Genomic DNA, 45859 nt, shown 5'->3' with positions numbered 1-45859 from the left:
GGTGTGGTTTCCACGGATTCCGTCGAGAACAGCAATCGAGCACGTGCGCTTTTCGAGGAGGCGCTGGGTCGCAATGCCTTCGGAGTCGCCACCGCGTGCGGACTCGGACGATGCACCCCCGACGTCGCCCGGCACGCCGCCGAAGCCACAGTCGCGGTGGCAAGGGCCGTCGAGCAGTCACCCGAATAGGCGTCGTGATCAGGTAACGCGGGTGCACTTGACAGTTCGCGCCCGCGTTGCTGGCCGCCTGGCCGGGCAAATCACTTCCGCCGCAGCGGAATCCGTGTGTTGACCGCTGCGCATCGGTCGCCAACCGCAGAAGTCAACTTTGCGAACGCCTCGCGCGGTCCTGGTTTGGGCTTTACTCTAAATTTGCCGGAAGAGCGGGGTGATGCCAAACGACACCGAACAGCCTCGCCTGTCACGCCCAGGCGATTCCCTCCGATCGCGGCGCACGATCTCCACGAAAAGTGCTGCTCCGAAATGCATCCGCGGACTCGCGGCGCCGCATCCGACACCTGCCCAGGCGTGCATCGTAAGGGCGGTTCGGCGCGTAGGTCCGACTCGACGGTATCGGCTACCCTTCAGACACTGGTTACCACTGATTGCCTGAGATCACCAAATCGACTCTGATGGTTGATGATTCGATAGTTGCCGTTACACTCTGACGAGGGGCGTCGCTATGGATGGCTAACTGATGGCGACGCTCGGTCCGGGTTGATCCACCACCGTGGGACCGGATTTGGTTCGGTTGCCGATGTGGGCGCACAGTCCGCGTCGGTGTCCGCTGTTCCAAGGAGTCTGCAATGGCGAACGATCCGCATGTCCTCGTTGTCGGTGGTGGCCCAGCGGGGTCGACAACCGCGGCTCTACTGGCTAGGTCAGGGATACGTGTGACGCTTCTGGAACGAGATACGTTCCCGCGGTATCACATCGGTGAATCAATGCTCGCATCGTGCCTGTCGACACTGCGTCTGTCCGGCGCGTTCGACAAGGTCGCGGCGCATGGCTTCCAGATCAAGCGGGGCGCATACTTCCAGTGGCAGAACGATAACTGGGTGCTGGACTGGTCCAAGCTCGTCGATGCCGAAGCCTGGTCCTACCAGGTCGAGCGAGACGCGTTCGACGACATTCTGCTGCGCAACGCGGCCGAACAAGGCGCGCAGGTGATCGAGAACGCCAATGTCGAGAACGTGATTTTCGATGGTGACCGCCCGGTAGCCGTCGAATGGACCGGCCCCGGCGACACCGGGACTCGGACCACCGAATTCGATTTCCTCGTCGACGCCACGGGACGATACGGCCTGCTGGCCAAGCGGCGCTTCAACATGCGCCAGCAGCACCCCGCGTTCCGCAACGTCGCGGTCTGGTCGTATTGGGAGGGTGCGCGCCTGCACCCGGACAGCCCGGAAGGCGCGATCAATGTCGTCTCCACCCCCGAGGGCGGCTGGTTCTGGCATATCCCCCTGTCCAACGGCCGATTCAGCGTCGGCTATGTGGTTTCCACACGCAAGGCGGGCGAGCGACTACGCCAGCAGGGTCGAGATGCTTACTACCTCAACACGATTCGCGACAGCAAGGCCATGAGCGCATTGCTCGAAGGCGCGGAGCAGGTCGCCGAGGTCAAGGCCGAGCAGGACTATTCCTATGTGTCGAATCGGTTCTGCGGGCCAGGTTATGCCCTCGTCGGTGACTCCGCGGCCTTCCTCGATCCGCTGCTGTCCTCGGGCGTGCATCTGGCGACCTACGGCGGGCTCGTGGCCGCGGCCGCGATCGCGACCACCCTGCGCGGCGAAATGAGCGAGACCGACGCAATGGCCTTCTACGAGCACACTGCCCGACGGGCTTACTCACGATTCCTCGTGTTGGTCTCGCGTATGTACGAACAGTACATCGGTTCCGACGAATACTTCTCGCACGCAGACAAACTCACCGAGGCGCACGAAGGCGACACCCCAGAGGTGTCGTTCACCCGGATCATGACCGGGCTCACCGATGTGGACGAATCCTCGGGAGAGCAAGAACTCACCCCGACCGACACCATCGCCTCCGAGCTCACCGAGACCGAAAAACTGCACGCGGAGTCGGCCAACCTCGAGTACATGGGTCATCTGGACATGTCGCTCGTCTGGGACCACTGGCGTGACCCGCTGGCGGACACGGTGCTGAACGATGTGCGAATCACCACCGAGCCGGTACTCGGCCTGACCACGCGGCCTCGTGACGCCACCGAGGTCGAGGCCATAGCACGGCCGGTGCTTCCCCCGAAGGCAGCCGACGTGCCCGCGCTCTAGTTCCGGCCTACGTGAAAACCACGGCGCGAAGCCGATCACTATGACGATCACGCGCTCCGACCCCGAACCACCGGGCGATTCCCCCGTCGGTGGTTCGGGCTCCCGGACAGCCACACAACAGATCGCGCGATTCGGCCATCCGATCACCCGGAGGCTGCTGGCCAGCGACGACTTCACCCAGCCGAGACTCGAGGCCATACTCGGCACGGATCTGCAGGTGCGGGTGCTGCGCCAGGACGAACTCACGGCCGAGCAGCTGCCCGCCACCGTCGCCGACGCTTTGCGGTTGGCCGGCCCCGACCGTGTCATCGTCCGGCGGTCATGTCTGATCAGTGCCGATATGGTGACCGCATCGGTGAACTATGTCGTCGCGGTGAGCGGGGCCGCGGCCGCGGCAGGCACCGACGATCTGCATGTGCCGATCGGACGCGGCTTGATTTCCCGGGGAGTATCCCAGCGGCGACATGTGTTGCGGGCGGGCGTCACGAGATGGCCCGATGGTCGCCTCTGCGCGGCAAAGGCGTACGTCATCATGCTCGGAGATCATCAGCCGCTGTGCTATATCCGCGAGATATTCAATCCCAGCGTTGTACCACCGGAGCATGCCCCCATCTCGGCTGATGATCTGAGTTGGGCCGACGAGCCGGATTACACCCGAGCACGACCGGCCCACCCCTCGACAACACCCCGGGGTGGCTGCGATACCGAGTCACCGCGCACCAGCGGACAGTGTTCGCGAGCGCTGCCCGCGCTGGTCCATCCACGCGAATGCGACTCGCTCACTATCGATTTGGCTGCCGCAGCGCGTGGGCGGGCATTCATAGTGCATCTCGGCGCCCGCACTTCCGCGGCCCTCGATGTCACGACACTGCCTGCCCACCGTGCGCTCGCGATCAGTGCCGCCGCAGTATTGAAACACGGACTGGACACGCCGATCGTGACCATCGGCCAAGTGCGTTACGACGACGAATTATGCAGTGCGCCAGCTGATTCCAGTACATTGCCTGGAGATCGGCTACCGGAGGGATACCGCCGGGCCGCGGCACTGCTCGAAAGTTGGCGCGTCTCGATTCCGCCCATCGCGCTCTGCATTAGCATGCTGCGCGGCGCCGCGGACCACTACCCGGCGTCGGTGGCACGGGATCTGCTGGTCGAGGTCGCCGCAATGCTCCCCATCGCGGCAAGCGCACCGGCCGCATCCCGCGAACTGTACAGTTCCATTGCCCGCCTGCATATCTCGCGCACGGCCCGATCCTGCGATTCGAATGCGACTCGACCTCGGCTGACGCGGCCGGAGTGGGACCGCTCGACCCAACTGCTCTGGATCGGCGACCGGAACCACGAATTCACTTCCCAGCACCTGTCTTTCGCCGCCCGCGTCCGCAACCCACTGGCGGTAACCCTCGGTCCCACCGCGACGCCGGACGATGTCGAGTTCCTGTGCCGATATCTGAATCCGGAGCGTCGGCCCGGTCGGCTCACGCTCGTCCCCACACTGTCGGGCACCCGTAGCGCCGACGCACTTCCCGCGTTGTTCGAGGCGGCCGCCCGGTGCGGCACCCCGGTGGGCTGGGTGTGTGATCCGATGCAGGCCGACGATCCCGCCACGGCGATTCACACCTTCGTCAGCGCTTGCCGGGCCACAGGGACCGTGCCTGCTGGCCTGCACCTGGACTGCGAACCCCGAAATCGCCTCGATACCAGACTGGATACCGGACGGGCATTGCGCTGTGTCGTCACCACGCTGAGCGCGATGTGGGCAAGCTGATCGGCGCACGCCGTCGAATCGCGAGGGAGAAGTGAGTGCAAAGTAGTCAAATCGTCGTGGTCCTAATGGATCTCGTCCTCATCATGGCAGCGGCTCGGATCTTGGGCCGACTGGCCGAACGCGTCGGCCAGCCCGCGGTGATCGGGGAGATCACCGCCGGAATACTCGCGGGCCCGACCGTGTTGGGGACGCATCTGTCGGAGATGCTGTTTCCGCACGAGATCCGCTCGTATCTGACCCTGCTCGCCAATGTGGGCGTCGCCGTGTTCATGTTCGTCGCCGGACTGGAACTCGACCGCAGCGTATTCGCGGGCAGCCGACGGTCGATCCCGGCGGTATCGGTCGCCGCGTATGCCGTGCCGTTCGTCCTGGGCTGTGGCATCGCCGCGACCGCGCTCGCCCGGCACCGGACCGGTGACCTACCGAGTTTCACGCTGTTCATCGGCTGTGCGCTGGCAGTGACCGCGTTTCCGGTGCTGGCCCGGATCCTGCATGATCGTGGACTGACACGCACCGGAGTCGGTCAGCTCAGCCTCGCCTGTGCGGCGCTGGTCGACATCTTCGCCTGGACGGCGCTGGCCGTCGTGCTGGCCGTCGCGCACCCCGGAACGGGCAGCCAATGGCGACTGGCGCTCCTGGTGCCTGTGGTAGCTGTGACGTGGTGGATCGTGCGTCCGGCATTGACGCGGATCGCCGCCGCGGGCACCGAGCAGACGATGATCGTGGTCGGTGTCGGCGGCGCGCTGCTGCTCGGCGCGATCACCGAATGGATCGGACTGCATTTGATCTTCGGTGCGTTCGCCTTCGGTGTGGTGTTCCCCCGCACGCGACGCGAGTCGGTCGAATCCGGCGCCCGGATCCTGAGCTTGGTGTTGCTGCCCGGATTCTTCGTCGTGGCGGGGCTCGCGGTCGATCTCGGGGCGATCGACCGGGCCGCGATCGGCGAGTTGGTGGTGATCATGGTGGTGGCCGTCGCGGGAAAGCTCGGAAGTGTCTACGTGGCTGGACGACTGACAGGTCTGCCGTCTCGATCGGCGGCCGCGTTGGCGGCCTTGCTGAACACCCGCGGATTGACCGAACTCGTCATACTCAACGTCGGTCTCAGCGCGGGACTTATTGGCCCACAACTATATTCGGTACTGGTAGTGATGGCTTTGGTGACAACGGCGATGACCGCACCGATGCTGAAGCTGATCGGTTTCTACGAGGCGCCACGGGCTGATCCGGCTACTCCGGCCAACCGCTTGAACCATCCGGTCGGCAACTAGGTTCCCCGAGCATCGCCGTCTGACCGTTGCTATGTTGCTAGAGGCGAGCGGCCAGGTTCCGGAAGGGTCCTCGTCCGTGTTTTGAAAGTGGTACGAGTTGAGGGCGGAAGGTGTTGGCCGCATTGGCGTGTCGGTGACGAGGCGAGCGGATCTGACTGACGCCCAGTGGGCGCGGCTACAACCGCTGCCGCCTCGCGGCAAGAGGGCGGACCGCCCGCCGAAATGGCCACCTGGGATTGCGAACCTCATCCCGGGGACTATAGTTCTGGACCGACCTGACGACGAGAGGGTGCGCATGAATCAGTATGTCGCTGAGGTGATTTCATCGACCAGACCCACTGTGATGGTCTGTGTCCACGGCGAAATGTGCGGATCAACGCTGTCTGTCGGCCTATCGACAAGTGCATGAACGCAGAAGAGGAAATCATCGCCGATACCGGGACCGAACAGGAGCCTGTTTCTTCCAACCGGCGCATGTAATTCGAAGCTGTATCCGTACTCGCGATCCGCGTCCTAATTCAATCCATTTGGAGCCACGTTTTGACCTCGCAGTCGTCCCCGGCCCATCCAACCGCCCACGTCCACCAACTGCCCCAACGGTTTCCGATGTACGACCCCAATTTCGCCGCCGACCCGCATGGCGCCTATGCTGCGATGCGGAGCCGTTACCCTGCGCTGGTCCCGGTCGAGCTGGCGCCGAATGTACCCGCCACGCTGGTGATAAGCCACGCAACTGCGGTGCGAATTCTCAACGATCCCGAACACTTTCCGTCTGACCCCCGAGAATGGCAAAGTGGCCCTGTTCCTCCGGATTCGCCCGTTCGGGCGATGATGGCGTGGTTCCCCGCTGCGCGGTACAACACTGGTCCCCTGCACCACCGCTATCGAGATGCTTCTGTCGTGAGCATCGACGGAGTCGACCTCAATAATGTGAACTTGCTGGTCGAGCGGATCGCTATCCCGCTGATCAACAAGTTCTGTGGCGAAGGTTCGGCCGATCTGATGGCCGACTACGCATTCGGACTGGTATTGGGGGTCCTCAACGAGATATGCGGTTGCCCGGAGGAGATCGGCACACAGGTCGCGAACGGCATGGCAGCGCGTTTCGATCAGCGCAGTACGCTCACAGCTCAGCAGGGCATGACGATGATCAAGGAAGCCCTGATGGAGCTGATCCAGCTCAAGCGCGCGGAGCCCGGCGACGACGCCACCTCGCGAATGGTGACCCACCCCGGCGCGCTCGACGATGTCGAGGTATTCGCCAACCTGATGTCGTTCTACGGTGCCGGGTTCGAACTCGAACGTAACCTGATCACCAACACGCTGGACCTGATGCTGCGCGAACCCCGGTACGGAGCGTTCGGCGGCGACTACGGCCGGAATCTGTCGACCCGGACCGCCCTCGACGAGGTCTTGTTCAACGACCCGCCGATGGCGAACTTCTGCTTCAGATACCCGAACCGGCCGGTCATGGTCGACGGAGTCCTTTTGGAGGCACATCAGCCGGTCGTTATCAGCCTCGCTGCTTGCAACAACGACCCGGCGATCCGCGTCGCCGCCAACCCCGGCGGCAGCCACATCAACAACCAGTCACATTTGGCGTTTGGCGGCGGACCACACGCCTGCCCAGCAAAACCCCTGGCATACGAGATCGCGCAGGATGGCATCGATCAACTATTCGCTGCGCTGCCCGACATCAGGCCAGCGAAGTCCGCGGAACAACTGAAATGGCGGCCGGGACCATTCCACCGGGCGCTGGTGGGACTTCCGGTCGTTTTTGACAAAGCACCGCCGATGGCTGTCAGGTAGTCACTCCTCAAAAAGCGCCGAGTCGACCCGCGGTCCGACTCCATGGCGGTGATCGCGCGTCGCGACCACCGCCACTTTGACGTGGAATTCGTTGTGCCACAAGGAAAAACGAAACCGAGAGGTCGCTCGATGGGCGACCAAGACCTCCGGCCTTATGTCATGATGATCATCGAATATCGTTCGCAGGAACTCGCGTGAAAGGGGGCACGGGATCGGCTTCACGGTCGATTCCCGGACTGCCGAATGTTGAACTCCATCGTCGGAAAAACGTTACGCCTGCACTTGCCCAACGGCTGGGTATTCCAACCCTGGTTCACCGGCCCCGACTTTATCGAATACACGCTGATTGAGGGTCCCCATGCGGGACGCCACGCCATCCAGAGAGAACTTACGTACTACAAACCGGCACCCCGCGTGGAGGAACTCAGGTGGTACGAGGAAACCGGAACCACCGTGAACCTCGCCTTTGACCTCGACGGTCTGACAGTGGTCCGGTGGGCATCGGTGCCTCGATGGCTGGCCGATACCGACATGGCTGTAAGTGCAGGTGACAACCAAGACCCCGAGTTCCTCGAGAAGATACGGCAGCTCGCCGCGGATGGACCAGATTGGCCGCGGCACATCTACAAAGACCGCGGCTACTTCGAGGTCATCGATGTAAAAATACCGCACGAGACGGTGCGGCTGCCGCAGTAGCCCACCACAGATGCCGACCACCATGATGTCGGCGATGCGACCCCATCCCCGTGGTCGTGGAATCGACGGTGCCACCGGGTCACCTTCCCGGTGGCATCGTCACCTCGAACGAAGAACCGAATGGCTTGCCAGGCAGTTCGGTTCGTCTGTAGCCTTGCGGGTTTCGTGATCAGCAGTGGCCCGTTGCTGACCCCGCGATCTCGCAGCCGTCAGACGTCAGCGCCCTTTCCCACTCTGTCTTGTCGTCGTCGCCCGCGCACCGCGAAGTCGGGGCGGCCGATCCTGCCCATTGTACGAACAGACGCGCGGATGGCCGAGATCGTCGGTGATACGGCGATCACGGCCTTCGACTCAGCAGCGATTCTTAAGGAGGCGGAAACTCCGGGAACGGAGCGGACTTCGGGAAGACGACCGGCAGCGCGGTCAACGCGCGGTGGAACGGCCCGGTGCGCCAACCGAGTTCGGCAGCCGGACCGGCCAACTCGATCTCCGGCAGCGCATCGAGCAGTTGGTCGATCGCGTCCTGGGCGATCAGGTAGGCGGCGTCCTGTGCCGGGCACATGTGTGGTCCGGCGCTGAAGGCCAGGTGTGAACGATTGCCATCGCGCTCGACGCCGTCGACGGCATTGACGGTGGGATCGCTGTTGCACGCCGCCATGCTGATGACGACCGGCTGGTGGGCGGGCAACCACACGCTGTTGAGCAGAATCGGTTGCCGGGGATAGGAAATGCAGTAGTTCGCCAACGGCGGGTCGGTGAACAGCACTTCGTCCAGCGCATCCCGGGTCGACAGACTGCCGCTCTGCATGCCCGCGGCGAATCGATCGTCGGTGAGCATCAGCCGCAACGCGTTGCCGATGAGGTGGACCAGCGGCTCGACCCCGATCGCGTAATGCGTCACCAATTGCTGGATCACCTCCTCATCGGTCAGACCGCTCGGGTGACGCAGCAATCGAGTCGTGATGTCGTCACCGGGCTCCTCCCGCTTGCGTTCGGTGTGCAGCCGCAGCGCCTCGTGCAGCATGCGGTCGCCCGCACCGACCTCGGCCCCGGCATCGAACATGGCGTCCAACGCCGCAGCGACCCGCGCACCGATATCGGAGTCGACTCCCAGCATGGTGTTCACCGCGGTGAACACCAGCGGAAAAACGTAGCGTTGCAACACATCAGCGTGTCCATCGGCACAAAACGTATTGATCAGCGGGATCGCGATCTGCTCGATTACCGCGTGCATGCCGAGCAGATCGACGTCATTGATCGCCGCGCTGGTGGACTCGCGATAGCGCTTATGTTCCTGCCCGTCGGTGCGCAGGGCATTCTCCCGCCGCTTCATCATGCCGAGTACCGGGCACTCGGCCGGGATGTTTCGCTCCCACGTCCGGGGATCCGCCGGGAAGTGGTCCGGATCGGTCAGAATGCGGACCGCGGTGTAGTAGCCGATCACCAAAGTGGCCGGTACGCCGGGGGCGAGATCCACCGGCACCAGCGAACCGAACTTCTTGCGCATCTGCCCGTAGGCCCGGTGCGGGTCGGCGGCGAATTCCGGGGTGTACATCACGATGCGCGGCCCGGCCCCGAAGCCCGGTGAGCCGCCGACCGAGGACCGTGATTCCGGTGGGTGATGCGTATGCGTTGCCACAGATGAACTCCGAACTTTTGAAAACTAAAGAACCTTGACAATCGAGCGGACCCAGCACTGACCTCAGTTACGTCATAGCGGCGAGCTTCGGCAGGTTGATGACAACGGGTTACGAACAAACTGCTCACACGACTTCAGTCGCGCCGATCTGCCCCACATGGGCAGCACGTGTGGTGCGGGTCACGAGCATCCTGCCGGTGCTCATGATCCAAATCCGTTGCCCCAGACCAGTTCTTGAGTGTCCGCCGTCATGATAGCCACCGCTCATGAGACGCGCAGCCCCAACCGCCGTTCGAGCAAGCATTCGCCCGGGTTCAGTAGATCAGGGCTGCCCCGGCGGGCGTCATTCGGCCCGCCTGTTGCGACCAACAGCAATCTTGCGGACCACGGTCAGGACGGTGACCACCATGACCGTCACCAATTCCAGCATGTTCCAGGCGATCGGTTCCTCCGGTGCGGATTCGGCCGCCACGGCCGGTGACCGGTGCGGGGTGGTGCGGATCGGTGTTTCCGGAGCGATCGCGAGTGCCGGTGCGGCTGGGGGGAATTCCGGTGGGGCGATCAGCGCCGCCGGTGCGGGTATCGCTGGAGCGGGGGGCGGCGGGCCGAGTTGGAGGGGAATGCCAGGCGGTTCTGGGGCCGGGAGTAGCAGCAGACAGGTCAGCAGTGCGCTGCCGGTCGTCGCACTACCGACGACGACGCTGCCGAGGCCAGATCCGCTCGAACCGACCGAACCGGTGCCGATCAAACCGGAGCCGGTTACGCCGCTGCCGGTCACACCGCTGCCGGTTACGCCGCTGCCAGTCGCAAGTCCGAGCAGTATTGTCGCGCTACCGATTACGGCGCTGCCGGTGCAGGCGGATTGGACGCTGCCCGGGTCGAGGCCAAGTGATTCGCCAACTCCGGCCGTCGCATCCGCGTGCCCGCCGAAGGGTGGGTCATCGGCGCCGTTGTCGATGCCGCCGGTGCCGGTCGCCGCGCCGCCCCGCTTCGCATTGCCCGACATCGCCGTCCCCGGGGCCGCGCTTCCGGTGGCGACACCCCTGGGTTCGAGATTCAGGATGCCGCCGTAGGCGCTGCTTCCGGAATCCGCAGCCGCACTTCCGGTCCCAGTCGCGTCGACAGCAGCACTTCCGGTGGCGATATCACCGATGACCGGCCATTCGAGTCCGGTCGAGTCCGCGGCCGCGGGCCCGCCCGCGAACAACGGCACCGCCGTCGCCACGGCCAATCCAAGTGCGGCCCTTCGTCTTTGCACAACATACGCCATGTTGCCGATATCCCATCCGTCGCAGCTCCGCAGGTCTCGGACGGCCCGTCAGGTGATGTGCGCGTAGCGGGACATGGCGTATTCGAAGGCGTCCTTGGGGACACTGTTTCCGCCGGAGAACGGCCGGTCGAGGTTGTAGATCGCCAGCACCATCGTGCCGACGACGATACCGAGCAGCGCGGTCATCAGCACGCTGCGCCTGGTGACCTCCACACCCGAGAGCACCGCGGTGCACATCAACAGGATCGTGCCGAACCACAGCGCCGCATAAAGGAATACCGGCATCCGGTAACTCGCGTCCATGGCCCGGTCCTGGCGCGCCTCGGCAGCCGCGTCGAGGCTGGCCATGGCACTCGTGCGCAGGTCCGCGACATCCGGATCGGTCGTATTCACCGACGCGACGGCATCGCGCAGGCTGTCGAACGTGTCCTGGGTGGGCTGACTCAACCGCCGGTCCGCCTGCATGACCGGCCACTCCCGCGTGAGTACCTGATCGGTGTAATCCCGCACCAGGTCTTGGATCTGGCGATGCTCGGGATCCGGCATGGAGTGCGCGGTCGAATAGGTATCCACCAGCGCCTTCGCCTCGGCAATGGTGTGATTGTGCGCGTTGTCGTACTCCTGCCAGCAGATCACCACCACGAAGGCGACCACCGCCAGGAAGAGCGTGTTGATCAACTCGAGCACGAGGGAACCGGCCGCTTCCTCGTCGGTCGACACCCAAGACTTCGGTCGCAGCCGATCTCCGATCACGAAGATGGCCACAGCGATAATCGCCGCAAGAACGGGCACGATGAATATCAACAGCATGTAGCGACACACCTCCCGGAACCCACCAACCGGATCTGCGCCGCATGACGCGGGTCGCCGAGGTCGAGCTCGGCGAGCGTCAGCAACGTCGATCAACTGTCATTCGGAGCGGAGGCCCGGATGGATGGTGTCCCAACACATTCCGCGTGTCGCGGGACGGAATGTCCATGGAAAGTGGTGCCACTCAGGGCATATCGAACTCGATACGCCGGATGGTGCCCATACCGATGAGCGCGACCACGGCGAGCAGCCCGTGTGCGGATACGAACCACAGCGCGGTATCGAACGAGCCGGTCGAGGAAACCAGATAGCCGATGACGATCGGGGTGACAATGCCCGCGATATTGCCGAACGCATTCATGGTGGAGCTCACGAAGCTGACCGCCTGCGTCGGTGCGATATCCGTGGTGATCGCCCAGCCCAGGGAACCGATGCCCTTGCCGAAGAAGGCCACGATCAAGATCGCCACGATCACGGTGGTGCTGTCGCTGAAGTTGGACAGTGCGATGAGGGTGGCGAGCAACATGCCCACGGCCGCCGGGATTTTGCGCGCCGCCGTCAGTGATCGGCCGCGACGCAATAGGGCATCGGACAGAACGCCGCCCACCAGGCCACCGATGAAGGCCGCGAGCGCGGGCAGTGCGGCGACGAATCCGACGTGCACCAGCGACAGGCCGCGGCCCTTGTTCAGATAGATCGGGAACCAGGTGATGAAGAAGTAGGTCAGTGCGTTGACCGCGTACTGGAAGACGTAGACGCCCCACAGCGGCCGGGTGGAGAAGACGCGCACGAGCATGCGCCGATCGAGTCGCGTGCGTCGAGCCGCGTTCTCGCCCTTGGTCGTATCGAGATCGACCAGCGCACCACCGGAGGCGATCGTATCGAGTTCGGCCGGGGTGACGCGGCGGTGCGCACGCGGCGGATAAAGCCAGCGCCACCAGAACACGGCCAAGCTGAAGCCGAGCACACCGAGCAGCACGAATACCCAGCGCCAGCCGAATTGATCGGTGATCCAGGCCATTACCGGGGCGAACATTACGGTCGCGAAATACTGTGCCGAATTGAAAACCGCTGTCGCCCGGCCACGTTCGGCGGTCGGAAACCACATGGTCGATACCCGTGCATTACCGGGGAAGGCCGGTGATTCGAATACGCCGAGCAGCAATCGCAGTCCGAATACGATCGACAATGCGACCAGCACCGGCGTGGTGATCAGGCCGACCAGGCTGGTCGCCGCGGTGACCAGCGTCCACAATGCCAGGCTCGCCGCATAGACCCGTCGTGCGCCGAATCTGTCGAGCAGCATCCCGCCGGGCAATTGCGCGACGACGTAGGCCCAGCTGAATGCCGAGAAGATGTAGCCGAGCTGGACGGTGGAAAACCCGAGATCCGCCCGCACCGCACTGCCCGTGATCGACAGGCTGCTGCGGTCGGCGTAATTCACGGCGGTGATGATGAACAAGAGCCCGAGCACCAGATAGCGCGTGGGAATGCGACGTCCGCGCCGCTGTTCGGTGGGTGCCACCACGGCGCGGGCGGCAGGCATACTCTCACGTTTCAACATCACTGTCCTCCTGTGACCGGCCGGTGTGCGCCGGATCACCCTGCAATGGGTGTGAAAGGAGGCTAAAGGCCGGAAGCGATACCCGTCGAACACCAATTCGGTATTGAGCGATACCCGAACGAGCGGGTCCCGGTCGGCGAGCGCACAGTCGGATTCGATGCCATTCGAGTATCGGTTGATTTCAAAACAGTGTTGGACCGGCATCAGGTGCCGGACCTAATCTCCAGAGAAATCAGCAATTTCCGTCGCCAGGAGGATATTCGTGTCGCAGCTATCCGCCGAGGAATTGGGACCCGCGCTGGGGCGCGGATTGCTCTCGTTCCCGGTCACCCATTTCGACGCCGATCTGAACTTCGACGAGCGGGCCTACCGGGAGCACATCGGCTGGCTGTCCCGATACGAGGTCGCTGGCCTGTTCGCAGCCGGTGGCACGGGCGAGGGCTTCGCCCTGACCAGCACGGAGATCGATCGCGTGGTGCGCGCGGCGGTGGCCGAAACCGCCGGACGGGTTCCGGTGATCGCGCCCGCGACGGCGGGCACCAGGGTGGCGGTGGAGCAGGCGCGCGCGGCCGAGGCGGCGGGTGCGGACGGAATTCTGCTGCTGCCGCCGTATCTCGTGGAGGCCGCACCCGACGGGCTGGTCGAACATGTGGCCCAGGTGTGTGCGGCGACCTCGCTCGGGGTGATTTTCTACAGCCGCGCCAATGCCGCCTGCGATGACGTGACGGTGGCAAAGATGGCCGAGCGCAGCCCGAACCTCATCGGATTCAAGGACGGCGTCGGCAATATCGAGTCGATGACGCGGATCTACGCCCGGATGGGCGCTCGGCTGACCTACATCGGCGGCCTGCCGACCGCGGAAACATTCGCACTCCCCTACACCGAAATGGGCGTGACCACGTACTCCTCTGCGATCTTCAATTTCGCACCCGAATTCGCGCTCGATTTCTATCGCGCGGTCCGCGCTCGCGATCGCGCGACCGTCTACGCGCACCTGCGCGACTTCGTCATCCCTTACCTCGACATCCGCGACCGCCGCCCCGGTTACGCGGTTTCGATCATCAAGGCCGGGCTCACCGCGGTCGGCAGACCATCCAGCCGGGTCCGCCCGCCGCTCACCGACCTCACCGAGGCCGAACTCGCCGAGCTGACCACCCTCGTGAAGACGATCGCCTGACCCCGAAGGACCCCACCATGGATTCACCCATCCTCGACCGGATCACCAGCGTCGAGATCTCCTCGGTCACCGTGCCCCTGCCCACCGGGATCAGCGATGCGAAGGTGCTGACCGGTCGACAGAAGCCGATGACCGAAGTCGCGGTGCTCTTCGCCGAGATCACCACCGAGGCCGGGCTCGAAGGCATCGGCATCAGCTACTCGAAGCGCGCGGGCGGGCCCGGCCAGTTCGCACATGCCCGTGAGATTGCGCCCGTACTGCTCGGTGAGGATCCCAGCGATATCGCCAAGATCTGGGACAAACTCATGTGGGCGGGCGCCTCGGTTGGTCGCAGCGGGCTGTCGGTGCAGGCGATCGCCGCTTTCGATGTCGCTCTGTGGGATCTCAAGGCCAAACGCGCCGGGTTGCCGCTGGCGAAACTGCTGGGTGCCCACCGTGATTCGGTGCGCTGTTACAACACCTCCGGTGGATTCCTGCACGCACCCATCGAAGAAGTCCTCGACCGCGCCACGGCATCGTTGGAACACGGCATCGGCGGCATAAAAATAAAGGTCGGACACCCCGACCACGCAGTGGATCTCGCGAGGCTCACCGCGGTGCGCGAGAAGCTCGGGGATCGGGTGCCGTTGATGGTCGACGCCAACCAGCAGTGGGACCGTCCCACCGCTCGCCGCATGTGCCGAGCTTTCGAGCCGTTCGGGTTGGTGTGGATCGAAGAACCCCTCGACGCCTACGACTTCGATGGCCACGCCCAACTCAGTGCCACCTTCGACACCGCCATCGCCACCGGTGAAATGCTCACCAGCGTCGCCGAACACACCCAACTCATCGCTGCCCACGGCGCGGACATCGTGCAGCCGGACGCACCGCGGGTCGGCGGCATAACCCAATTCCTGAAGGTGATGGCCCTCGCCGACAGCCAAAATCTGCAAATGGCACCACATTTCGCGATGGAAATCCACATCCACCTCGCCGCCGCCTACCCGCGAGAGCCCTGGGTCGAACACTTCGAATGGTTCGACCCTCTCTTCGACGAACGCCTCGACATCGCCGACGGCCGAATGCACCTGTCATCGCGCCCGGGCCTCGGCGTAACCATCAGCGACCAAGCCCGCGCCTGGACCATCGCCGAGCACACCATCCACTCCTGACGCCATTGAGCCGGTCAGATGATCACCATGCGTTGGGCGGCATCGGTCGAGAGACCCTGACCCGTCGGCGCATGGTGATCGCCTGTTCGATTCGCAGGAAGGCCCGCCGCGTCAGTTCCAGTTGTCGATCTTGACGTCGTGCGGATCGGGCGCGCCTCTTCCGGTCTCCACCAGCGACTTCAGGCTCAGCAGGAAGACCGCCCACTTGGTGCTGCAGTGGTACATGAATTCGACCGGTTCCTTCCAGCCTTCGTGTTCGAAGAGGACGACGGTGTAGTCGCCGACCTGGTCGAGGTTCCAGTCCACCTGAGTGCCGACCCATTCTTCGGGTCCCTCGACGACTTCCCAGCGCACGCGCTTGCCCGGGTCGAGCTCGAGGACCTTCATATCGAATCCACCGGCATCGAAACGGAATTGGAGCACGCCGCCGACGTCATTGCCTTTGCCCTGGGTGTTGTTCGCCCACCAACCCGCGAGCCCCTCGACGGTGGTCAGGGCCGCATAGACCTCGGCCGTCGGCGCTTCGATTGCGACTCGGTGCAGGATATCCACCATTCTCGAATCCTCTTTCCAGTGTCGGATTTTCACTTCTGCTGCTGATCTTTTGTGCGTTGAATCGCCTCGGCGATCCGCTTGATGCGCCGGAGCCTGGCGTCCCACGCCGCCCCGACCGAGGACAACTGCGCGACCGCGCGGGCAAGTTGCGCCTCATCCACCCGATACCTCCGTTCCCGCCCCGCGGGCGTGACGTGCACCAGGCCGGCGCGGTCGAGCACGCCCAGATGTTTCGCGATGGCCTGCCGTGTCACGGGCAGCTGCTCGCTGAGACTGGTGGCCGTGCCATCGCCGGCCGCCAGGAGCAGGTCGAGCATCCGCCGACGGGTCGGATCCCCGACCGCGGACCACAGGTCGTCGTCGACGGTAGCGGTCACGGGGTCGACACCAGCCGCGCGATGTACTCGCCGAGTTGCGGAACGAACCTGTCCCAACCCGCGCTGTGGTCTTGGTAGACCTCCTCCAACTTCGCAGCCTCCCAACCCATCTCACGGAACCCGGTCTCGGTGAGGCGAATCCTGGTGCCCGAGCCCGCCGGGGTGAGCTCGAAAGTGACCAGCAGCGAGTCGGCCAGGTCCGCCGAGCCCTCCGGATAGCACCAGCGGAACGAGAACAGCCGCGGCCGCTCGACGGTCACCACGGTGATCGGAGCGACATGTTCCCGGTCGCCGAAGACCAGTTCACCGACCGCGCCGGGAGTGGCCTCGAAATCGGCCGCGTCGGACCACCATTCCGAGATGTGTTCCGGGCTGCTGACCACCTCGAAGACAACTTCGGGCGAGGCGTCGACGTGGATCTCGCGCTCGATGCTGCCGTACTCCATACTCTTCCTCCATCTGCAACGTTTGGTTGCACATCACAGTAGCCGACCATCGATTATCGCGCAACCATTGGTTGCATATAGGCTCCGACCGCGTCCCGACAGCACAAAACCCCCTGCGAGACCAGCACGCACGGTCGGCCGGGGTTTCGGCGGCGACTCAGACCTTCAGCCCGTCTTCGGTGACATAGGCGTAATCGAAGGCGAAGAGCCCACCGAGGACGACGAGCCACCGCAACGTGCCGACCAGCGGCACCGAATCGACCGGGAGGGTGTAGGCGAGCACGACCCGCGCTACGGCGTCGAGGGCGAAGCCCAGACCCCACAGAGGCGCGGGCGATCGCCGCATCGAGCGCGCCCCGCATGGCGATGACCATGACCGTTGGGTCGAAATCCGAAATACCCCGGCCCGCTGCGCTTCTCGGATGCGCTCCTCTTGGATTCGGCCGAAGTCGGCGAGATGCTCAGCCAGGCCGAATGTCTGCGGGTCGCTCGGGTGCGCACTCGCGATGATGCTCGACAGCGCCCGCAGATGGTCGGCGTACTCGTCCAGCAGCGCCAGGTTGGCGGCGGAATGCAGGCGCAGCCGGGCCGTGAGAACCGCGGCGGTGACATCGGGCCGACCGACCCCAAGCCGGTCACCTCACGGTGGTCGACCACCCGCCCATCAGCCCAACCACCTAATGGGAGGCGATCGGCGAGCCTACGACCGGGAGTGATCGGTCGGGGTGAGGCTGATCAACCGAGCCGCCGGTCGGTGAGCACTTCTGCCACCTGGAGTGCTGTCCGATTCCTAGGGTTAGATCGTGCCCCGGCCGGTCGGTGAGGCTGCTTGTAGCGCTGATGGGGTGTCGTGCCGGGTTGAGCACTGATCCATTAGGTCGCCGCCGGGTCGCCTTGGGCTCGAACACATTTCCGCTGATCGGCACGAGAAGGGGTGATCCGTTGATCTTCGTCGGCGATGACTGGGCCGAAGATCACCACGACGTCCACATCATGAACGTAGACGGCAAACGGCTGGCCTCACGGCGCCTGCCCGAGGGACTAGCAGGCATCAGCATCTTCCACGACCTGGTGGCCGCCCATGCGGCCGATCCACGCGAGGTCGTGATCGGCATCGAAACCGACCGGGGTTTGTGGGTCGACGCGCTGGCCACCAGCGGCTATCAGGTGTATGCGATCAACCCGCTCGCGGTCGCCCGCTACCGCGACCGCCATCACGTTTCCGGGGCGAAATCCGATGCCGGAGACGCGAAACTGCTCGCCGATCTGGTACGCACCGACCGACATAACCACCGCCCGATCGCCGGTGACAGCCCCGAAGCCGAGGCGATCAAGGTCCTCGCCCGCGGACACCAGAACCTGATCTGGGCACGTAACCGGCACACCAACGCCCTGCGGTCGGCGCTGCGCGAGTACTTCCCGGCCGCGCTGGAGGCTTTCGATGATCTGGCCTGCCGTGACGCACTCGCCGTGCTCGGGCGCGCACCCAGCCCGGCCGAAGGCGCCCGGCTGAGTATGTCCGCGATCCAGGCCACGCTCAAACGTGCTGGGCGCCAACGCAATATCGAACAACGTGCCCAACAGATCCAGGCCGCGCTACGCACCGAACACCTACACACGACCGACGCGATCACCACCGCGTTCGCCGCCACCACCCGCGCCGCGGTCGGCATCATCACCGAGATCAACACCGCGATCAGCGAACTCGAAACCGCGCTCGCGTCACATTTTGAGACACACCCGGACGCCGGAATCTACCTCTCCCTGCCAGGACTCGGTGTCATCCTCGGCGCCCGGGTGCTCGGTGAGTTCGGGGACGACCCGAACCGCTACACCACCGCCAAGTCTCGCAAAAACTACGCCGGAACCTCACCACTGACCATCGCATCCGGCAGAAAACGCGCCGTACTCGCCCGCCACGTCCGCAACCGGCGACTCTACGACGCCATCGACGCCTGGGCCTTCTGCACCCTGCAGAACAGCCCCGGCGCCCGCACCTACTACGACCAACGACGCACCGCCGGAGACCTGCACCACCAAGCCCTGCGCGCCCTCGGAAACCGCCTCGTCGGCATCCTCCACGGATGCCTTCGCCACCACACCCCCTACAACGAACAAACCGCCTGGGCACACCGACAAACCAACCGAAACACCGAAGCCGCTTGACAACCTACGGTCCTGGGATGTCTAGCCCCACAGCACACCGAGCCCACGAGAATGCATGGCGGCGGGGCCCTTCTCGGTGTTTGCCTCCACCAGCGCTTAGTGACCAGCTGACCAGCTGCGCTGCGACTGAGGTCTTCTCCTGCCGGGCACCTCGGCCCGGCGCGGCATGAGCCGCTGGCTAGTTCCCCTGCGGCGGAAGTGAAGTGGGGGCGTGCTGATCGGCCACCTCGGTGAGGGCCTGCGCCCACCCGTCCAGGCGATCGGCCGCGTCGCGCAGATCGGCGACGATGGTGTCGAAGTTGTGCCGGAGCACCGCACTTTCGGGCACCGCGAGAATCCGCCCCGCCGCGGCGACTACCTGTTCGTACTCGGCGACCCCGCTATCGAGGCGGCCGAGCGCGAATTGCATGTTCTCGGTGAGGCCAACGGCGGCAACGGATTTCGAGCGTCCCATGGCGCCGAGTGCCTGTTCCATCGCGGTGATGTCGGCGGCCAGCGCGTGCAGCGCGGCCGCACCCGAACCCGCGGTTTCGATCATGTCGGCGAGCTCGTCCTCGGGGAGCCGGTTCGAGCGGGCGATCTGCGTGCCGAGGCCGTGTAGCGCCTTCTCCGCCCGAACCAGGCGGGAAATCGGCCCGCGCGCGGATGACCACGTGGGTGGCTGTTTGCGCGGCACGAAAGCTGCCTGCGGCAGCGGTGAGCTGCGCAATTGGAGGTAGCGGCGGGCACTGAGCGCGGTACCGGTGACCAGCGCCACCGCTCCTCCGCCCACCACGACCACTGCCCATACCGGTGCCGAAAGCACCATCAGCCCAACGGTTCCCGCAGTGGTGAGACCACCGACCGTGCCCAGTTGGAAGCTGCGGCGGCGGGCCCTGCGGCGCTTGCGCAACTCCCGCTCGCGCGGATCCGCCCAGCGCCGCACCGCGACCAGCGCATGTTCGCCCACCTCGCGCAGACTGTCGGGCAGGCTCCCCGGCTGCGGTGCGAGTGCTGCCTGTGCGCGCACGAGCGCGGCACCACGACGACGACCACCCCGACCTTGTTCGCGAGGTCCCTGTGGGCTCATCGGTCTCCTCCAGGGCACGCGTTCGGCGCGATCAGCGGTGGCCGGACAGGCAGGGCCCGAGCATGACCGACGGCCGACCCGCCAGGTACCCGTGCCATGTCTTCCACCGAACCAGTCCTCGCCGAACTGTATTTATTTCGAACGCCGTATGTATTTCGAACGACGGGCTACTGCTGCGCGGTCTGGCCCTTGTTCATCTGTGGCTGCGGCTGTGCCGGATTCGCCTGCGCGGCACCCGGATTGATCGCCGGAGTCGCTCCGCCTGCGGGCAGCGCATCGCCGCGCATCGAGGCGCGGATCTGCTCCAGCTTGCTGTGTCCGGCCATCTGAATGCTGGCCTGCTGTACCTCGAGCATCCGGCCCTGCACCGAATTGCCCGCGAGTTCGGCGGCGCCCAGCGCATTCGCATAGCGGCGCTCGATCTTCTCGCGCACGGCATCCAGGCTCGGCGTCGTGCCGGGCGCGGACAGCGTCGAATCCATCCGCTGCAGCGATGCCGAGACCTGCTCCTGCATCTTGGCCTGCTCCAGCTGGCTGAGCAGTTTGGTGCGCTCGGCGACCTTCTGCTGCAACAGCATCGCGTTCTGCTCGACCGCCTTCTTGGCTTGCGCGGCCGCCTGCAGCGACTGGTCGTGCAGCACCTTGAGGTCCTCGACGGCCTGCTCGGCGGTGACCAACTGCGCGGCGAATGCCTCGGCGGCGTTGGTGTACTGGATCGCCTTCTCGGTATCACCGGCCGCGGCGGCCTGATCGGCCAGCATGACGGCCTGGCGCGCATTGGCATTGAGCTTCTCGACATCGTCGAGCTGACGGTTCAGCTTCATCTCCAGCTGACGCTGGTTGCCGATGACCGACGCGGCCTGCTGCGAGAGGGCCTGATGCTGACGCTGAGCTTCCTCGATAGCCTGCTGAATCTGGACCTTCGGATCCGCATGCTCCTCGATCTTCGAATCGAAGAGGGCCATCATGTACTTCCAGGCCTTGACGAACGGATTAGCCATCGATTGATCCCGCCTCCATAAGATGCGCCGCGCTTTACCGCGACTCTAGTGCGCGACCGTCACGCACCCGATATGTGCCTATCCTCCACCATGTGGCACCCGGGCCGGGCGAACCCGGCCCAACTGACGCCTAGTACAGAATCTATCCGCTTTCGGCACCGGTTCGCAGCGTCGGCCGCGGACGCCACCTCTCGTCTATCGATCAGTTGCTTTTCACCAGGACCAGCATGTCGGCCCGCGGGGCCGGAATGACGATCCGGGTGTCCTCGTCGATCTGCGGCCGGGCACCGGCCACCGACATCGTGGCGGTCGCGGGCTCCGCGGCGGTCTCGGCGGGTTCGGCCGCGGCGGTCCGCTCCGCCTCGGGTGCATCGGCGGTCTGAGCGGGCGCGTCGGCGGGCAGACCGTCGGCCCCTGCCATGATCGTGCTCACATCCCAGAGCACCCGCGACAGCGGCACATCCAAGGCCGCGCAGATGGCGGCGAGCAGTTCACTGGAGGCCTCTTTACGGCCGCGCTCGACTTCCGACAGATATCCCAGGCTCACGCGCGCCGAGGTGGAGACCTCACGCAGGGTCCGGCTCTGGGCGAGACGAGCACGCCGCAGACTGTCCCCGATCGCCTCTCGCAGCAGCGTCATGTCGTTCTCCTTAGCTCCCAGTAACCGGGTCCGCGGGCGCCTACCAGCGCTGCGCACGCCGTCCTTTCTGGCACAACGTCGAACAGGGCCCGGTTGGTTCCCACGGTGGCAAACCAGGCGCGGCAGCACCTAGTGGCCGCCTCCCACGATACGACGCAACTCCCGTACCGCGCTGTGCGTAGCGCCGATTCGGATCGCCCACCGGTCGCCGTCCAGTTTCAGCCGCATGACCTCGGTATGCCCGGGCCCGGCCAGTCCGAGGAAAACAGTGCCGACGGCATGTCCCCCCTGAGATTCGGGTCCGGCTACCCCGGTCAATCCGATGCCCCAGTCCGCGCCGCAGCGCAGCCGCGCACCGACGGCCAACTCTTCGGCGGTGCTCGCGGCGACCGGCCCCTCGGTCGCGAGCACTTCGTCACTGACACCGGCCAGGCTGTGTTTGAGTTCCGTCGCGTAGACGACCAGCCCGCCACGTAGCACCGCACTGGCACCCGGCACCCCGGCGATGGTCGCCGCGAGCAGGCCCGCGGTCAGCGATTCGGCGGTCGCCACGGTCTGCCGGGCGACCCCCAGCTCGCGCACCAATTCGACGACGGGCGCTCCGGTTGTCAGCGGATCGGTCATGCGCCGCGTGTCCGGCCCGGACCTCCCGCGAGCCACACCCGCGCCGCCTGCCCCACATAGTCGAGGCCGGTGATGACCGTCAGCGCGACGGCCACATACATCAATGTCATACCGGCGGTGGCGAATCCGCCGTGCAGCGGCAACAGCAGTACCGCGATCGCGACCGACTGCACGAGCGTCTTCAACTTGCCGCCGCGTCCGGCCGGAATCACGCCGCGCCGCACCACCACCAGCCGCAGCAGCGTGATCCCGATCTCGCGACCACAGATGACCAGGGTGATCCACCACGGCAGATCGCCGAGTATCGAAAGTCCGATCACCGCCGAACCGATCAGCGCCTTATCCGCGATGGGATCGGCGAGTTTGCCGAAATCGGTGACCAGGCCGTATTTGCGTGCCAATTGCCCGTCGAAGCGATCGGTGATCGCGGCGATGCCGAACAGCGCGGCGGCCGCGATCCGCCAGCCGGTCTGGTGGCCGCCGCCCGCGAACAGCGCGAGCACGAACAGCGGCACCAGCGCGATGCGCAGCATGGTGAGCACATTCGCGATATTCATCAGCGGGACGACGGGATCGGCCTGGGCGGGTGGGAATCCGGCGCGAACCGCGGGTTCGACCCAGCGTCGATCGATCTCTTCGGGCTGCACGCTCACGCCCCCGCCTCACTGGCGTAAGACCCCGTCACACAGACCACAGCACCCACCGCGACGAGGCTCGGACGCATGCCGACGCGATGCGGTGAGCGGAGCGGGTGGATGTGCGGCACACGTTCAGAGTATCGGTAACCGGGCCGACTACTGTGCACCACATGACCTCTCGGGGACCACTAGGTGGTTCGACCAGCGACGCGTATCCGGGCGCGGCACCTGCCGCGAACAAATCTGTCCCTGTCGTGCGACGCGCCCGAACCTCCGATGTGCCCCAGATCAAGAGCCTCGTCGATGAATACGCCGGTCGGATCCTGCTGGAAAAGAACCTGGTCACACTGTACGAGGCGGTGCAGGAATTCTGGGTGGCCGAACTCGACGGCCGGGTGGTCGGCTGCGGTGCACTGCATGTGCTGTGGGCGGACCTCGGCGAGGTGCGCACGGTCGCGGTACATCCCGATGTCAAGGGGCATGGTGTCGGTCGGCTCATCGTGGAACGGCTGGTCACGGTGGCCAGGGAACTCGAGCTCGGACGGCTGTTCGTACTCACCTTCGAGGTGGACTTCTTCGGCAGGCACGGATTCGTGGAAATCGACGGCACACCGGTGACCGCCGAGGTGTACGCGGAGATGTGCCGGACCTTCGATCCGGGTGTCGCGGAATTCCTCGACCTCAGCTATGTGAAACCGAACACCCTCGGCAATACTCGAATGCTGCTGAACCTCTGACCAGAACGGATCGATCGTGCCCATCTTCGCCGTGCACTACACCTACTCCGATGCCACCGTCGAGGCGCGCGACAGCTTCCGCCCGGAACATCGGGCCTGGCTCAACGGCCTGATCGATGCGGGTTCGCTGCTGACCAGCGGTCCCTACCCGGACGGTTCCGGCGCACTGCTGCTATTCCAGGTCGCGGACGAGGCGGACCTCGAGGAACTGCTGCCGCAGGATCCGTTCGCCCGCGAGAACCTCATCGACGAGGTACGGGCGGTCGAGTGGCTGCCGGTGATGGGCGCATTCGCTTCCTGACCGTCCGGCTGACCGCCGCGTGTCGCCGTTAGACACTCGGCGGTCAGCAAACTTACGGCGACACGCCGTGCGAGGTGCGGAAGAATCCGCGCCTGCCGACGCAGACTCCCCCGTATGCGCATATCCGTCGCGATTTTCGCGTCGATGTCGGTCGCAGGCCTCGCACTCACCATCTGCTCGACGGCCGCCGATTTCGACACCACGGCAAACTTGACGGTCGGGGATCGTCCATTGCTACGACCGGGTTCGGTCGACGAGTCGATATACCGGGCCGCCGACGGCTACTACTTCCGGACCGCGGACGGCGGCATCGCTTGCGGCTTCCTCGACGAGCCGTTCGGACAGCCGAAACGACCGGTGGGCTGCCAGGGCACGACCCAGCCCACCCCGCCCGCGATGCAGGCCTGCTGGGGCATCGACCCGAGCGCGGCCGCACTGGCCGTCGGCGAGAGCGCCGGATATCTCTGCGTGAACCGTGGCTACTTCGTCGGAACCACATCCGGAGCGGATGCCGACGCACCGGTGCTGCCGGTCGGGTCGAGCCTGAGCGTGGCCGGATTCACCTGCCTGGCCCAGCCCGTCGGGGTGACCTGCCGCAATGACGCAACCGGGCGCGGCTTCGAGATCACGCCGGAAAACAACCGGGTCTTCTAATCGGCTACCCGGCTCTCGGCGGACCGGGCCGCGCCGCGGGTTTTGATCAGGCTCGCGACGGTCGCGATGAGCAGAATCCCGATGATCACGCTCAGCGAGACCGGCGTGGAAATCTCCGGTACCTTGACGTGCCGACCACCGTTGACGAAAGGCAGGGTGTTCTCGTGCAATGCGTGCAGCACCAGTTTGACGCCGATGAACGCGAGGATCGCCGAAAGGCCGTAGGACAGGTAGACCAGGCGATCCAGCAGGCCGCCGATGAGGAAATACAGCTGCCGTAAACCCATGAGCGCGAAGGCATTCGCGGTGAACACGATGTAGGGCTGCTCGGTCAAGCCGTAGATGGCGGGGATGGAGTCCAGCGCGAATAGCAGATCCGCGAAACCGATTGCCAACAGCGCCAACAACAACGGGGTGATCACGCGCCGCCCGTCGATCCGGGTGAGCAGTTTGTCGCCGTCGTATTCGTCGGTGGTCGGGAGCACCCGTTTGGCCAGCGCCACGATCCGGCTGTCGCGCTTCTCCTCCTGCTCGACCTCGTGTCCGCTCTCACGCAACAGTTTCACGGCCGTATAGACCAGGAACAGGCCGAACAGATAGAACACCCAGCTGAACGCGCTGATCGCCGCCGCACCGACGGCGATGAAAACACCCCGCATGACCAGCGCCAGCACAATGCCGATCAGCAGCACCTTCTGCTGGTAGATCCGCGGCACCGCGAAGCTCGACATGATGATGACGAAGATGAACAGGTTGTCCACCGAGAGGGCCTTTTCGGTGACGAAGCCCGCGTAGTACTCGCACCCGCGAAGGTCGAGCCCCACTTCCAGGCGACGAATCCACCGAAGGCCAGGGCCAGGCCGATGTAGATCGCCGACCAGGAGCCGGATTCCTTGAAGGTCGGATCGTGTGGTGTCCGGACATGGGCGAAGAAGTCGAAGACGAACAGACCCAGGATCACCACGATCGTCAGGGTCCATTCGAGGGCGGTTACCTGCATGCGGGCTCCGGGGCGAAAACGCGTTTCATGACAGCAATCATGCCCGATTTGTCCGTTCTGTCGAGCTAGCGGAAGAGTTGCTGACCATAATTTCACATGCGGGTCCGGCGGCCGACATGTCACCCTCGCGAGCATGACCGACGACTACCTCATCCTGAACAGAGCGAATCGAGACGAGCGCGTGCCAACGCACGCCGCATCGCGCGACTGCGCGGATGCCGACGCTTTCGAGTGACCTGCAAGCAGTCACCAGCCGCGGTCCATGGACGAAACCCGCACCGGCCGACCGACTGTCGGCTATCCCTACTTCGAAATGCCTGAGCCCACCGTGTTTTCGTCTGGAACGACTATGCCGAGACCGATACGGAATTCACACAGTTCACGACGCACGAGTGGAACGAGGGACTCGGTGGTGCGGTGACCGCGCTTCTCGAGCACGGCATGACGATCACCGGACTGGCGGAGCACCGCGGCGTCCCCGGAAGGCATTGCCCGGACAGATGGTGCGCGAGGCGAATGGCGAGTGGCGGCTCGGCGAGCATCCAGAACGTCTTCCACCGACTTACACACGGCGGGCACGCCGACAACTCGCCGGTGGGGAATAATTGGGTTCCTCATCGCGTCTGTCGGTGTTAGCGTTATCCATAACGTAATCGATCGGTAATCGGAACCACGAAAGGCAAAGGCAATGACCAGCACCCAGGACCAGGGACTACGCTCCCTCGCCGGTGCCTGGCAATTGCGTTCCGGCACCCGGCGCCCGATGTCGCAGCTGCGACAGGCGAGTATCCGGAGCCGCCCCTGAGGTCTCGATTCGAGACGGCCTGAGCAGGGGCCGCTCCCGGCGAAATACTCGCCACGGAGCGGCCCTTTTTCTGTCCAGCGGATGTAGCTCAACTGGAAGAGCAACGATCTCCAAAGTCGTCGGCCTGGGGGTTCGAGTCCCTCCATCCGCGCCATAACTTCACAGTGAATATACGACAGTAGGAATTTCGTATTGCGGGATATGAATAGCCCTGCTGCATACCGGTTTTGAACCCGTGTAGCTCAGTGGACAGAGCGGCATCCTCCGACGGTGCGGGTCGGTGGTTCGATCCCACCCACGGGTACCAAAACCATTCCCTCGTAGCCCAATTGGCAGAGGCACCGGACTTAGAATCCGGACGGTGCGAGTTCGAATCTCGCCGAGGGAACCAGTCCGCGCGGTTTGTGCGGATCAGCGCTCGTAGCTCAACGGACGGAGCACCTGAATACGACTCAGGCGGATGGAGGTTCGAATCCTTCCGAGCGCACCGATGGAGTGTGGTCTAAACGGCTAGCACGACAGACTTCGACTCCGCCGGTTCAGGTTCGAATCCTGGCACTCCAGCGCACACCGACCCAGGCTCATGCAGGTTCGCCCCGGGGCTCTCATAAGGCCCTGCCGCGTGGTTCGACTCCACGATGAGCTACCACATCACGCTCGTATGGCCCCAATCCCGTGGAGCCGACCAGCATTCGCGGGTGGTTTGCCGTGCCCGTGACTGATCCGTGTACAGATACCCTTCGGACCAGATGTAGCGGGTGCCACCCCAGCGGGCCGCGGCGGCCACATCCGGAAAGAACCCGCGCCCTTCGGAATTCGCGCTCGTATTACACAACACCGGTATGCCGCTGATGGCCTCGTATGCCGCCAGAATCCGCGCGGTCGGGCTCTTGGCCGCGGCCTCGATGGTCTGCACCCGCGCGGTACCGTCCACCTGCACGGCTGGAATACGGTCGGTCCACTCCCTGCGGATGCGGTGCTCGAAGGTCAGGTACGGATCGATGCCACCGGGCCCGAGTACCTCCGTCGCCCGTTCCGTAAGGCACACCGCCGCCACCGACCGGCGCAAGGCCCGGTGCTTGATGCCGTTGAGCCGGTCCCGCATCGCCGAATCCGTTGCGGGAGCAAGGATGCTGCGGTTGCCGAGAGCACGCGGACCGATCTCAGCGCGGCCTGAAAGCACCACTACCGGCTCACCTTTCCGGTGCAGCAACTCCGCCACTCCCCGCTCGTCGCAGAGCTGTCGGCGCCAGTTCTCCGGCACCCCGCAGACCCTGACTCGTGGACCGGAATACACACCCCACCGCAACGCCGGGCTACGCCCCTTCCGGAACATCTCACAGCACGCTGCACCGATGGCGGCGCCGGAGTCGTCGGGAAAGGGCGGAATCCAGGTCTCCTCGACTATCCCCTGCAGCTCCGAGTTCCACTTGATGTCGAGGGCGCTTTCCCCGGTGACAACAAGCTTCGATGGCAACGAAGAGGCCTGGCGTACAAGCGAACTCAATGCCAACCGCGCGCTCGAATCGGCCCGGAAAGTGGCGACCGACCGTACCTTTCCAGCCGCCGCGACAACATGGTAGAGCCGCGCGACAGCTCGACCGTCCCCCACCAGAACGAGCGCATCCTCCCCGCGTGCCGCGAACGGACTCGCGCAGTACCCACCCATGATGTGCTGGTCCACATGGTGATAGCTGATGTATTCGTCTGCGGCGGAACCGAATCCGTGACCACGAAAACGGTGCCGCGCCAGCGGTACGGTACGTCCGGGCCGATCCTGATACGGCGCGATCGTGAGTTCGACCGGGCAGCCGCCGACTAACGTCGCGATGCGTGCAGACTCGGTCGAATCCGTCTCCGGCACAGAACCATCCACCACGAACCGGTCGATATCAGCGGGCGTCAAGCCCTCCGATCGCAATATCGCGGCGACCTGTTCGAGATCGCCCAGCGGGTGGTGGCGCCTGCCGTTGCCCAGTTTCTCCAGCTCGATACCGAAAACCAGCCGGTCGTCCTCGATAACCGCGATCCCACCGTCGTGCGACACTCTGATTCCGCAGATCACCACGCCGAACCACTGTACCGACGTGGCGGCCGCCCACCGGCGGTGAGAATATCTGCCGCCGAGGCGTTTTCACTCCTCCGGGCTGTCGGGCTCCGCGTCCCCGCCGCCGCGGATCGTCCACAGCAGCCCCTCGAGCTCGTCGGGCTTGATGAGCACATCGCGCGCCTTCGACCCCTCACTGGGGCCGACGACACCGCGGGTTTCCATCAGATCCATCAGGCGACCGGCCTTGGCGAAGCCGACGCGCAGCTTGCGCTGCAGCATGGAGGTCGAGCCGAATTGTGAAGTGACGACCAGTTCCACGGCCTGGACGAAGACATCCAGATCGTCGCCGATATCGGGATCGACATCCTTCTTCTCACCGGCCTTGGCGGCGGTGACGCCCTCCTGGTATTCGGGTTCGGCCTGGTTCTTGGTGAAATCGACGACCCCGTGGATCTCCTCATCGGAGATGAACGCGCCCTGCAGCCGGGTCGGCTTGTTCGCGCCCATCGGCAGGAACAGTCCGTCACCCATACCGATCAGCTTTTCCGCGCCGGGCTGATCCAGGATGACTCGTGAATCCGTCAGTGACGAGGTGGCGAAGGCCAATCGGGACGGCACATTGGTCTTGATCAGACCGGTGACCACGTCCACCGAGGGGCGCTGCGTCGCAAGCACCAGGTGGATGCCTGCGGCGCGGGCCTTTTGGGTGATGCGCACGATCGCGTCCTCGACATCGCGCGGCGCGGTCATCATGAGGTCGGCGAGCTCGTCGACGATGGCGAGAATGTACGGATAGGGCCGATAGACCCGTTCGCTGCCCAGCGGCGCGGTAATGGCACCCGACTTGACCTTCTTGTTGAAGTCGTCGATGTGGCGGACCTTATTGGCCTGCATGTCCTGGTAGCGCTGTTCCATCTCCTCCACCAGCCAGGCCAGCGCGGCGGCGGCCTTCTTCGGCTGGGTGATGATGGGGGTGATGAGGTGCGGAATGCCCTCGTACGGAGTGAGTTCCACCATCTTGGGGTCGATGAGGATCATCCGGACCTCGTCCGGAGTCGAGCGCGCCAGCAGCGATACCAGCATCGAGTTCACGAAACTCGACTTACCGGAACCGGTCGAACCCGCGACCAGCAGATGCGGCATTTTCGCGAGATTCGCCGAGACGAAATCGCCCTCGATGTTCTTGCCGAGCCCGATCACCAATGGGTGGTGGTCATTTCGGGTCGAGGGGGCCTTGAGCACATCGGCCAGGCGCACCAGTTCGCGATCGGCGTTGGGTACCTCGATACCGACGGCGGACTTACCCGGAATCGGGGCCAGCAGCCGAACATTCTCGGTGGCAACGGCATAGGCGATATTGCGGGCCAGCGCGGTGATCTTCTCGACCTTCACGCCGGGCCCGAGTTCCACCTCGTACCGGGTGACCGTAGGGCCGCGCACGAAACCGGTGACCGCCGCGTCGATCTTGAACTGCACCAGCACCTCGGTGATCGCCTCGATCATCGATTCATTGGCGGCACTGCGCTTCTTGGGCGGATCGCCGTCGGTGAGCAGCGTCAATGGCGGGAGGGTGTAATCACCCTCGACCTCACGGTCGTTGATGAACTCCAGCTGCTTCGGCGGCGGTGGGGTCTGGTCCTCGACCTTGATCGGTGCGCGCTTCTTCGGCTTGGGCTTCTCTTCGGGCGCCGTCTCGGTAGCAATCGGTTTCGCATCGCGCAGTGGCGGTTCGCCCATGACCTCGGTGACCGCATCGGAGCCGCCGAATTCGTCGGGCGGGTAGTTCTCCTCCGGGGTGCGACCGCGCCGCTTCGACTTGCTACTGCGATGCAGCGGGAACCCGTCGGCATCGTAATTGGCCGGATCGAAATCGGATTCGCCGTCGTAGTCACCGTATTCGTCGCCGCCGCTGCCGGTGCCGAAGTACTCGCGCAACCGCTGCGGTACCTCGCGCACGGTGGTTCCGGTTACCAGCAGCACACCGAAAATGATGGCCAGCAACAGCATCGGCACCGAAAGCCAGGCGGTGAGCCCGCTGGTCAGCGGGCCGCCGACCACGAATCCGACGAAACCCGCTGCGCGCGAACGCCCGTGCGCATCGGTCGGCGATCCGGCGGCGATATGCCAGAGGCCCAGGACCGGCAGTCCGATCAGCAATCCGCCGAGTACCAGCCGCGGGCGGATCTCCGGACGTGCCTCGGTCCGCATCAGGACAATGGCGATTCCGGTGGCCACGAACGGCAATCCGGCCGATGCCGACCCGGACACCGCACGAATCGCCTCCTCGACCCAGTGGCCGATCGGCCCACCCGCCGAGAGCCATACCGCGGCCGCGATCACCGCGCTGAGGGCGATGAGGGCCAGTGCGATACCGTCGCGGCGATGCCCGTGTTCGATTTCGCCCGCCCGGCTCACGGCCCTGGTGGTGGCGCCGAGTCCGCGCGCGAGCATATTCCAGCCGCTGCTGATGCCGCGGCTGATGACCGCGAGCGGTGCGGTATCCGACTTGCGACGGACCGGGCGGCGCGCCGGTGTGGTGCGGGCGCGCGGTGCGGGCGAGCGACGTTGAGCGGTGGTGCGAGCCTGGCCCGAACGAGATGCCGCCGTGGTCCTCCCCCGAGCCGATCCCGCCCGCGCACGAGTGGTCGTGGAGCTGCGGGACTTACCTGCCATGGACTCAGGCTAGCCGCAAACGCCCCATCCAGACCATCAACCACACACGTATCGCACGTCTCTCCCCCGCCTCTCCGACTATTTGCCCTGATTACAAAGAGCGATCTATCTCTAGGACAGCCCGCACATCCGCCGGATCACCCGCGGTTTCGATCCGGACCTCATCGCGGCCGAAGGCGTGCAGCAGCAGTTCCGAGGGTTTGCCGGTCAGTGTCACCTGCGCCGTGCCGGACTTCGTATGCACCACGGCCCGCCTGCCGTCGGGAGTGGCCAGTTCGACGGTGACCGGCGCTTTGCGGTAGGCCATCCGGCCCATGCGACGCAGCGCCGACCACAGCTCGTCCTCCTCGGCGGCGGAGAAGTCACGCGGCTCCCAGCCGGGTTCGCCGCGGCGCACGTCCTCGTGATGGACGAACATCTCGGTCAGATTGACGAAGGCATCGAACGGTTTGAGCGGCGACCACCACGGCGGGCCGGAGCGCACATCCGCCAGCAGGTCCGGGAATGGCCGCCGCGCCGCCTTGGCCTGCACCGACTCCAGATATCCGGCGAACGGTTTCAGCATGATGCCGGGCGACGCGTCCGGGCGGCGTTCCCGAACTACCAAGTGCGCGGCCAGATCTCGCACCGTCCAGCTGCCGCACAGCGTGGGCGCGTCCGGCCCCACCGCGGACATCGTGTCCACCAGTGCCCGACGTTCCCGTTGCGCCATGCTCATCTGCCGAACATATCGGATACGGAGTCGGCGCGGCAGTCCGACTCCGACGGAGGCAGGTGTCAGACGCCGATGACCGTCGGCACGATCATCGGGCGGCGACGGTAGGTTTCGGCCACCCAGCGACCGACCACCCGCCGCACACTCTGTGCGATGCGGTGGGTATCGGTGACACCCTCACCGGCCAGTCGCAGCAGTTCGGCCTCGACTAGTTCCGCGGCATCGACGAGTGCGGTCGGATCATCGGAGAACCCGCGTCCGCTGATCTCGGGCGTGCTGACAGCCTTGCCGGTGGTCGAGTCGACCGCGAGGGTGATCGAGATGAACCCGCCCTCACCGAGCACCAGCCGATCCGAGAGCGTCGATTCACCGACATCACCGACCGAGAGTCCGTCGACATACACATGTCCGACCGGCACGCGCCCCACGATCGAGGCGATCCCGTCGACCAGGTCCACCACCACGCCGTCCTCGGCGAGCACCACCCGATCCTCCGCCACGCCGGTCGCCACGGCCAGCGCGGCATTGGCGCGCAGATGCCGCCATTCGCCGTGCACCGGCATGGCATTGGTGGGCCGCACCGCGTTGTACAGGTACAGCAATTCACCCGCGGACGCATGTCCGGAGACGTGCACCTTCGCATTCTGCTGGGTGATCACCGTGGCGCCGAGCCGCGACAGACCGTTCACCACCGCGAATACCGAATTCTCATTGCCCGGGATCAGCGAGGAGGCCAGCACCACGAGATCGTCGGAGCGGATATTGATCTGGCGGTGTTCACCGCGCGCCATCCGCGACAGCGCCGACAGCGGTTCGCCCTGCGAGCCGGTCGAGATGAGCACCAGCCGATCGCCAGGCAGGGTCGCGGCGACATCGAGATCGACGACCACACTGTCGGGCACCGTCAGATAGCCCAGTTCCTGCGCGATCTCCATATTGCGCACCATCGAGCGACCGATGAAACACACTCGCCGCCCGTATTTCTGGGCGACATCGACCACCTGCTGGATGCGATGCACATGGCTGGCGAACGAGGCGACGATCACCCGATGCCTGGCCTTGCCGATCACCGTATCCAGAACGCCGCCGATTTCGCGTTCCGGCGTGACGAAGCCCGGCACCTCGGCATTGGTGGAGTCCACCAGGAACAGATCGACGCCCTCGTCACCGAGGCGGGAGAAACCGGCCAGGTCGGTGAGGCGACCGTCCAGGGGCAGCTGATCGAGTTTGATATCGCCGGTGTGCAGCGCGACACCGGCGGGCGTGCGGATGGCGACGGCAATGGCATCGGGAATCGAGTGGTTGACCGCGAAGTACTCGCAGCCGAACGGGCCGTGCGTGGTGTGCTGGCCCTCGATCACCTCGACGAGCTTGGGACGCTGCCGGTGCTCGCGGCATTTCGCGGCCACCAGCGCGAGGGTGAATTTCGAACCGACGACCGGAATATCGGCCCGCAGGCGCAGCAGGAACGGCACCGCGCCGATGTGGTCCTCATGGCCGTGGGTGAGCACGATGGCTTCGACATCGTCCATCCGGTCCTCGATGGGCCGGAAGTCGGGCAGGATCAGGTCGACGCCGGGCTGCTGATCCTCCGGGAACAGCACGCCGCAGTCGACGATGAGCAGTTTGCCGCCGTATTCGAAAACGGTCATATTGCGGCCGATTTCGCCGATGCCGCCCAGGGCGAAGACACGCAGACCGTTCTTGGGCAGCTTCGGCGGGGTACCGAGCCGGTCGGCTGCTGCCCGCTCGGCGGGAGCCGACACGGGTTGCTCACCGCGTCCGCGTCCGCGCTGCTGACGGCCGCGCGCCGGTCTGCGGGGCTGCTCGGCCGGGGCCTTCAGCGCGGCCTTTTTCGCGGGGGCCTGCTCCGGCGCGGTCTGTCTGGAAGCGGTATCGGACTGCGCTGGATCGCCGACGTCGGATTGCGCTGTCCGATCGGGCTTTTCGGTGCTGACCGGTGGACGCTGCGCGGCGGGTTCGGGTGCGCCCGCGGGCCGGGTCGCGGTCCGGCGGGGGCGACGACCTGCTGCTTCAGTCATGACTGCACCTCACTACTGGTCGGTTCGATCATGTCTGACAATGCGGTGATTCTGATTCGCTCACTCCTCATGAAAGCACCCCTGCCAGCCGGAGGTCGGCGGCGAGGGCATCGAGTTGTTCGGTGGTCGGCATCAATTGCGGCAGGCGCGGCTCGCCCGCATCCACACCGAGCAGACGCAGCCCGCCCTTGCTCATCGCGACGCCACCAAGTCGCGACATCGCGGCGTTCAACGGCAACATGCCAGCATTGATCTCGCGGGCGCGCACCACGTCACCCGCGGTGTAGGCCTCGAGCAGGGCGCGCAGCCGCTCGGGCACGAGATGTCCGATGACACTGATGAATCCGGTCGCGCCGACCGAAAGCCACGGCAGGTTCAGCGCGTCGTCACCGGAGTAGAAGGCCAGATCGGTATTCGCGATGAGATCCGCGCCCGCGTTCAGATCCCCCTTGGCATCCTTGACCGCGACGATGCGCGGATGCTCGGCGAGTTTGCGAATGGTGTCGCTGGCAATGGGAACCACCGAGCGCGGCGGAATGTCGTACAGGGTGACCGGCAGGTCGGTGGCATCCGCGACGGCGGTGAAATGCGCGATCAGGCCGTCCTGGGTGGGCCGGGAGTAGTACGGCGTCACCACGAGCAGGCCGTGCGCGCCCGCACGCTGGGCATTGCGGGCGAGTTCGATCGAATGCGCGGTGTCATAAGTGCCCGCGCCCGCGATCACGGTGGCGCGAGCGCCGACGGCGTCGACGACGGCACGCAGCAGATCCGCCTTCTCTGATTCGGTGGTGGTCGGCGATTCCCCGGTGGTACCGGAAATCGCCAGCAAATCGACGCCGCGGTCGACCAGGCGGGCCGCGAGCGCGACCCCGGCATCGACATTGAGCTTGCCGTCGACACCGAAGGGAGTCACCATCGCGACACCTACTGTGCCGGACGCACGCAGCTCCGTAGGCGTCGATTCACCGTTCGTCATGGTCAGAAAGGCTACCCGCTCCCGGGAACAGCCTCGACACCCTCATCGCCGAACGGCCTGCCACGGCGACTGATTCACCTCGCAGTACTCGATCATGATGTCAAATCCACCCTTGAATGACGCCATTAATGGCGTCACACTGATGTCATGGATTTGAACAAATACACCGCACAGCTACGCGAGGACCTCATCGCGGCCGCCGCGCTCGGCGACGAAAAGACCCAGGCCACCGCCGCCGCCCTGGCCGCTGCGACAGAAAGTTCGGCACGATTGGCGCTGCTCGCGGCGCTATCGGACCTCGCCGCTGAGGTCAGCGCAGAGCTCGGCGACCGCACAGTTCACGTCTCGGTGAACGGCACCGATGCGACCGTCGACGTCCGAAAGAATCCGGCGGCGGAAAACGAGCATCCTACGATCGAGGAGATGACCGGCGATATCAGCCGAGTCACCCTGCGGATGGTCGAGCAATTGAAGTCCAAGGCCGAGGAAGCCGCTGCGGCCAGCGGGGTTTCGCTGAACTCATGGCTGTCGAATGCCGTCAGCGGTGCGCTGCGCGACCAGATGCGCGGCTACGGACCCAAGCGCGACAGCTGACTTGGATGCCACTTCGGTACCGCTAACTATTGCAAGCAGACCCGGTGGCTGATTCAATCGCGGACCGACCGGCCTTCAGCCTGGACTATCGCCGCGCGCCGGTGCACCGGTTTCCCGCCGCCCACGATGACGCGCTCAACGGTTACCTGTGGTTGCTCGCTCGCGGAGAGGACATCGTCGTCATGGGTGATTCGGCGGGCGGACATCTCGCGCTCGGGTTGTGTGTGCAGCTGCGTGAGCTGGGGCTCGGACAGCCGAGGGCGGTGGTCGCGTTCTCGGCGCTGGTCGACTCGACCTGGACGTTGTCGCGGGAGCGCGAACAGCACGTCGATGACGCGTTTGTGCGAGTGCGGGCGGCGCAGAAGTTGACCGAGCTCTATACCGGCTCGGACCACTTCGACGACCCGCGGCTGAATGTGCTGGGTGCGGTCGGGCCGGATCTGCCGCCGATCCTGTTGCGGGCAGGCGCCGCCGAGGCGCTGTGGAGTCGCAGTCCACGCGGAAACCGAAATCGGACTGAGCAGTTCACAACAGCGGCGCGAGATCGCCGCGATCGCCGATCACCACCTCGTCGAGTTCGAGCCAGTCGGCCATCTCACGCAGCGCATCGGTGAGTGCCCGCGCCGTCTCCGGCGTGCTGTAGCCCGGTTCGGCGAAGGCACCTGGCACCAGTAGCCTGCCTGACGCACGCTCGGCACGTAGGTCGACCCGTCCGACGAGTTCTCCGTTCAGGAGAAACGGAAATACGTAATACCCGTGCACTCGTTTGGGTTCCGGCGTGTAGATCTCGATTCGGTAGTGGAAATCGAAGATCCGCTCGGTGCGGGTTCGGAAGAAGATGAGCGGATCGAAGGGGCACAGCAAGGCCGCGCCCTCGATTCGGCGCGGTGTCGAGGCACCGGCGCGCAGATAGGCGGGTTTCCCCCAGCCCGCCACCTCGACCGGTTCCAGCTCTGCCGCATCGACCAACTCCGCGATGGCCGGTTCGGTTTGTGAGCGATGCAGGCGGTAGTAGTCGCGCAGGTCGGTCTCGGTCGCGACGCCCAGTGCGGTGGCCGCGCGCAGTACCAATTCCCGTACCGCCTCGGCCTCGGATACGTTGCGCACCAAGATCTCCGGCGGGATCACTCGCTCGGCCAAGTCGTAGTGGCGGGTGAACCCGACCCGCTTGTCGACCGAGAGCGCCCCTGCCGCGAACAGCGCCTCGCAGATCATCTTGGTGTCGCTGAGATTCCACCAGGAGCCCTTGGGACGCGGCTTGTCCAGCTCGAGGTGGCGCTCCACTTCACCGGCGGTGGCGGCACCGAACTCGGTGATGACGTCGAGAATGTCCTTGCCGAGGGTGGGATTGCGTTCGGTCACCCGGCGCATGCCGCTCCAGCGTCCGTGTTCGTATTTCCGCATCCGCCAGCGCATGAGCGGCCAATCCTCGACCGGGATGAGCGCGGCCTCGTGCGCCCAGTACTCGACCAGCCGCCGCGGGCGGCGCACACCATTGCTCCAGACGGCCTCGTCCAGCACCGTCCGGTCGTAACCGCCGATCCGGCTGAAGACCGGCGCGTAGTGCGCGCGCACCACCGCCGATACCGAATCCAGTTGCAGCAATTGGGTTCTGCCGAGCACATCGAGGATCGTCCGCCGGGTCGGCGCGGTCGGTTTGCGCCGCCCGAAACCCTGCGCGGCCAGCGCCGTCCGACGCGCCGCGACCGCACTCATCGTCCGCATGATCACGACAATGCCATGGGGGTACGACAGGTTACGTCGAGACCGAGACCTCGCCCGCGGTATCGATCTCGGTGCGCCGATCCCGATCCGGTGCGTTCGCGAGCACGGTGGCCAGTACCCGTCGGCCCATCGGCAATACCCGAACGGTCACCGAACCGGCATTGGCGGCATCCAATTCCCGGGTCGCCGATTCGATCACCTGCTGGCGCACCCACTTCGGCACCCCGGCGAATCCGCCGTCGTCGAGCAGCACCACCTCGACCCCGCGCGAACGTGCGCCGCGGGCGGCACTGCTCAATTCGTCGGTCACCAATTGCGGTGCGCGCAGACCGTCCCGGAGTTCGGCCTCCAGCAGCCTGCACTCTTCGCGTTCGCCCGCGGTGAGTTCGGCGCCGTCGGCGATGCGTTCCAGAATCGGCCGCGCCACCTTGTCGAGCCGGGCCAGCTGCCGATCCCGTTCGCCGTTCTGCGCGGCCATGGTCGCCTCGGCGGCCGCGCGCATGGTGGCCTCCTCGCGCAGCAGCCGCAGCGAGCGCTGCATCGGCCGCATGACCGCCGCGCCGATCGAGACCCCGGCAACCGTGGCGATCGGCACGATGGATCCGACCACCACCCGCAGGCCGTTCGTCGCGCCGACCACCGCGATCACCGCCGCGATGCCCGCGACACCGCACCACGCCGCGCCCAACCGGCCACGGACCACCAGCACCGCGAGCACATAGGACGAAGCGAATGCGGTCCAGACCTGCTTGGACATGCCGTGGTCGATACTCACGGTGGTCAGCGCCGCCGCGATCGGACCGGCCGCGGCCACTGCGATGGCGGCGGGCAGCGGCAGCGGATCGACCGGGATCACCAGAACCAGCACTCCGGCCCCGGCCACCATCACCAGCGCGGTCGCGGCCAGCAGCAGCGGCGATTCGGCGAAATTGCGCACCATGTACAGCAGGATCGTGGCCTCGAAGATGACCAGGAACAGCCAGGCGGACCGGTCTCGCAGCCCGAGCAGATCGCGCAGGCCGAATTCGTTTTCGGTGTCAGCCATCGCCACCCCAGACCAAGGTCACCGTGGTTCCCTCCCCCGGTTGGGATTCCACGAATCCGGCGCCGCCTGCCAGCTGACGCATCCGGCCGAGGATGCTGACCGAGACGCCGAGCCGATCGGCGGGCACCCGGTCCAAATCGAAACCCGCGCCGTCATCGCGGAATACGACGCGGATACCGCCCGCACTGATCGTCACGGTGACGGTGCGCTGCACGGTGCGGCCCGCAACGGTGGCGTGGCGCAGACTATTTCGCGCCGCCTCGGCCAGGGCGGCGGCGATGGTGCCCGCCGCGTGCACCGGCAGGCGCAGGTCGTCGAGTCCGGCCCAGCGGCGCGCGGTGAATCGGATGCCCGGATTCACCTCGTGGATAGCCGAGCGCAGGAAGCCGATCGCCGATTGCGCGTCCAGTCGGTCGGGTTCGGTATTGGTGCCGCGGCATTCGTCGAGTTGTTCCAGCGTGCGTTCGGCCTGACCGCGCAGCACCGGCGATTCGGCGCCCGCCCGTGAGGCGTCGAGCAGGGTCGACAGCACCGCGTCGTGGATCAACGCGGCGAAGCGGGCGCGCTCACGATCGCGTGCCGCGGCACCGGCCACGGCGGCCGCGCGGCGGCTCGCGATCACCGATTCCCGGTCCACCCGTGCGGCCGCCGCGAGTGCGTAGACGCAGCACCACAGGAACAGTGCGCACAGGCCTGCGGCCCTGGCGAAATCGCCGATCAGCGACCAGACCGTCGCATCGGGCAGCACATATCGGTTCGCCACTGCCGCGGTAGCAGCGCCGACCAGGAGATAGCAGGTCGCCAGCGCCGGACGCCAGGCCAATACGGCCGCGAGCACGCCGAGCGCGATCACCCGATACATCCACACCGATGTGGTGTCGGTCAGCGGCACGGCATAGATGAACGGCATGGTCGTAAGCGCCGCAAGATAACTCAGCGCGGCCGCACCGGCCACCACGCGAATCGCCCTGCGGCCCATGGTGAACGAGACGACCGCGAGCACCGGGAACCAGCCGAGCGCCACGCCGACCACCAGGCTCGCCCACGGGCCGGAGACGAATTTGGCCTGGTCGGCGATGTCGGGTAGTTCGACGATCGCGACGATCACACCGGCGATTCCGACGGCCAGGCCCATCCGGCGCAGAATGCGATCCGAGGCCGCTTCGATAATTTTCTCCCTGGACACCGCGGTCCGCCCACGGCGCCACCGACTCGCCCGGAACGGGTCGGCGGAGCTCGCAGTGGCTATCGAGGTGTCCAGCGCGCTGGACGCGGTCATCCGCGGGGATGCCGCTCGGGAACCGGCAGCCATCCGTCCTCTACCGCCCGCTTGTAGAGGTCGGTCTTGGTGGGAGCCGGACGACCCGCATCGGCGTACTTCTGCCGGATGCGCCCCAGATAATCGTTGACGGTCTGTTCGGACAGACCCGTCAGCCGCGCGACGCGGGAGGCCTTCTCACCGGAGGCGTAGAGGGTGAGCACCTCTTCCTGGCGCGGGCTCAGACCGACGTCGGACAGTTGCGGATCGCCGTCGATGGCGGCGGCCCAGTCGGTGGTCACCACCTGCTCACCCGAGGCGGCGCGGCGCACCGCCGCGACCACCGTCGGCACATCCTCGGATTTGCGCACCACGCCGAGCACACCGGCCTTCGCCGCGGCGCGCACCAGGAACGCGTTGTCCGCGCCGGTGAATACCAGGACCTCGACGCCGCGGTTGCGCAGCGCGCGCACATTGTCTTCGGGCGAGGATCCGTCGGCCAGTCGAAGATCGAGCACGACCAGATCCAGCGGAGCGCTATTCTCCGCCGCCGCAAGCAGCTCCGGCACGGTCCCCGCTGTCAGCACCAGATCGAGATCGGGTTCCGGCGCCAGCATCGCGGCAAGCCCGATCGCCACCGATTCGTGGTCTTCGACCAGCCCGATCCGGCGCGGTGCTGTTTCGCCCCCTTCGGCCCACATCACCTCGATACTCCGTTCCCGAGCAAACTCGTCACATCCCCGCCGCTACAACGTCGCCTCGTAGTATGCCCGGATCCGCCGGATACCGGTCAGACACCAAAATTCGGGGGACGCGCATTACCCCATGAGCTGCGCCGCAACGGTCGCGCCGAGTTCCCAGCACTGCTGGATCTCCTCCTTACCGGGCGCGCCCATCACGATGACCGGCGCGGCAACCTGCTCCCAGCCGAGTCCGGTGGTCACGCTTCGCACGCCCCGTTCGGCCCCCTCGGTGCCTTCATTGCCGTGCAGATAGAAGCCGAACGGCCGACCGCGCGTCGAATCGAGGCACGGGTAGTAGAACGTGTCGAACGCATGCTTGAGCGCGCCCGACATATAGCCGAGATTCGCCGGGCTACCGAGCAGATAACCATCGGCGGCCAACACATCACTCGCGGTGACCGCGAGTGCGGCCCTGCGCTCGACCTCCACCCCCTCGATCTCCGGATCCGTCGCTCCCGAGACCACCGCCTCGAACATCGCCTGCATATGCGGTGACGGAGTGTGATGAATGATCAGCAGCCGTGGCACATCCAGCAGCGTACTGCCGCCTCGAACTCGAGTCGGATCTAAGGGCCCTCAGCTATTGACTGGCGACAAAATAGGAGGAAAATAAAGGTTTACACCAGAAAACCGGAAGTGCTGAACTGTCGGCGGAGACGTCCAAAGGCATGGGAGACATTTTCGAGGATCTGGCCAGGCCCCCGGCAAGCCAGTCGAATATCGGAGCTGTCAGCGACGACTGAAACTCATGAATTCGATGGAGACTACCGGGGACTGCTCTGTGTGGGGGGTTCTTTTTGCTCGAGCGCCTGTTCCCGACGGCTCAGGGAGCGCCGTCGATTCCAGCTATTCGGGCGACATCACGACGTATCCCGATGACGCACATATCGCGCCCACGACAATGCACTGATGGCGCAGCCTCGACGTCTGCCTCCACCACTACATGGTGATCATCCATCCAGGCTCCAGCTTGCTCGGCGCGCGGGGTCGGCGACAGGGGCGAGGAATCGCTCGGCACAGGACCTCGGAGCCCACGCGCTGGTGGCGGGGGCTTCCTGGTGTTCGGGTGCGCCAATGCATGGTGATCGGCTGACCGGATTCTGGGTGGGCACAATGTGGCCATGGGTCAGGGGTTGTGATCCAGTTTTTCCAAAGCTACTGCGCGGCGCATGGTTTCGCGGGCTCGGGTGCGGTCGCCAGCGTAGTCGTAGGCGCGGGCCAGGCGGTAGGAGACGCGCCAGTTATCGGGGTCGGCCTCCCATTCCTGTTTGACCTTGTTGAAGAGTTCGTCCGCGGCGGCTCGTTCGATGCGGCCGGACGGGCGGCGCGGGAGGTTCGAGGTGTCGAGTTCGAGGCCCTCGTCGTGGATGCGGCGGGCCAGGTGTTGGTGCGCCAAGGCCGCGCGGACGGTTGCGACGACGATCCAGACGCCCAGCAGCGGCAGGATCAGGACGCCGATGCCGATGACGACGGCCGCGAGGTCACCGGAAGCGATGAGGCTGAGCGCGATGCGGCCGAGCAACACGAAGTAGAAGCCGAGCACGACGACCAGGGCGGCGATGAATGCGACGACCTTGCGGACGTCGGTGCCGCGCGTGTCGGTGTCCGAGCCCTGGTCTTCCGGCTGGACCGGTTCCGGTGTCACAGATCCAGGAACGGGTCGAGCCCGACGGTCAGGCCTGGGCGATTGGCGATCTCGCGGACGCCGAGCAGTACGCCGGGGGCGAAGGAGGAGCGGTCGATGGAATCGTGGCGGATGGTGAGGGTTTCGCCCTGGGTGCCGAAGAGCACCTCCTGGTGTGCGACGAGTCCGGCCAGGCGCACCGAATGCACCCGCACGCCGTCGACATCGGCGCCGCGCGCGCCCTCGAGTTCCTGGGTGGTGGCGTCGGGGCTGCGGCCGACTCCGGCCTTGTCCCGCGCGGCGGCGATCAGGCCCGCGGTGCGATATGCGGTGCCCGAGGGCGCGTCGACCTTGTTCGGGTGATGCAGTTCGATGACCTCGACCGAATCGAAGAACCGCGCCGCCTGCTCGGCGAACCGCATGGACAGCACGGCGCCGATGGCGAAGTTCGGGGCGATGAGCACACCGGTCTCCGGCCGCCCGGCCAACCAGCCGCGCACCTCGTCCAGACGCCCCTCATCGAATCCGGTGGTCCCGACGACCGCGTGAATGCCGCGTTCCACCAGGAACTTCAGATTTCCCATCACCACATCGGGATTGGTGAAGTCGACGACCACCTGCGTACCCGACTCGGTGAACGACTCGAGCGAATCGTCCTTGTCGACGGTCGCGACCAACTCCAGATCGTCGGCCGCCTGCACCGCCGCACAGATCGCCTGACCGACTTTCCCCCGCGCACCGAGCACTCCGACCCGAATGGTCACCGCACCTCCTAATTCCACCAACGACCCCGCCAGCCTATCGACCCCGCTCCCCTTCCGGTCCGCTGACCTCCGGTGATCGGCGACACGCAGCTCAGGCGCCTGCCATATTCCCGGCCATCCGCTCCAGCAGGCGAACGGTCTCGACGTACTGGCCGTCGGTGATGCCGTCGAGCATGGCGCGGCGGCGCTTGCCGATCAGGGTGAAGGCTTGGTGGTGGGTGGTGCGGCCGGTGTCGGTCAGGGCGAGGGTGCCCGAATCGTCGCTGATGTCACCGCGATCCACCAGCTGCGCGAGTTGGACACCCCACTCCGAAGGGGAGTTCCAGAAGGGGGCGAGGCCGTCGCGGACGTCGGCGGCGGGGCGGGGACCTTCGGCGAGTGAGTTGAGGATCTGCCAGTGGCGGCGGGTCAGACCGGACGCGGCGAGATCGTCCTCGAAGCGGGCGTCGATCCGGCGATCCAGTTCCTTGAGCCAGTAGCCGATCGGACGTAGTGCTGCCATCGTTCCTCCAAAGCATGTAGAATTACAACTACATGTAATATGACATGAAAGTGGGCCCGATGGAAGAGCGCGATGCGGTGACCGCGGCCGTCGAGGCGGCGATGGTGCGGATCCGGCGGCGGCAGACCCGCGGAGCGCTCGGCAAAGATTCGCCGGTGCCGATCGCGGTGTTCCGGGTGCTGGACGCGGTAGCAGGCGCGAATGCGGACACCGTCGGAACCCTGGCCCCGACATTGGGCGTCGATCAGCCACGCGCGAGTCGCCTTGTCGCCCAGGCGGTTTCATCCGGCCACCTGGAGCGGGTGGCGGATCAGCAGGATGGCAGGCGAGCGGTCCTACGACTGACCCCCGCCGGACGTTCCGCCGTAACCGCGGCGCGCGACGGCCGCCGCCGCGCCATGGCGGCCGCGATGGCGGACTGGACCGACCGTGAGCGCACCGAATTCGCCCGCCTGCTCGGACGATTCGTCGACGCACTCGACGAACACCCTGGTCCGCGCAACTGAAAAACCCTGTACAGACCCCGCGAGAGAGGAAACACTGCCGCGCTAATCGAACACAATGACCTGCCGCAGCGCATGCCCGGCAGCGAGCTCATCCATAGCGCGGTTGATTTCGTCCAATCCGACGTGCGAGGAAACCAGCTTCTCGACGGGCAACCGACCCTCGCGCCACATCCGAACGTACTCCGGGATATCGCGGGAGGGCACCGCCGAGCCCAGGTAGCTGCCGACGATGGTGCGGCCCTGCGCGACCAATGCGAGGGGCGAAACGCTCGCACGGGCATCGGGGGCAGGCAGTCCGACGGTAACGGTCGTGCCGCCGGGTCCTGTTGCGGCCACGGCGGTTTCGAAGGCGCGCACATTGCCCGCGGCCTCGACCACGACATCCGCCTGGATGCCATGTTCCGCGAGTTCGACCGGTGTATATGCGGCGCTCGCACCGAGTTCCTTTGCGAGAGAGAGCTTTTCCGGCACGGTATCGACGGCGATCACCTCGTGCGCACCGAGCGAGACCGCGACGAGTACCGCCGCCATGCCGACGCCGCCGAGCCCCACGACCATGATCCGGTCTGCCGCACCGGGTTTCGCGGAGTTGAGCAGCGCACCACCACCGGTGAGCACCGCGCAGCCCAGTACCGCGGCGACCTCGGGCGGGACATCGGCATCGACCGGAACCACCGATCGGCGATCGACGACAGCGTGCGTCGCGAAAGCGGACACGCCGAGGTGATGATGCACCTGCGCACCCTCGCGGTGCAGCCGCCGTCCACCGTTCAACAGCTCACCCGCATTGTTGGCAACGCTGCCCGGCCCACACGGCGTGCGGCCGTCACTGGCACAGCCCGCGCACTCACCGCAGCGCGGCAGGAAGGTCATCACCACGCGCTGACCCACCGCGAGATCACTGCCACCGGGCCCGATCGCTTCGACGATGCCCGACGCTTCGTGCCCGAGCAGCATCGGCACCGGTCGCACCCGGTTTCCGTCCACCACCGACAGGTCGGAATGACACAGCCCGGCGGCCTCGATCCGCACCATCAGCTCACCTGGACCCGGCTCCCCCAGATCCAGCTCACAGACGGTGATCGGCACCGACTCGGCGAACGGCGTGGGCGCTGCGATCCGCTCCAGGACCGCCCCTCGAATCTTCATTCCACGACGCTACCGCGCAGCGTCACAGACAGGGCAACATGGCCCGCATCATTCGAGGGTGGCACCATGGAGCGCGATTGGCTACCCTCGACGCCCGTGACGGTGCTCCCGTAGGCCGCCTTGTACCGAGCCCGGGGTCGGGACCGTCACGACACAAGGAGAAATCCCCTGGTCCACCCGTCGCCCGACCACCACCCCTCACGGAATCGCTCCGCGATGCCCTCTGTTCAGTTCAATCACACCATTGTCGGCTGTCGCGACAATCGGGTGTCCGCCGAATTCTGGTCGGACATCCTTGGTTTGGAACTAGGAAAAGAGTGGGGCCCGTTCATCCCGTTGCCGACCGGTAATGGAGTCACCTTCGACTTCGCGAACGTGCCACCGCACATCACCGAAATCCAGCCCCAGCACTACGCATTCCTGATCTCCGAGGCCGAGTTCGACGCGGCCTACACCAAGATCCAGCGCTACAAAATCGAGCATTGGGCCGACCCCCGGCAACGGGGCGTCAACGAGATCAACCACAACGATGGCGGTCGCGGCGTCTATTTCCTCGACCCCAGCGGTCACTTCTTAGAGTTGATCACGGTCCCGTACGGCGGTTGGCCGACGTAACCCGACCGTCACGCCGTGGCGGTCGGCGGCCACGGATTCGGTTTGACGCTGGTCGGTTTGCGGGTGGGCACGTCATCCCAGTCGAAATGCGTGCCCACCCACGCCTTCGGCCGATCGAAATGGATTTCCCGGGCGGCGAAACGCGTGCCGAGGAAAGAGATGTCGCCGAAGAAGTCGCCCTCGGTGAAGTCTACCGTGCGTCCGCCGAGGACGGTGCGCGGGAATCTGATACCACCGTGGAATTCGGCCTGCGAGAAGTCGGTTTCGCGAGTGCCCCTGTTGCGTAGTCGATTCGGCGCGCCGATCTTCGCCTCGTCGAAGGCGGTAAGAGTGGCGTAGAACTGCGCGGCCTTGAATGTGATACGGGGGCTTGTGCATTCGGCGCGATCGAAGGCGATGTGCTCCCCGTCCAGGACGGC

Annotated in this window: 44 protein-coding genes, 5 tRNA genes and 2 pseudogenes; 22 read left to right on the top strand and 29 right to left on the bottom strand. The window is 65.5% G+C overall.

Going from position 1 to position 45859, the window contains the following annotated elements:
* The 6 genes from NP3_RS49300 to NP3_RS27855 form a co-directional block, all read left to right on the top strand.
* The coding region (locus NP3_RS49300; RefSeq protein WP_169814587.1) for a hypothetical protein at positions 1–189 on the top strand (189 nt) is incomplete at its 5' end.
* A gap of 617 nt (positions 190–806) precedes the next feature.
* The gene (locus NP3_RS27875; protein ID WP_063044567.1) at positions 807–2294 is read left to right on the top strand and encodes an NAD(P)/FAD-dependent oxidoreductase; all 1488 of its coding nucleotides are present in this window, start codon (positions 807–809) and stop codon (positions 2292–2294) included.
* Positions 2295–2334: 40 nt separating this feature from the next.
* Complete coding sequence (locus NP3_RS27870) at positions 2335–4062, top strand: 3-deoxy-7-phosphoheptulonate synthase (protein ID WP_063044566.1); 1728 nt, start codon at positions 2335–2337, stop codon at positions 4060–4062.
* A gap of 35 nt (positions 4063–4097) precedes the next feature.
* Complete coding sequence (locus NP3_RS27865) at positions 4098–5330, top strand: cation:proton antiporter (RefSeq protein WP_157124580.1); 1233 nt, start codon at positions 4098–4100, stop codon at positions 5328–5330.
* A 606-nt stretch (positions 5331–5936) separates the two neighbouring features.
* Positions 5937–7139 (top strand): cytochrome P450 family protein, encoded by a 1203-nt coding sequence (locus NP3_RS27860; RefSeq protein ID WP_245721137.1) that lies wholly within the window; start codon positions 5937–5939, stop codon positions 7137–7139.
* Positions 7140–7382: 243 nt separating this feature from the next.
* Positions 7383–7835 carry a phenolic acid decarboxylase gene (locus NP3_RS27855; protein WP_063044564.1) on the top strand — a complete coding sequence of 151 codons (453 nt, stop codon included), beginning with the start codon at positions 7383–7385 and terminating at the stop codon, positions 7833–7835.
* 364 nt (positions 7836–8199) lie between these two features.
* Here the strand turns inward: NP3_RS27855 and NP3_RS27850 are convergent, their stop codons facing one another.
* The 4 genes from NP3_RS27850 to NP3_RS27835 all read right to left on the bottom strand — a co-directional run bounded on the left by NP3_RS27850 (position 8200) and on the right by NP3_RS27835 (position 13118).
* Entirely contained in the window at positions 8200–9474 is a 1275-nt protein-coding gene (locus tag NP3_RS27850; RefSeq protein WP_063044563.1) for a cytochrome P450 family protein, read from the bottom strand.
* Between the two features lie 343 nt (positions 9475–9817).
* Positions 9818–10699, bottom strand: coding sequence for a hypothetical protein (locus NP3_RS27845; RefSeq protein WP_063044562.1), 882 nt, complete (start codon positions 10697–10699; stop codon positions 9818–9820).
* A gap of 93 nt (positions 10700–10792) precedes the next feature.
* Positions 10793–11554 carry a bestrophin-like domain gene (locus NP3_RS27840; RefSeq protein WP_063044561.1) on the bottom strand — a complete coding sequence of 254 codons (762 nt, stop codon included), beginning with the start codon at positions 11552–11554 and terminating at the stop codon, positions 10793–10795.
* Positions 11555–11738: 184 nt separating this feature from the next.
* Positions 11739–13118, bottom strand: a complete 1380-nt coding sequence (locus NP3_RS27835; RefSeq protein WP_084509073.1) for an MFS transporter — start codon at positions 13116–13118, stop codon at positions 11739–11741.
* A 262-nt stretch (positions 13119–13380) separates the two neighbouring features.
* Between NP3_RS27835 and kdgD the strand changes: the two genes are divergently transcribed.
* Together kdgD and NP3_RS27825 are read left to right on the top strand one after the other, a co-directional pair.
* Entirely contained in the window at positions 13381–14295 is a 915-nt protein-coding gene (kdgD, locus tag NP3_RS27830; protein ID WP_063044560.1) for a 5-dehydro-4-deoxyglucarate dehydratase, read from the top strand.
* Positions 14296–14312: 17 nt separating this feature from the next.
* A complete protein-coding gene (locus tag NP3_RS27825) occupies positions 14313–15446 on the top strand; it encodes an L-talarate/galactarate dehydratase (protein ID WP_063044559.1) in 1134 nt (377 codons plus the stop codon).
* A 111-nt stretch (positions 15447–15557) separates the two neighbouring features.
* On the opposite strand, the gene NP3_RS27820 is transcribed toward NP3_RS27825, so the two are convergent.
* From NP3_RS27820 to NP3_RS27805, 4 genes are all read right to left on the bottom strand, one after another.
* The gene (locus tag NP3_RS27820) at positions 15558–16001 is read right to left on the bottom strand and encodes an SRPBCC family protein (RefSeq protein WP_063044558.1); all 444 of its coding nucleotides are present in this window, start codon (positions 15999–16001) and stop codon (positions 15558–15560) included.
* A 29-nt stretch (positions 16002–16030) separates the two neighbouring features.
* The gene (locus tag NP3_RS27815) at positions 16031–16378 is read right to left on the bottom strand and encodes an ArsR/SmtB family transcription factor (RefSeq protein WP_063044557.1); all 348 of its coding nucleotides are present in this window, start codon (positions 16376–16378) and stop codon (positions 16031–16033) included.
* A complete protein-coding gene (locus NP3_RS27810) occupies positions 16375–16824 on the bottom strand; it encodes an SRPBCC family protein (RefSeq protein WP_063044556.1) in 450 nt (149 codons plus the stop codon). Before NP3_RS27810 ends, NP3_RS27815 begins: the two co-directional genes overlap by 4 nt.
* A 157-nt stretch (positions 16825–16981) precedes the next feature.
* Complete coding sequence (locus NP3_RS27805; protein ID WP_063044555.1) at positions 16982–17170, bottom strand: DUF3159 domain-containing protein; 189 nt, start codon at positions 17168–17170, stop codon at positions 16982–16984.
* A 596-nt stretch (positions 17171–17766) separates the two neighbouring features.
* Here NP3_RS27805 and NP3_RS27800 point away from each other — a divergent pair.
* Positions 17767–18990 (top strand): IS110 family RNA-guided transposase, encoded by a 1224-nt coding sequence (locus NP3_RS27800; protein WP_063044554.1) that lies wholly within the window; start codon positions 17767–17769, stop codon positions 18988–18990.
* Between the two features lie 178 nt (positions 18991–19168).
* On the opposite strand, the gene pspM is transcribed toward NP3_RS27800, so the two are convergent.
* The 5 genes from pspM to pgsA form a co-directional block, all read right to left on the bottom strand.
* Positions 19169–20059: a phage shock envelope stress response protein PspM gene (gene pspM / locus NP3_RS27795; RefSeq protein ID WP_063044553.1), complete on the bottom strand. Its 891-nt coding sequence runs from the start codon at positions 20057–20059 to the stop codon at positions 19169–19171.
* 167 nt (positions 20060–20226) lie between these two features.
* Positions 20227–21060, bottom strand: a complete 834-nt coding sequence (locus NP3_RS27790; protein WP_063044552.1) for a PspA/IM30 family protein — start codon at positions 21058–21060, stop codon at positions 20227–20229.
* 202 nt (positions 21061–21262) lie between these two features.
* Positions 21263–21700 (bottom strand): helix-turn-helix domain-containing protein, encoded by a 438-nt coding sequence (locus NP3_RS27785; RefSeq protein ID WP_063044551.1) that lies wholly within the window; start codon positions 21698–21700, stop codon positions 21263–21265.
* Between the two features lie 129 nt (positions 21701–21829).
* Positions 21830–22324, bottom strand: a complete 495-nt coding sequence (locus NP3_RS27780) for a CinA family protein (protein WP_063044550.1) — start codon at positions 22322–22324, stop codon at positions 21830–21832.
* Positions 22321–22977: a CDP-diacylglycerol--glycerol-3-phosphate 3-phosphatidyltransferase gene (gene pgsA / locus NP3_RS27775; RefSeq protein ID WP_245721136.1), complete on the bottom strand. Its 657-nt coding sequence runs from the start codon at positions 22975–22977 to the stop codon at positions 22321–22323. The genes NP3_RS27780 and pgsA overlap by 4 nt, the downstream gene beginning before the upstream one ends.
* Positions 22978–23132: 155 nt before the next feature.
* On the opposite strand from pgsA, the gene NP3_RS27770 reads away from it, so the two are divergent.
* The 3 genes from NP3_RS27770 (at position 23133) to NP3_RS27760 (ending at position 24654) form a co-directional block, all read left to right on the top strand.
* Positions 23133–23699, top strand: a complete 567-nt coding sequence (locus tag NP3_RS27770; protein WP_063044549.1) for an amino-acid N-acetyltransferase — start codon at positions 23133–23135, stop codon at positions 23697–23699.
* A 16-nt stretch (positions 23700–23715) separates the two neighbouring features.
* The gene (locus NP3_RS27765) at positions 23716–24000 is read left to right on the top strand and encodes a YciI family protein (RefSeq protein ID WP_063044548.1); all 285 of its coding nucleotides are present in this window, start codon (positions 23716–23718) and stop codon (positions 23998–24000) included.
* A 114-nt stretch (positions 24001–24114) separates the two neighbouring features.
* The gene (locus NP3_RS27760) at positions 24115–24654 is read left to right on the top strand and encodes a hypothetical protein (RefSeq protein WP_063044547.1); all 540 of its coding nucleotides are present in this window, start codon (positions 24115–24117) and stop codon (positions 24652–24654) included.
* Here NP3_RS27760 and NP3_RS27755 read toward each other — a convergent pair.
* Positions 24651–25615, bottom strand: a pseudogene (locus NP3_RS27755) (TerC family protein). The gene NP3_RS27760 and the pseudogene NP3_RS27755 overlap by 4 nt on opposite strands.
* On the opposite strand from NP3_RS27755, the gene NP3_RS50690 reads away from it, so the two are divergent.
* The 6 genes from NP3_RS50690 (at position 25577) to NP3_RS27725 (ending at position 27023) form a co-directional block, all read left to right on the top strand.
* Positions 25577–25723, top strand: a complete 147-nt coding sequence (locus NP3_RS50690; RefSeq protein ID WP_245721138.1) for a hypothetical protein — start codon at positions 25577–25579, stop codon at positions 25721–25723. The pseudogene NP3_RS27755 and the gene NP3_RS50690 sit on opposite strands and share 39 nt — an antisense overlap.
* An 813-nt stretch (positions 25724–26536) precedes the next feature.
* Positions 26537–26613: transfer RNA gene (locus tag NP3_RS27745), tRNA-Trp, on the top strand.
* Between the two features lie 77 nt (positions 26614–26690).
* Positions 26691–26766, top strand: a tRNA-Arg gene (locus NP3_RS27740).
* Positions 26767–26773: 7 nt separating this feature from the next.
* Positions 26774–26850: transfer RNA gene (locus NP3_RS27735), tRNA-Leu, on the top strand.
* Positions 26851–26873: 23 nt separating this feature from the next.
* Positions 26874–26946 (top strand) — tRNA-Arg (locus NP3_RS27730).
* Between the two features lie 4 nt (positions 26947–26950).
* A tRNA-Arg gene (locus NP3_RS27725) sits at positions 26951–27023 on the top strand.
* 79 nt (positions 27024–27102) lie between these two features.
* On the opposite strand, the gene NP3_RS27720 is transcribed toward NP3_RS27725, so the two are convergent.
* The 5 genes from NP3_RS27720 to dapA all read right to left on the bottom strand — a co-directional run bounded on the left by NP3_RS27720 (position 27103) and on the right by dapA (position 34915).
* On the bottom strand, positions 27103–28524 hold the full coding sequence (locus NP3_RS27720; protein ID WP_281197563.1) for a carbamoyltransferase C-terminal domain-containing protein: 1422 nt from the start codon (positions 28522–28524) through the stop codon (positions 27103–27105).
* A 69-nt stretch (positions 28525–28593) separates the two neighbouring features.
* A complete protein-coding gene (locus NP3_RS27715) occupies positions 28594–31182 on the bottom strand; it encodes a DNA translocase FtsK (protein WP_063044544.1) in 2589 nt (862 codons plus the stop codon).
* Positions 31183–31273: 91 nt separating this feature from the next.
* The gene (locus tag NP3_RS27710; RefSeq protein WP_063044543.1) at positions 31274–31900 is read right to left on the bottom strand and encodes a TIGR03085 family metal-binding protein; all 627 of its coding nucleotides are present in this window, start codon (positions 31898–31900) and stop codon (positions 31274–31276) included.
* 59 nt (positions 31901–31959) lie between these two features.
* Entirely contained in the window at positions 31960–33939 is a 1980-nt protein-coding gene (locus NP3_RS27705; protein WP_063044542.1) for a ribonuclease J, read from the bottom strand.
* Between the two features lie 67 nt (positions 33940–34006).
* Complete coding sequence (gene dapA / locus NP3_RS27700; protein WP_063044541.1) at positions 34007–34915, bottom strand: 4-hydroxy-tetrahydrodipicolinate synthase; 909 nt, start codon at positions 34913–34915, stop codon at positions 34007–34009.
* 147 nt (positions 34916–35062) lie between these two features.
* Here dapA and NP3_RS27695 point away from each other — a divergent pair, with 147 nt between their 5' ends.
* Together NP3_RS27695 and NP3_RS47070 are read left to right on the top strand one after the other, a co-directional pair.
* On the top strand, positions 35063–35509 hold the full coding sequence (locus NP3_RS27695) for a toxin-antitoxin system HicB family antitoxin (protein WP_063044540.1): 447 nt from the start codon (positions 35063–35065) through the stop codon (positions 35507–35509).
* Positions 35510–35553: 44 nt separating this feature from the next.
* Positions 35554–36123, top strand: a complete 570-nt coding sequence (locus NP3_RS47070; RefSeq protein ID WP_245721135.1) for an alpha/beta hydrolase fold domain-containing protein — start codon at positions 35554–35556, stop codon at positions 36121–36123.
* Here NP3_RS47070 and NP3_RS27685 read toward each other — a convergent pair.
* The 8 genes from NP3_RS27685 to NP3_RS27650 all read right to left on the bottom strand — a co-directional run bounded on the left by NP3_RS27685 (position 36035) and on the right by NP3_RS27650 (position 43170).
* Positions 36035–37234 (bottom strand): winged helix-turn-helix domain-containing protein, encoded by a 1200-nt coding sequence (locus NP3_RS27685; RefSeq protein ID WP_063044574.1) that lies wholly within the window; start codon positions 37232–37234, stop codon positions 36035–36037. The two genes, NP3_RS47070 and NP3_RS27685, sit on opposite strands and share 89 nt — an antisense overlap.
* A 31-nt stretch (positions 37235–37265) precedes the next feature.
* On the bottom strand, positions 37266–38279 hold the full coding sequence (locus NP3_RS27680) for a DUF8320 family protein (RefSeq protein WP_063044572.1): 1014 nt from the start codon (positions 38277–38279) through the stop codon (positions 37266–37268).
* Positions 38272–39465 carry an ATP-binding protein gene (locus NP3_RS27675; protein WP_245721134.1) on the bottom strand — a complete coding sequence of 398 codons (1194 nt, stop codon included), beginning with the start codon at positions 39463–39465 and terminating at the stop codon, positions 38272–38274. The genes NP3_RS27680 and NP3_RS27675 overlap by 8 nt, the downstream gene beginning before the upstream one ends.
* 89 nt (positions 39466–39554) lie before the next feature.
* Positions 39555–40238 (bottom strand): response regulator transcription factor, encoded by a 684-nt coding sequence (locus NP3_RS27670; protein ID WP_063044538.1) that lies wholly within the window; start codon positions 40236–40238, stop codon positions 39555–39557.
* Positions 40239–40355: 117 nt separating this feature from the next.
* Positions 40356–40808, bottom strand: coding sequence for a flavodoxin family protein (locus tag NP3_RS27665; RefSeq protein ID WP_157124579.1), 453 nt, complete (start codon positions 40806–40808; stop codon positions 40356–40358).
* A 598-nt stretch (positions 40809–41406) separates the two neighbouring features.
* On the bottom strand, positions 41407–41841 hold the full coding sequence (locus NP3_RS27660) for a hypothetical protein (RefSeq protein WP_063044570.1): 435 nt from the start codon (positions 41839–41841) through the stop codon (positions 41407–41409).
* 80 nt (positions 41842–41921) lie between these two features.
* Positions 41922–42668 carry a 4-hydroxy-tetrahydrodipicolinate reductase gene (gene dapB, locus NP3_RS27655; protein ID WP_063044537.1) on the bottom strand — a complete coding sequence of 249 codons (747 nt, stop codon included), beginning with the start codon at positions 42666–42668 and terminating at the stop codon, positions 41922–41924.
* Positions 42669–42759: 91 nt separating this feature from the next.
* Entirely contained in the window at positions 42760–43170 is a 411-nt protein-coding gene (locus NP3_RS27650; protein ID WP_063044536.1) for a winged helix DNA-binding protein, read from the bottom strand.
* Between the two features lie 59 nt (positions 43171–43229).
* On the opposite strand from NP3_RS27650, the gene NP3_RS27645 reads away from it, so the two are divergent.
* On the top strand, positions 43230–43676 hold the full coding sequence (locus NP3_RS27645; RefSeq protein WP_063044569.1) for a MarR family winged helix-turn-helix transcriptional regulator: 447 nt from the start codon (positions 43230–43232) through the stop codon (positions 43674–43676).
* Between the two features lie 42 nt (positions 43677–43718).
* Here the strand turns inward: NP3_RS27645 and NP3_RS27640 are convergent, their stop codons facing one another.
* Positions 43719–44825: a zinc-binding dehydrogenase gene (locus NP3_RS27640; protein WP_063044535.1), complete on the bottom strand. Its 1107-nt coding sequence runs from the start codon at positions 44823–44825 to the stop codon at positions 43719–43721.
* 216 nt (positions 44826–45041) lie between these two features.
* On the opposite strand from NP3_RS27640, the gene NP3_RS27635 reads away from it, so the two are divergent.
* On the top strand, positions 45042–45440 hold the full coding sequence (locus tag NP3_RS27635) for a VOC family protein (protein WP_063044534.1): 399 nt from the start codon (positions 45042–45044) through the stop codon (positions 45438–45440).
* Positions 45441–45448: 8 nt separating this feature from the next.
* On the opposite strand, the pseudogene NP3_RS49295 reads toward NP3_RS27635, so the two are convergent.
* Positions 45449–45859: pseudogene (locus tag NP3_RS49295) on the bottom strand (pentapeptide repeat-containing protein); the annotation flags it as partial.

This window comes from Nocardia pseudovaccinii NBRC 100343 (assembly GCF_001613225.1).
Classification (GTDB): domain Bacteria; phylum Actinomycetota; class Actinomycetes; order Mycobacteriales; family Mycobacteriaceae; genus Nocardia; species Nocardia pseudovaccinii.
Note: the sequence above shows the minus strand (reverse complement) of the source record. Positions and strands in the feature narration are given on the sequence as shown.

Bases quoted from the DNA above. Each gene is read 5' to 3' on its own strand.
- NP3_RS27650 (WP_063044536.1), bottom strand. From the start codon at position 43,170: ATGGCAGCACTACGTCCGATCGGCTACTGGCTCAAGGAACTGGATCGC.
- NP3_RS27770 (WP_063044549.1), top strand. From the start codon at position 23,133: ATGACCTCTCGGGGACCACTAGGTGGTTCGACCAGCGACGCGTATCCG.
- NP3_RS27635 (WP_063044534.1), top strand. From the start codon at position 45,042: ATGCCCTCTGTTCAGTTCAATCACACCATTGTCGGCTGTCGCGACAAT.
- NP3_RS27875 (WP_063044567.1), top strand. From the start codon at position 807: ATGGCGAACGATCCGCATGTCCTCGTTGTCGGTGGTGGCCCAGCGGGG.
- NP3_RS27860 (WP_245721137.1), top strand. From the start codon at position 5,937: ATGTACGACCCCAATTTCGCCGCCGACCCGCATGGCGCCTATGCTGCG.
- pspM (WP_063044553.1), bottom strand. From the start codon at position 20,059: ATGAGCCCACAGGGACCTCGCGAACAAGGTCGGGGTGGTCGTCGTCGT.
- NP3_RS27870 (WP_063044566.1), top strand. From the start codon at position 2,335: ATGACGATCACGCGCTCCGACCCCGAACCACCGGGCGATTCCCCCGTC.
- NP3_RS27710 (WP_063044543.1), bottom strand. From the start codon at position 31,900: ATGAGCATGGCGCAACGGGAACGTCGGGCACTGGTGGACACGATGTCC.
- NP3_RS27760 (WP_063044547.1), top strand. From the start codon at position 24,115: ATGCGCATATCCGTCGCGATTTTCGCGTCGATGTCGGTCGCAGGCCTC.
- NP3_RS27640 (WP_063044535.1), bottom strand. From the start codon at position 44,825: ATGAAGATTCGAGGGGCGGTCCTGGAGCGGATCGCAGCGCCCACGCCG.
- NP3_RS27780 (WP_063044550.1), bottom strand. From the start codon at position 22,324: ATGACCGATCCGCTGACAACCGGAGCGCCCGTCGTCGAATTGGTGCGC.
- NP3_RS27840 (WP_063044561.1), bottom strand. From the start codon at position 11,554: ATGCTGTTGATATTCATCGTGCCCGTTCTTGCGGCGATTATCGCTGTG.
- NP3_RS27820 (WP_063044558.1), bottom strand. From the start codon at position 16,001: ATGGTGGATATCCTGCACCGAGTCGCAATCGAAGCGCCGACGGCCGAG.
- NP3_RS27835 (WP_084509073.1), bottom strand. From the start codon at position 13,118: ATGTTGAAACGTGAGAGTATGCCTGCCGCCCGCGCCGTGGTGGCACCC.
- NP3_RS27680 (WP_063044572.1), bottom strand. From the start codon at position 38,279: ATGGCTGACACCGAAAACGAATTCGGCCTGCGCGATCTGCTCGGGCTG.
- NP3_RS27705 (WP_063044542.1), bottom strand. From the start codon at position 33,939: ATGACTGAAGCAGCAGGTCGTCGCCCCCGCCGGACCGCGACCCGGCCC.
- NP3_RS27695 (WP_063044540.1), top strand. From the start codon at position 35,063: ATGGATTTGAACAAATACACCGCACAGCTACGCGAGGACCTCATCGCG.
- NP3_RS27855 (WP_063044564.1), top strand. From the start codon at position 7,383: ATGTTGAACTCCATCGTCGGAAAAACGTTACGCCTGCACTTGCCCAAC.
- NP3_RS27785 (WP_063044551.1), bottom strand. From the start codon at position 21,700: ATGACGCTGCTGCGAGAGGCGATCGGGGACAGTCTGCGGCGTGCTCGT.
- NP3_RS27645 (WP_063044569.1), top strand. From the start codon at position 43,230: ATGGAAGAGCGCGATGCGGTGACCGCGGCCGTCGAGGCGGCGATGGTG.
- NP3_RS27805 (WP_063044555.1), bottom strand. From the start codon at position 17,170: ATGCGGCGATCGCCCGCGCCTCTGTGGGGTCTGGGCTTCGCCCTCGAC.
- NP3_RS50690 (WP_245721138.1), top strand. From the start codon at position 25,577: ATGGGCGAAGAAGTCGAAGACGAACAGACCCAGGATCACCACGATCGT.
- NP3_RS27715 (WP_063044544.1), bottom strand. From the start codon at position 31,182: ATGGCAGGTAAGTCCCGCAGCTCCACGACCACTCGTGCGCGGGCGGGA.
- NP3_RS27685 (WP_063044574.1), bottom strand. From the start codon at position 37,234: ATGCGGACGATGAGTGCGGTCGCGGCGCGTCGGACGGCGCTGGCCGCG.
- dapA (WP_063044541.1), bottom strand. From the start codon at position 34,915: ATGACGAACGGTGAATCGACGCCTACGGAGCTGCGTGCGTCCGGCACA.
- NP3_RS27670 (WP_063044538.1), bottom strand. From the start codon at position 40,238: ATGTGGGCCGAAGGGGGCGAAACAGCACCGCGCCGGATCGGGCTGGTC.
- NP3_RS27825 (WP_063044559.1), top strand. From the start codon at position 14,313: ATGGATTCACCCATCCTCGACCGGATCACCAGCGTCGAGATCTCCTCG.
- NP3_RS27790 (WP_063044552.1), bottom strand. From the start codon at position 21,060: ATGGCTAATCCGTTCGTCAAGGCCTGGAAGTACATGATGGCCCTCTTC.
- NP3_RS27810 (WP_063044556.1), bottom strand. From the start codon at position 16,824: ATGGAGTACGGCAGCATCGAGCGCGAGATCCACGTCGACGCCTCGCCC.